52 protein-coding genes and 1 other RNA gene (2 of these 53 running past the window's edge) are annotated in these 56,103 nt (G+C 59.2%); 24 read left to right on the forward strand and 29 right to left on the reverse strand.

All coding sequences use genetic code 11. The features are described 5' to 3' along the window. Positions 1–254, reverse strand: the 5' end (the start) of a protein-coding gene (locus AB5Y99_RS07025; protein ID WP_005337307.1) for an ABC transporter substrate-binding protein. Its footprint begins 520 nt before the window's first position; 254 of the gene's 774 nt are visible here — the first part of the coding sequence; it begins with the start codon at positions 252–254; its stop codon lies beyond the left edge, outside the window. A gap of 49 nt (positions 255–303) precedes the next feature. Next, the gene (locus tag AB5Y99_RS07030; RefSeq protein WP_005337310.1) at positions 304–1,074 is read right to left on the reverse strand and encodes an ABC transporter ATP-binding protein; all 771 of its coding nucleotides are present in this window, start codon (positions 1,072–1,074) and stop codon (positions 304–306) included. A gap of 533 nt (positions 1,075–1,607) precedes the next feature. On the opposite strand from AB5Y99_RS07030, the gene AB5Y99_RS07035 reads away from it, so the two are divergent. Beyond that, positions 1,608–2,510 carry a lysine exporter LysO family protein gene (locus AB5Y99_RS07035; RefSeq protein WP_236319608.1) on the forward strand — a complete coding sequence of 301 codons (903 nt, stop codon included), beginning with the start codon at positions 1,608–1,610 and terminating at the stop codon, positions 2,508–2,510. A gap of 103 nt (positions 2,511–2,613) precedes the next feature. Here AB5Y99_RS07035 and iadA read toward each other — a convergent pair whose 3' ends face one another. Next, entirely contained in the window at positions 2,614–3,744 is a 1,131-nt protein-coding gene (iadA, locus tag AB5Y99_RS07040) for a beta-aspartyl-peptidase (protein WP_368209207.1), read from the reverse strand. A 66-nt stretch (positions 3,745–3,810) separates the two neighbouring features. After that, a complete protein-coding gene (locus AB5Y99_RS07045; protein ID WP_026034932.1) occupies positions 3,811–4,590 on the reverse strand; it encodes an ABC transporter substrate-binding protein in 780 nt (259 codons plus the stop codon). Between the two features lie 389 nt (positions 4,591–4,979). Here AB5Y99_RS07045 and AB5Y99_RS07050 point away from each other — a divergent pair, with 389 nt between their 5' ends. Next, positions 4,980–5,588: an ACP phosphodiesterase gene (locus AB5Y99_RS07050; protein WP_279466745.1), complete on the forward strand. Its 609-nt coding sequence runs from the start codon at positions 4,980–4,982 to the stop codon at positions 5,586–5,588. Between the two features lie 56 nt (positions 5,589–5,644). Here AB5Y99_RS07050 and AB5Y99_RS07055 read toward each other — a convergent pair whose 3' ends face one another. Next, positions 5,645–6,028: a DUF2069 domain-containing protein gene (locus AB5Y99_RS07055; protein ID WP_181222257.1), complete on the reverse strand. Its 384-nt coding sequence runs from the start codon at positions 6,026–6,028 to the stop codon at positions 5,645–5,647. Beyond that, entirely contained in the window at positions 6,025–6,375 is a 351-nt protein-coding gene (arsC, locus tag AB5Y99_RS07060; protein WP_368209210.1) for an arsenate reductase (glutaredoxin), read from the reverse strand. The genes AB5Y99_RS07055 and arsC overlap by 4 nt, the downstream gene beginning before the upstream one ends. 60 nt (positions 6,376–6,435) lie before the next feature. On the opposite strand from arsC, the gene AB5Y99_RS07065 reads away from it, so the two are divergent. Continuing rightward, positions 6,436–6,918, forward strand: coding sequence for a TlpA family protein disulfide reductase (locus tag AB5Y99_RS07065; protein ID WP_368209212.1), 483 nt, complete (start codon positions 6,436–6,438; stop codon positions 6,916–6,918). Between the two features lie 90 nt (positions 6,919–7,008). Here AB5Y99_RS07065 and AB5Y99_RS07070 read toward each other — a convergent pair whose 3' ends face one another. After that, positions 7,009–8,463, reverse strand: coding sequence for a M48 family metalloprotease (locus AB5Y99_RS07070; RefSeq protein WP_005333848.1), 1,455 nt, complete (start codon positions 8,461–8,463; stop codon positions 7,009–7,011). A gap of 121 nt (positions 8,464–8,584) precedes the next feature. Between AB5Y99_RS07070 and AB5Y99_RS07075 the strand changes: the two genes are divergently transcribed. The 3 genes from AB5Y99_RS07075 to AB5Y99_RS07085 are packed head-to-tail and all read left to right on the forward strand — an operon-like array spanning position 8,585 to position 10,756. Then, the gene (locus AB5Y99_RS07075; protein WP_368209213.1) at positions 8,585–8,818 is read left to right on the forward strand and encodes a sulfurtransferase TusA family protein; all 234 of its coding nucleotides are present in this window, start codon (positions 8,585–8,587) and stop codon (positions 8,816–8,818) included. 25 nt (positions 8,819–8,843) lie between these two features. Next, on the forward strand, positions 8,844–9,914 hold the full coding sequence (locus AB5Y99_RS07080; protein ID WP_202005456.1) for an AI-2E family transporter: 1,071 nt from the start codon (positions 8,844–8,846) through the stop codon (positions 9,912–9,914). Between the two features lie 35 nt (positions 9,915–9,949). Further along, positions 9,950–10,756, forward strand: coding sequence for a MipA/OmpV family protein (locus AB5Y99_RS07085; RefSeq protein ID WP_368209215.1), 807 nt, complete (start codon positions 9,950–9,952; stop codon positions 10,754–10,756). Positions 10,757–10,867: 111 nt separating this feature from the next. Here AB5Y99_RS07085 and AB5Y99_RS07090 read toward each other — a convergent pair whose 3' ends face one another. Then, complete coding sequence (locus AB5Y99_RS07090; protein ID WP_368209217.1) at positions 10,868–11,668, reverse strand: alpha/beta fold hydrolase; 801 nt, start codon at positions 11,666–11,668, stop codon at positions 10,868–10,870. A gap of 129 nt (positions 11,669–11,797) precedes the next feature. Here AB5Y99_RS07090 and ppk2 point away from each other — a divergent pair, with 129 nt between their 5' ends. Continuing rightward, positions 11,798–12,613 (forward strand): polyphosphate kinase 2, encoded by an 816-nt coding sequence (gene ppk2, locus AB5Y99_RS07095; protein ID WP_113739275.1) that lies wholly within the window; start codon positions 11,798–11,800, stop codon positions 12,611–12,613. A gap of 112 nt (positions 12,614–12,725) precedes the next feature. Here ppk2 and AB5Y99_RS07100 read toward each other — a convergent pair whose 3' ends face one another. The 5 genes from AB5Y99_RS07100 to yejK form a co-directional block, all read right to left on the reverse strand. After that, complete coding sequence (locus AB5Y99_RS07100) at positions 12,726–13,862, reverse strand: ABC transporter ATP-binding protein (RefSeq protein ID WP_005333867.1); 1,137 nt, start codon at positions 13,860–13,862, stop codon at positions 12,726–12,728. Positions 13,863–13,930: 68 nt separating this feature from the next. After that, entirely contained in the window at positions 13,931–14,821 is an 891-nt protein-coding gene (gene malG / locus AB5Y99_RS07105) for a maltose ABC transporter permease MalG (protein ID WP_005333868.1), read from the reverse strand. Between the two features lie 12 nt (positions 14,822–14,833). After that, positions 14,834–16,486, reverse strand: a complete 1,653-nt coding sequence (gene malF, locus AB5Y99_RS07110; protein ID WP_005333870.1) for a maltose ABC transporter permease MalF — start codon at positions 16,484–16,486, stop codon at positions 14,834–14,836. Between the two features lie 75 nt (positions 16,487–16,561). Beyond that, positions 16,562–17,743, reverse strand: coding sequence for a maltose/maltodextrin ABC transporter substrate-binding protein MalE (gene malE, locus AB5Y99_RS07115; protein ID WP_005333871.1), 1,182 nt, complete (start codon positions 17,741–17,743; stop codon positions 16,562–16,564). A gap of 408 nt (positions 17,744–18,151) precedes the next feature. After that, positions 18,152–19,201: a nucleoid-associated protein YejK gene (gene yejK / locus AB5Y99_RS07120; protein WP_368209220.1), complete on the reverse strand. Its 1,050-nt coding sequence runs from the start codon at positions 19,199–19,201 to the stop codon at positions 18,152–18,154. Between the two features lie 73 nt (positions 19,202–19,274). On the opposite strand from yejK, the gene AB5Y99_RS07125 reads away from it, so the two are divergent. Both AB5Y99_RS07125 and AB5Y99_RS07130 read left to right on the forward strand, forming a co-directional pair. Beyond that, on the forward strand, positions 19,275–19,502 hold the full coding sequence (locus AB5Y99_RS07125; protein WP_005333874.1) for a YejL family protein: 228 nt from the start codon (positions 19,275–19,277) through the stop codon (positions 19,500–19,502). A 47-nt stretch (positions 19,503–19,549) separates the two neighbouring features. Then, a complete protein-coding gene (locus AB5Y99_RS07130) occupies positions 19,550–21,400 on the forward strand; it encodes a DUF3413 domain-containing protein (RefSeq protein ID WP_021229063.1) in 1,851 nt (616 codons plus the stop codon). An 85-nt stretch (positions 21,401–21,485) separates the two neighbouring features. Here the strand turns inward: AB5Y99_RS07130 and AB5Y99_RS07135 are convergent, their stop codons facing one another. Then, positions 21,486–22,271, reverse strand: a complete 786-nt coding sequence (locus tag AB5Y99_RS07135; protein WP_368209247.1) for a MetQ/NlpA family ABC transporter substrate-binding protein — start codon at positions 22,269–22,271, stop codon at positions 21,486–21,488. A gap of 603 nt (positions 22,272–22,874) precedes the next feature. Between AB5Y99_RS07135 and AB5Y99_RS07140 the strand changes: the two genes are divergently transcribed. Further along, complete coding sequence (locus AB5Y99_RS07140) at positions 22,875–24,749, forward strand: S8 family serine peptidase (RefSeq protein ID WP_368209221.1); 1,875 nt, start codon at positions 22,875–22,877, stop codon at positions 24,747–24,749. Between the two features lie 18 nt (positions 24,750–24,767). Beyond that, entirely contained in the window at positions 24,768–25,226 is a 459-nt protein-coding gene (locus AB5Y99_RS07145; RefSeq protein WP_335856648.1) for a hypothetical protein, read from the forward strand. A 67-nt stretch (positions 25,227–25,293) separates the two neighbouring features. Here the strand turns inward: AB5Y99_RS07145 and ppsA are convergent, their stop codons facing one another. Further along, a complete protein-coding gene (gene ppsA / locus AB5Y99_RS07150; protein ID WP_368209223.1) occupies positions 25,294–27,666 on the reverse strand; it encodes a phosphoenolpyruvate synthase in 2,373 nt (790 codons plus the stop codon). Between the two features lie 347 nt (positions 27,667–28,013). On the opposite strand from ppsA, the gene AB5Y99_RS07155 reads away from it, so the two are divergent. Further along, complete coding sequence (locus AB5Y99_RS07155; RefSeq protein ID WP_005344832.1) at positions 28,014–28,826, forward strand: pyruvate, water dikinase regulatory protein; 813 nt, start codon at positions 28,014–28,016, stop codon at positions 28,824–28,826. A 239-nt stretch (positions 28,827–29,065) separates the two neighbouring features. Here the strand turns inward: AB5Y99_RS07155 and AB5Y99_RS07160 are convergent, their stop codons facing one another. Next, on the reverse strand, positions 29,066–29,401 hold the full coding sequence (locus AB5Y99_RS07160) for a hypothetical protein (RefSeq protein WP_127007553.1): 336 nt from the start codon (positions 29,399–29,401) through the stop codon (positions 29,066–29,068). 347 nt (positions 29,402–29,748) lie between these two features. Here AB5Y99_RS07160 and AB5Y99_RS07165 point away from each other — a divergent pair, with 347 nt between their 5' ends. Continuing rightward, positions 29,749–31,131, forward strand: a complete 1,383-nt coding sequence (locus AB5Y99_RS07165; RefSeq protein ID WP_005352966.1) for an amino acid permease — start codon at positions 29,749–29,751, stop codon at positions 31,129–31,131. Positions 31,132–31,219: 88 nt separating this feature from the next. On the opposite strand, the gene AB5Y99_RS07170 is transcribed toward AB5Y99_RS07165, so the two are convergent. Beyond that, entirely contained in the window at positions 31,220–31,546 is a 327-nt protein-coding gene (locus AB5Y99_RS07170; protein WP_058056143.1) for a helix-turn-helix transcriptional regulator, read from the reverse strand. 106 nt (positions 31,547–31,652) lie between these two features. On the opposite strand from AB5Y99_RS07170, the gene AB5Y99_RS07175 reads away from it, so the two are divergent. After that, positions 31,653–32,723, forward strand: coding sequence for a permease (locus tag AB5Y99_RS07175; RefSeq protein ID WP_368209225.1), 1,071 nt, complete (start codon positions 31,653–31,655; stop codon positions 32,721–32,723). A 125-nt stretch (positions 32,724–32,848) separates the two neighbouring features. Here the strand turns inward: AB5Y99_RS07175 and AB5Y99_RS07180 are convergent, their stop codons facing one another. After that, complete coding sequence (locus AB5Y99_RS07180; RefSeq protein WP_139747419.1) at positions 32,849–33,559, reverse strand: HAD family hydrolase; 711 nt, start codon at positions 33,557–33,559, stop codon at positions 32,849–32,851. A gap of 203 nt (positions 33,560–33,762) precedes the next feature. On the opposite strand from AB5Y99_RS07180, the gene AB5Y99_RS07185 reads away from it, so the two are divergent. Further along, positions 33,763–35,316 carry a methyl-accepting chemotaxis protein gene (locus AB5Y99_RS07185; protein ID WP_368209228.1) on the forward strand — a complete coding sequence of 518 codons (1,554 nt, stop codon included), beginning with the start codon at positions 33,763–33,765 and terminating at the stop codon, positions 35,314–35,316. Between the two features lie 91 nt (positions 35,317–35,407). On the opposite strand, the gene gcvP is transcribed toward AB5Y99_RS07185, so the two are convergent. From gcvP to gcvT, 3 genes are all read right to left on the reverse strand, one after another. Beyond that, positions 35,408–38,284 carry an aminomethyl-transferring glycine dehydrogenase gene (gcvP, locus tag AB5Y99_RS07190; protein ID WP_368209230.1) on the reverse strand — a complete coding sequence of 959 codons (2,877 nt, stop codon included), beginning with the start codon at positions 38,282–38,284 and terminating at the stop codon, positions 35,408–35,410. A gap of 298 nt (positions 38,285–38,582) precedes the next feature. Next, a complete protein-coding gene (gcvH, locus tag AB5Y99_RS07195) occupies positions 38,583–38,972 on the reverse strand; it encodes a glycine cleavage system protein GcvH (protein ID WP_005333898.1) in 390 nt (129 codons plus the stop codon). 84 nt (positions 38,973–39,056) lie between these two features. After that, entirely contained in the window at positions 39,057–40,154 is a 1,098-nt protein-coding gene (gene gcvT / locus AB5Y99_RS07200) for a glycine cleavage system aminomethyltransferase GcvT (RefSeq protein WP_058056652.1), read from the reverse strand. On the opposite strand from gcvT, the gene AB5Y99_RS07205 reads away from it, so the two are divergent. Further along, positions 40,131–40,358, forward strand: a complete 228-nt coding sequence (locus tag AB5Y99_RS07205; protein ID WP_041915404.1) for a hypothetical protein — start codon at positions 40,131–40,133, stop codon at positions 40,356–40,358. The genes gcvT and AB5Y99_RS07205 overlap by 24 nt on opposite strands. 212 nt (positions 40,359–40,570) lie before the next feature. Here AB5Y99_RS07205 and AB5Y99_RS07210 read toward each other — a convergent pair whose 3' ends face one another. The 3 genes from AB5Y99_RS07210 to AB5Y99_RS07220 all read right to left on the reverse strand — a co-directional run bounded on the left by AB5Y99_RS07210 (position 40,571) and on the right by AB5Y99_RS07220 (position 43,946). After that, complete coding sequence (locus AB5Y99_RS07210) at positions 40,571–41,839, reverse strand: FAD-dependent 2-octaprenylphenol hydroxylase (RefSeq protein ID WP_368209249.1); 1,269 nt, start codon at positions 41,837–41,839, stop codon at positions 40,571–40,573. 136 nt (positions 41,840–41,975) lie between these two features. Next, the gene (gene ubiH, locus AB5Y99_RS07215) at positions 41,976–43,199 is read right to left on the reverse strand and encodes a 2-octaprenyl-6-methoxyphenyl hydroxylase (protein WP_368209232.1); all 1,224 of its coding nucleotides are present in this window, start codon (positions 43,197–43,199) and stop codon (positions 41,976–41,978) included. Positions 43,200–43,376: 177 nt separating this feature from the next. Further along, positions 43,377–43,946, reverse strand: a complete 570-nt coding sequence (locus AB5Y99_RS07220) for a UPF0149 family protein (RefSeq protein WP_005333908.1) — start codon at positions 43,944–43,946, stop codon at positions 43,377–43,379. 173 nt (positions 43,947–44,119) lie between these two features. Here AB5Y99_RS07220 and zapA point away from each other — a divergent pair, with 173 nt between their 5' ends. Both zapA and ssrS read left to right on the forward strand, forming a co-directional pair. Then, positions 44,120–44,452, forward strand: coding sequence for a cell division protein ZapA (zapA, locus tag AB5Y99_RS07225; RefSeq protein ID WP_005333910.1), 333 nt, complete (start codon positions 44,120–44,122; stop codon positions 44,450–44,452). Between the two features lie 16 nt (positions 44,453–44,468). Next, positions 44,469–44,650: non-coding RNA, 6S RNA (ssrS, locus tag AB5Y99_RS07230), on the forward strand. 164 nt (positions 44,651–44,814) lie between these two features. Here ssrS and AB5Y99_RS07235 read toward each other — a convergent pair. Both AB5Y99_RS07235 and fdhD read right to left on the reverse strand, forming a co-directional pair. Next, positions 44,815–47,106, reverse strand: a complete 2,292-nt coding sequence (locus AB5Y99_RS07235) for an FdhF/YdeP family oxidoreductase (RefSeq protein ID WP_368209234.1) — start codon at positions 47,104–47,106, stop codon at positions 44,815–44,817. After that, positions 47,093–47,899: a formate dehydrogenase accessory sulfurtransferase FdhD gene (fdhD, locus tag AB5Y99_RS07240; protein ID WP_164461710.1), complete on the reverse strand. Its 807-nt coding sequence runs from the start codon at positions 47,897–47,899 to the stop codon at positions 47,093–47,095. The genes AB5Y99_RS07235 and fdhD overlap by 14 nt, the downstream gene beginning before the upstream one ends. 161 nt (positions 47,900–48,060) lie before the next feature. Between fdhD and AB5Y99_RS07245 the strand changes: the two genes are divergently transcribed. Beyond that, entirely contained in the window at positions 48,061–48,969 is a 909-nt protein-coding gene (locus AB5Y99_RS07245; RefSeq protein WP_368209236.1) for a LysR family transcriptional regulator, read from the forward strand. Between the two features lie 84 nt (positions 48,970–49,053). Here AB5Y99_RS07245 and emrD read toward each other — a convergent pair whose 3' ends face one another. The 3 genes from emrD to AB5Y99_RS07260 form a co-directional block, all read right to left on the reverse strand. After that, positions 49,054–50,250 carry a multidrug efflux MFS transporter EmrD gene (gene emrD, locus AB5Y99_RS07250; protein WP_368209237.1) on the reverse strand — a complete coding sequence of 399 codons (1,197 nt, stop codon included), beginning with the start codon at positions 50,248–50,250 and terminating at the stop codon, positions 49,054–49,056. Positions 50,251–50,511: 261 nt separating this feature from the next. Beyond that, on the reverse strand, positions 50,512–51,174 hold the full coding sequence (locus AB5Y99_RS07255) for a glutathione S-transferase family protein (protein WP_005333923.1): 663 nt from the start codon (positions 51,172–51,174) through the stop codon (positions 50,512–50,514). 168 nt (positions 51,175–51,342) lie between these two features. Then, positions 51,343–51,798: a hypothetical protein gene (locus AB5Y99_RS07260; RefSeq protein ID WP_064342011.1), complete on the reverse strand. Its 456-nt coding sequence runs from the start codon at positions 51,796–51,798 to the stop codon at positions 51,343–51,345. Between the two features lie 199 nt (positions 51,799–51,997). On the opposite strand from AB5Y99_RS07260, the gene suhB reads away from it, so the two are divergent. The 5 genes from suhB to AB5Y99_RS07285 all read left to right on the forward strand — a co-directional run. Continuing rightward, entirely contained in the window at positions 51,998–52,801 is an 804-nt protein-coding gene (gene suhB / locus AB5Y99_RS07265) for an inositol-1-monophosphatase (RefSeq protein ID WP_005352992.1), read from the forward strand. A 322-nt stretch (positions 52,802–53,123) separates the two neighbouring features. Continuing rightward, positions 53,124–54,056 carry a ZIP family metal transporter gene (locus AB5Y99_RS07270; RefSeq protein ID WP_047440409.1) on the forward strand — a complete coding sequence of 311 codons (933 nt, stop codon included), beginning with the start codon at positions 53,124–53,126 and terminating at the stop codon, positions 54,054–54,056. Between the two features lie 168 nt (positions 54,057–54,224). Continuing rightward, entirely contained in the window at positions 54,225–54,917 is a 693-nt protein-coding gene (mtnN, locus tag AB5Y99_RS07275; protein WP_040067225.1) for a 5'-methylthioadenosine/S-adenosylhomocysteine nucleosidase, read from the forward strand. After that, positions 54,914–55,876, forward strand: a complete 963-nt coding sequence (locus AB5Y99_RS07280) for a cobalamin biosynthesis protein (RefSeq protein WP_368209238.1) — start codon at positions 54,914–54,916, stop codon at positions 55,874–55,876. Before mtnN ends, AB5Y99_RS07280 begins: the two co-directional genes overlap by 4 nt. After that, positions 55,869–56,103, forward strand: the beginning of a protein-coding gene (locus tag AB5Y99_RS07285) for a cobalamin-binding protein (protein WP_368209240.1). 611 nt of this gene lie beyond the right edge of the window; only the first 235 of its 846 coding nucleotides appear in the window; the start codon lies at positions 55,869–55,871; its stop codon lies off the right edge, out of view. Before AB5Y99_RS07280 ends, AB5Y99_RS07285 begins: the two co-directional genes overlap by 8 nt.

Below are 56,103 nucleotides of genomic sequence, written 5' to 3' on the forward strand. Positions count from 1 at the left end.
AACTTGCGTGACAGCAGCGCCGGAATGATGCCGTCCCAGTCCTGCTTGACCAGGGTGCACTTCACTTTCATCTCTTCGCACAGGGCGTTGGCGATGTCGATATCAAAGCCTTTCACCTCGCCACTGGGCTCGGTCCAGGAGAAGGGGGGATAGGCACCCTCAACACCGATCCGGACCTCTTTCCACTCCTTGGCCATCAGGCTACCGGACGCGAGGGCAGTAACTACGGCTGTCGCCAGCATCAGCTTGTTCATGTATCTCTCCTTGATAAAACAGTTGATTGGGTAACCAGGCATCCCGCCATCAGTAGATGGAGGAGATGAATTGCTTGAACCGCTCGGATTTGGGATGGGCGAAAATCTCCTTGGGGTTGCCCTCCTCTTCCACCCGCCCCTGATGCAGAAACATCACCTTGTTCGATACATCCCGGGCAAACGACATCTCGTGGGTCACCACCAGCATGGTGCGCCCCTCTTCAGCCAGCTCGCGCATCAGGCCGAGCACCTCTCCCACCAGCTCGGGATCCAGCGCCGAGGTGGGTTCATCGAACAGCATCACCTCGGGCTCTACCGCCAGCGCACGGGCAATGGCGGCCCGCTGCTGCTGACCACCGGAGAGGTGGCCGGGATAGTAGTCACGCCGCTCCCAGAGTCCAACCCGGTTGAGCAGTTGCTCCGCCTTGGCCAGTGCTTCGGCGCGAGGCACCTTGAGCACCTGGATCGGCACTTCGATAATGTTCTGCATGATGGTCATGTGTGACCAGAGATTGAAACTTTGAAACACCATGGCCAGCCGGCTGCGGATCCGCTCCACCTGACGCATATCCTCGGGCAACCGCTCGCCGGCGCGGCTGGTTTTCATCCGGATCAGTTCGCCATGGAGCGAGACGGTGCCGGATGAGGGGGTTTCGAGCAGATTGATACAGCGAAGAAAGGTCGACTTCCCCGAGCCGGAGGAGCCGATAAGGGAGATCACATCCCCCTTGTGGGCGGTCATGTCGATGCCCTTGAGCACTTCGTGGGTGCCAAAATATTTGTGCAGATCACGTACTTCCAGTGCGGCAACGTCGCTCATCCATTACAACCTTGTCTGTCCCTAGACGCCGCAGGGGGCGTGACTCAACCATCGTCCATTTAACAAAAAGTTAACCGATGGCAACCTTCAGCGAAAATATCACCCGGATAGTGAAAAAACAATACAGAACGAGGGTCTTCAGGGGATTCGCTCTATTTTTATTCGCTCTTTGCGTATTTTTCAGCACTTTGTTTGCATAAACAGCCGTTTCAATGGCTATTCCGATACCGCCTTTTTATACCCCAATCATATCAGTGGCAAGAGAAAAGCGTGATGTGTGCCAAACCGGCACCAAAATGGCTTTATGCACCCCCTTGCCGAGCGAAATATCGGCTCCCCGATCGGATCAACTTGATTTCATTGGTGCACTCGGGCTCGCACAGAACCTTATCAAACAGAGAGGTTGTGGCAAAAAAGTAACAATCCGCCCCCAAAAGGGCTGTTTTTGGCCATGAAAGCGAGAGATATGTGACACAGAGCCAATAAGTAATGATAAGGTGGTGTTTTTATCAGTTTTTGTGATCGAGGCCTCGATGCTGCTCAATGTGTTGCTGATCCTGTTGCCACTGGCAATCGGCTATCTGGTTCCCCTCTCCTCTGCCCGACTGATCAAGCTGGTCAACCAGAGTCTGGGCAAGATGGTCTACCTCATTCTGTTTCTGATGGGGCTCGGGCTTGCCTATGTGGAGAACCTGGGCAGCAATCTGGCGGTGATCTTCAAGGTCGCCGGGGTGATGCTGACCGCGATCACGGTCTGCAACCTGCTGGCCCTCTGGTGGCTCGACAAACGCACGCCGCCGACCCACGAGGCGAGCGATGCCAAGATGCCTGGCAAGTTACACCTGTTGTGGGAATCCCTGCAGCTCTGCTTTGTGGTGCTCGGCGGTGTGCTGCTGGGCCTACTGGTGGATCTGCGCGCCCTGCCCATCGACAAGTGGAGCGAGTGGGCCCTGATGCTGCTGCTGTTTCTCATCGGGGTGCAGATGCGCAACTCCGGCATGCGGCTGCGCCAGATCCTGCTCAACCCCTGGGGGATGAAGATAGCCGCCACCGTCATCCTCAGCAGCTGGCTGGGCAGCCTGCTGGCGGCCCAGTTGCTGGGTATGCCCTTTACCCATGGTCTGGCGATGAGCTCGAGCTTCGGCTGGTATTCGCTCTCCGGCATTCTGGTGGCCGACAAACTGGGGCCGGTGCTCGGTTCTGCTGCCTTTATCAACGATCTTGGGCGTGAGCTTATCGCCATTCTGATCATCCCGGTCCTGATGCGACGCCACCCCTCGGCGGCCATCGGTTACGGCGGCGCCACGGCGCTGGACTTCACCCTGCCGGTTATCCAGAAGTCAGGGGGCATTCAGGTGGTGCCGGTGGCCATTGTCTCCGGCTTTATCCTGAGCCTGCTCGGCCCCATCCTGATCCTCGGGTTTCTGGCGCTCTAAGCCTGATTCCCACATTGCAGATAAAAAAGCCCGACCTTGTTGTCGGGCTTTTGCTGCTTGGAGCAACCACGCACTCGCACTGGCTGCGATATTGCCCGCAGCCTTATTCGCGCCACTGGCCGCCACTCATCACTCGCTCGATAGCAAACGTCCGGTCGTGCACCAGCAGCAGATCCGCATCCTGCCCGACCCCGATACGCCCCTTGCTGCCAAGCCCCAGCGCCTGCGCCGGATTGCTTGTCACCACGGCCAACGCCCTCTCCAGCGAGACACCGAGACGGATCGCGCGCACGCACTGCAGCCACAGGCTGGCAATCTGACCGCAGCGCATCTCGATTAGCCGCCCTTCGCCATCAAAGCGCGGCAGGCTGGCGTTGGCATCCGAGCTGAAGGTGATGCGCTCGGCTGGCACATTGGCGGCCAGCAGCTCGACGAGTGCATCGGCAGCAAGCCGCTCGCCATCCTCCAGCAGATCGGGAAAGCTCGAGGTGGTGAGATCTACCCAACCTCCCGCCTTGCCCCACTCTATGGCCTCGGCAAAGAGCCAGGGGTTGCGGTTGCAGTGAGTGGGATAGAGCTGGCGCAGCGGAATGTCGGTCTTATCGCGCAGGGCCCGCAGGGGCGCCAATGCCCCCTTGCCATCCCCGACATGGAAGAAGCTGACCCCGCTCTTGCCCGCAAGCAGCCCGGCTACTCGCGCCTCGCTGGCAAGCCTGGCCAGCTCATCGTGGGTCGGCGCACTGGATCTGTGGTCGCTGATGGCCACCTCCCCCCCCCCCAATACCTCGGGGATCAGGATGATGTCCGACTCCACCGTGCCGGTCAGGGTCTTGACCGGCAAATGGTAAGAGCCGGTATACATAAAGGCGCTCACCCCGGCGGCGCGAAACTCGCGCACCTTGCCGAGCACCTGCGCGGGAGTGCGGGTCAGGCTGTCGGTGCCAAGCGCCGCCACCAGGGTAGTGACACCTGCCTTGAGCGCCTCGCCCGCCGCCAGTTCCGGGGTGCGAAAGGCAAAGCCCCCCTCACCGCCGCCGCCGGTGATATGGGCCAGCGGATCCACCAACCCGGGTACCAGATAGCGGCCACGACCATCGACCCGATGCAGCGGCCAGTTTGTGGGCACCGTCAACCCCTTGCCCATCCAGGCGATACGGCCATCAGCCACCAGCAGATCCTGCTGGCCAAGGTGGGTGGGGCTGAAGATCTCGGCTCCCTCGATCAGGGTCAACATGGCGATCCTCCTTGCACGATTGTCGCTTGCCCAATGAAAAGAGAGGGAGCAAGCTCCCTCCCCCCGTCAACCACCATATATATCGTACTTGAAGTACTTCTGGTTGATCTGCTGATAGGTACCATTGGCACGCAAGGCCTTGATCGCCTCGTCCAGCTTGCCCTTGAGCTCCTTATCGCTCTTGCGCACGGCGATCCCCATACCATCACCAAACCACTGGCGATCGGTCAGGGCAGGCCCCACATAGTCGAACTTGTCGCCCCCCTCTTTGCCAAGCAGCCCCTGCTCGATGGCAGAGGCATCGGCCAGCAGGGCCAGCACCCGACCCGCTTTCAGATCGAGATAGGCCTCATCGGCATTGCCGTAGCGGACGATGGTGACATTCGAGCCAAAATTGTCGGTCAGGTACTTGTCGTGGGTGGTGGCCCGCTGCACCCCGATGCGCTTGCCCGCCATGCCTTCCGGGGTCAGCGTCAGCTCGGTCCCCTTGGCCGCCACAAAGCGATTGGGAATATGGGCATATTTCTCGGTGAAATCGACCTTCTGGCGCCGCTCGTCGGTGATCGACATGGCGGCAATGATGGCGTCGTATTTGCGCGACAGCAGGGCCGGGATCATGCCGTCCCAATCCTGCGCCACCAGCTCGCACTTGACCGCCATCTGCTGACACAGGGCGTTGGCGAGATCGATATCAAACCCCTTGATCTCGCCCGACGCATCAGTCCAGGAGAAGGGCGGGTAGGCCCCCTCCACCCCGAAGCGCACGGTTTTCCACTCCTTGGCCATGGCGGGGGTGGCCAGCAGGCTGGCAACAAACAGGGCTGAGAGGGTCAGTCTGATCTTCATCATGAGTACTCCATTACATAAAAAGCGCACAGGCGCGGACAAGGCACCGCAGGCGAATGCATGCGATGACCAAAAGCGGCAAAATCTGGATGAGCGAGATCACGCCCGAGCGGGCGTCAGTGAACTGCTCCAGAGGTTCGATCTATTCGTCGAACCACTCGGAGAGATAGAAAGGCTTGAAGTAGAAGGCCAGAAAAAAGCCTCTGGCTTTGCGCATCATGGTGGTTTGTCGCGTCCTGTGACAAAGATGGCATCACCTTAGCACGCCCGAATTTTGCCCGGCAAGAGGCAGCCGCAGGGCAGTAGCAAAATCCCGATCATGGTCAAGGCGGGCGGGATCCGTTAGGCTCGAAGCACCTTGCCATTCCATAACAGACCCACAGCGACCGATGAATTTTCTGGCCCATCTCCATCTGGCTGCCCACACCCGAAGCTCCCCCACCGGCAATCTGCTCGGCGATTTCGTCAAAGGCACGCTGCCCACGGGGCTTGCCGCCCACTTCGATGAGGGGATCTGGTTGCACCGCAAAATTGATGCCTTCACCGACGGCCACCCCGAGCACAAGGCGGCCGTCGCCTGTTTCGAGGCCCCCTGGCGCCGCTTTGGCGGCATAGTGGTGGATATGATCTACGACCACTGGCTGAGCAAACATTGGGGGCTGTTCAGTACCGAGCCCCTGCCCCGCTTCCTGCAACGCAGTTATGACCAGCTATTGGCGGATCACCCACACCTGCCGGATGGACTTCCGCTTCCGCTCAAACGGATGGCCGAGCAGAACTGGATCGCCTCCTACCGCCACAAGGAGGGGCTGGGGCAAGCGCTGAACGGCATCGGTCGCCGACTGCGCCGCCCGGTACAACTGGGAGAGGCGCTGCTGACCCTCGATGAGTCGCAGTGGCAAACATGCGAGGCGGGATTTCTGCGCTTCTATCCCGCGCTGATGGACTTTAGCCAGCAGCAGCTGGCCCAATATCGGGCAGCCCAAGGGGCACAGTGATCCCTCTGGATAGAGCAGCTTCCCCATAAAAAACACCCCTTGCGGGGCGTTTGTCATCAGTTGGCTTCGTTTTTCTTCTTGCGAATGCTTAAGCCAAGTTCCCGACCACGCAGTCGGGCGTAATAGATGGTGCCGACAAAGGCGAGAGTGGTGAAGACCAGCTCCACCACCGCCAGCCACCGCTCCCCCTCATCCGTGGTGATCAGGGTGAGGGCGTGGAGGAAATAGGGCATCAACACGAAGTTGCCCCAGGCGTGGGTGTAGGGGTTGCCCTGCACTATCCCCTTGAGGGGGAAGAGCAGCGGCACCGTCCAGATCACCGGCAGCAGCCAGGGGTTGAGGTCCGGATGGGGTGATAGCCACAGATGCCAGAGGATGACCCAGCCCAGCAGACCAAAGAAACCGACCAGAGTCAGCAGACGGGCAAAGCGGGTGCTCACTTGATGATCTCCAGCACCTGCTCCGGCGGGCGACCAATGCGGGCCTGACCATTTTTGATGACGATAGGGCGCTCGATCAGCTTGGGATGCTGGTGCATGGCGCGAATAAGGGCATCACCGCTGACATCGGCCAATCCCAGCTCCTTGTAGAGCTCTTCCTTGGTGCGCATCAGCTGGCGGGGACCGTTAAAGCCGAGCAGAGAGAGCAGGTTGCGGATCTCATCTTCGCTCGGGGCCTGCTCCAGATAGAGCACCACATCAGGGGCGATCCCGTGCTGTTCCAGCAGGGCCAGGGTTTCGCGACTCTTGGAGCAGCGCGGATTGTGGTAGATTTGGGTCTTGCTCATGGTAACTCCCTGATTAATCGCAAGATGGGACTAGAAACGGCGCTATTGTAGGGGAAAGTGATGGTCAGGGTAAGCGGCAGTGGAAAGGAATTGAAACGTATTTGTTGGCTGATTGTGGCGAGCCTGCTGGGCGCCTGCACGCCCGCCCCTGAATTTACCGATGCAACAGGGCAGTCGGTCAGCCTGCGCCACTTTGCCGGCAAGCCGCTGCTGGTCAACTACTTCGCCCCCTGGTGCGCCCCCTGCCTGCGGGAGATGCCGCGCCTCAACGGGCTGGCAGCGGAGGGCCAGATCACAGTGGTGACCATCAACTACGACCCGACCACGCCAGCAGAGCTGGACAAGCTGGCTGCGCAGTACCACATCAAGGTGCCGCTCCTTATTGCCAATGAAGATGCCAGGCTCCCCTTCCCTCGCCCAAGCGGCCTGCCCACCAGCTATCTGCTCGATAGCGAGGGCAAGCTCAAGCAGACGCTGGTCGGCGAGCTCGACCAGCAGCAGATCGAGATGCTCAAGGCGACCGCCAGCAGCATGAGTCACTAGCCCATCGCTGCTAACACCGTCCCCCACATCAACGCCACCGCCATAAACAACAAGGGCGCACCATAGTGCGCCCTTGTTTGATAGGTTTCGTTAGCCCTTGAGGCTGTCGAGATCCTTCTTGGCCCGCTCCAGCTCGGTGATGCGCGCCTCCAGACGAGCCAGGGTCATCCGATCGCTGGTGGTACCGCGCGCCACGATCAGCTCGTCGATGGCCGCCTGATAATCCCCGCGCAGTGCGAGCATCTCGGCCCGCGCCATATGCAGCTCGGTCATTCTGCCTGCCTTGCGATAGGCATCGGCCAGCAGGTTCCAGGCCAGATTGTTCTCCTCATGGGCACGGGCATAGGGGTCGAGGATGGCGATGGACTTCTTGTAGTTGCCGCTCTCGAGGTAGGCGTTGCCGAGGTTGACCACCACCACTTCGTTATCCGGCATCCGGCTGCGGAACTTCTCGAGGCGCGCGATGGCCTGGGCGCTGCGCCCCTTGGCCAGATCGATGTCGGTCTGGGCATCGACGATAAAGAGATCTTCCGGATGACGGGCCGCCAGCTCCTGCATCAGGGTATCCGCCTCGTCGGTGCGCTTGAGCTGGATCAGCGCCAGCGCCTTGCCATAGATGGCGGCATCCTTGAGCGGATAATCCCCCTTCTGGATCCGGCTATCGAAGTAGCTCAGCAGCCCCTGCGGGGTATCGGTACCAAAACGCACCTGAATCCGCACCTTGGCCAGCCAGAAGTCGAGACTGGGCGGCAAGTCGCGGCGACCATAGCTGCCCGCCCGAGCGCGGGCCTCGCTGATCCGGGTCTCCGGCAGCGGGTGAGTGAGCAGCATCTCCGGCGGCTTGCTGGCGTAACGGTATTCGGCAGCCAGTTTCTGGAAGAAGTTGGCCATCCCCATGGGGTCGAAACCGGCATCATAAAGCGTCTTCATGCCGATGCGATCCGCTTCATATTCGTTGTCGCGGGTGTAGTTGATGGCCGACTGCATGGAGAGGCCCAGCGTGGTCTGCAACGCCGCAATACCGGCGGTCGGGTTGATCACCGCCAGCGCGATGGAGCCCACCAGACCGGCCAGGGTCACCGCCGAGCTGCTCGCCTGCGCCTCCATATAACGGGCGATGTGGCGCTGGGTCACGTGGGTGATTTCGTGGGCCAGTACCGAGGCCAGCTCGCTCTCGCTGTCGGCGTAGAGGAAGAGGCCTGTGTGTACCTTGACTCGCCCGCCGAGGAAGGCGGCCGCGTTGATGCTGGGATCATTGATGAGGAAGAAGGTAAACGGGAAACGTACCCCATCGGCGTTGGTCAGCAGTCGCTGACCCAGATCGTCAATGTACTGGCTCAGCACCGGATCATCGATGATCGGCAAACCCGCACGGGCAAAGCGCATAAAGGCGTTGCCGTAACGCACTTCCTGCTCGATGGGCAGGGCAGCAACCCCGGCCGTGCCGATGTCGGGAAGCTGATTGTTGGCCTCGGCATGAAACGTGGCGCCCATCAGGGAAGCCAGCAGGGGAAGCGATGCCATCAGGGGGGAAAAACGTGCCACGTTATCTCTATCTCCATCAGAAAGGGCCTCGGCAGAATACCCTTGCCCATCAAGGGCTACAAGCGTTGTTTCATGCTCTTATCACGGCCATAATAGCGGCCACCTGCCTGATGGAGCCCCCATGGAAATTCTCGACCTGACCCCCTGGCGTTGCCCCGAGCCGCTGATCCGGCTCAAGCTCTGGTTAAGGGGGGCCAAAAGCGGTCAAACCGTCACCATACGGCTGGCCGATGTGGGCTCCCGGCAGGATATTCCGGCCTATCTGCACCGTCAGGGCCACCATGTCGAGATTCAGCAACAACCGGACAATACCCTCTCTTTGCAGTTGGTTGTCGGGGCGAAACAACCATCTTGAGCCCCAGTGATGTAAGGATGCCGTCATGTTAGAAGTATTGAAGCACTGGTATCAGACCCGTTTTTCCGATCCCGATGCCGTTACCCTTTTCCTGTTGCTGGTGTTCTGCTTCACCATCATCTGGCTGTTTGGCGATTTGCTGGCCCCCCTGCTGGTGGCACTGGTAATGGCCTATCTGCTGGAGTGGCCGGTCGCCCGGCTGCAAAAAGCGGGGCTGTCGCGCACCCTGGCCACCAGCGTCATTCTGATCCTCTTTATTGCGGTAGCAGTCGCCTCCTTGCTGGGTCTTATCCCGACGCTGGTGAGTCAGGGGATCAATCTGGCCAAAGAGGCGCCGGCCATGCTGACCCACGCTCAGGATTATGTGCGCACCCTGCCGGACAAATACCCCGAGCTCATCGATGTCAGTCTGGTGGAGACCGTCATCGACAATATTCGCCAGCGCATCCTCAGCGGCGGCGAGCATCTGGTAAGCGCCTCCCTCAGTTCGCTGGTCAACGTGGTCGCCATCATGATCTACCTCATTCTGGTGCCGCTGATGGTCTTCTTTATGCTCAAAGACAAGCGGGTACTGATGGGCAGCCTGCGCCGCTTCCTGCCGCGCAACCGCACCCTGGTCAACCGGGTGTGGGTCGAGATGAACAACCAGATCATCAACTACATCCGCGGCAAGGTGATCGAGATCCTTATCGTCGGCATCGCCACCTATGTCCCCTTCGCCCTGATGGGATTGCGCTACTCGGTGCTGCTGGCGGTCGCGGTCGGCTTCTCGGTGCTGATCCCTTATATCGGCGCCGCCGTGGTGACCGTACCGGTCGCCATGGTCGCCCTGTTCCAGTGGGGGCTCACCCCCGAGTTCGCCTGGCTGATGGTGGCCTATCTGGTCATTCAGGCTCTCGATGGCAACCTGCTGGTACCTGTGCTTTTCTCGGAAGCGGTCAACCTCCATCCGGTGGCCATCATCATCGCCGTGCTGGTCTTCGGCGGCTTGTGGGGATTCTGGGGAGTCTTCTTCGCCATTCCCCTCGCCACCCTGGTCAAGGCGGTGATCAATGCCTGGCCAAAACGTGAAGAGATGCCCAGTGCCGCAAAATAACCTGCTTCCCCTGCAATCGTGACAACGGAGTGTCCATGACCTTTTTTCGTCAAATCAGAGCGGCAGGGCTGACGGCCCTGCTCCTCGCTACCGCTATGCCAGCGCGTGCCGATATCGATCTTGGCGCCATGGATCTGCTCACCAGCGACAGCCCTACCAGCCCGGTGCCACAGGGCTTTGTCGCCGGTGCGGCGCTCATCGGGGGACAGGCCCGTTATGAAGCGCAGGACAACGCCCTCTACGCCATCCCCGGCTTTATCTACTTCGGCGACCAATTCATGTTTCTGGGGGATCGGGCCCGCTACTACTTCCACAAGGATGAGAACGTGGCCCTCTACGGCTATGGCCGGGTCCGTTTTGGCAATCTGGATCCCGAGGACTCTCCGGCCTTTACTGGCATGGAGCAGCGAAAATGGCAGCTGGAAGGCGGGATCGGTGGCAACATCATCACCCCCTATGCCCTGCTGACCGTGCGTGCCAACAGCGATGTCACCGGCCGCAGCAAGGGACAGGAGCTGCTGCTGTGGGCCGACTTCCCCATCCTGCGCGACAACCTGCTGATCATGCCGGGGATGGGGCTGATGCTGCGCAGCGACAAGATGGCCAACTACTACTTCGGCGGCATCTCCGAGAGCGAGGCGACTGCCCAGCGGCCCGCTTGGGATACCGGTACCACCCTATCCCCGATGGCGGCCCTCATCACCAGTTACCGCTTCAGCCCCAACTGGATTGGCATGTTTGCCATGAACTACGAATGGTATGATCGGGACATCAAAAACAGCCCCATCGTCCAGCACGATGGCGAGCTCTATGCGGGTTTTGCGCTGGGCTATATCTGGTAACAGTTATGAGTCTTGAACCGTGAGACACGACCAAACAAAAGGGAGCCCTCGGCTCCCTTTTTCACGACCATCAGGCTGGTAGTACAGCCTACTCAGGCGTCCAATTCAGGCTTACAGCGCCGCCAGAAACTCGGTCAGCTGCTGATTGACGAAGGCCGGATTTTCCAGCGACGAGATGTGGCCAGCCATCGGGATCTCCCTGAACGGGCAACCCAGCACCTCGGCCATCAGATAGCCCTCCAGCACCGGACGGGCCTTGTCCTCGCAGCCGGTCATCACCAGCGCGGGAGTGGTGATCTCCTCCAGCCACTCGATACGATCTTCGCGGGTCACAAAGCTGCGGCCCACCGCCACCATGGCGGCAATCTTCTCGTTTGGCCAGGCGGCCAGACGCGCCTTGAAACCACTCATCAGCGCCTCATCAGGCTGGCTGGCAAAGAAGATCGGCGCCACCTGTTCGATGATGGGCGCCGGCACGGTGCCGAGCTGCTCGATCATCGCCAGCATGCCGAGGTAGCGCTCGCAGGTGATCTGCGGTTCCAGGCCGACAAAACTGTCCATCAGCACCAGCCCCTTGAGGCGGTTTGGCACCATGCGCGCCAGCTCAACACCCCACATGCCGCCGATGGAGAGGCCCACCAGTACGAACTCGTCAACCCCGAGGGCATCGAGCAGCGCCAGGTGATCCCGCGCCAGAGTCGCCAAGGTGCAGCCACCTTCTGGGAGCTGGTCGGAATCGCCGTGGCCCCACAGCTCGGGAACGATGCAGCGATAGCTGCCCTTGAGCGCCTCGATTTGCGGCGCCCACATGGCGCTGTCCCACAGATAACTGTGGCCAAACAGCAGTACCGGCCCTTGCCCTTCGTCCAGATAGGCCATCCGACGGCCCGCTATCTCCATAAAATGCTTCATGTTATCTCCTGTTGCCAGCGATGGGGGGCGGCAGTGTATCACGTCCCCCTTGGCAGTGGCGCCTCCCTGGTGCAAGCTGGAAGTGACTCAAAGAAGTCACCCATGAAAGGATGCCAAAAGGAGAAGCCCATGGCGAAGGAGAAGAGCAAGAAGCGGCCGCGTCTGGACAAGAAGTGCTACGAGCACCACCTCGCCCATCTGCAGGAGGAGCTGGTCAAGCTGCAGGAGTGGGTCAAGCAGGAGGGACTGAAGGTGGTGGTGCTGTTCGAGGGACGGGACGCCGCCGGCAAGGGGGGCGTCATCAAGGCGATCACCGAACCGCTCAACCCCCGGGTCTGCCGGGTCACGGCGCTGCCCGCCCCCTCCGATCGGGAGCGATCCCAGTGGTACTTTCAGCGCTATGTGGCCCACCTGCCTGCCGCTGGCGAGATAGTGCTGTTTGACCGCTCCTGGTACAACCGGGCCGGGGTCGAGCGGGTGATGGGATTTTGCAGCGATGCGGAATATCGCGAATTTCTGCGCGCCTGCCCCGAGTTTGAGCGGATGCTGATCCGCTCCGGCATCACCTTGATCAAATACTGGTTCTCGGTCAGTGACGAGGAGCAGGAGAAGCGCTTTAAAGAGCGGATCAACACCCCCATCAAGCGCTGGAAGTTCAGCCCGATGGATTTGCAGTCCCGCTCGCGCTGGGTGGAGTACTCCCGCGCCAAGGATGACATGTTCACCTACACCGACACCGAGGATTGCCCCTGGTTCGTGGTAGAGGCGGACGACAAGCGCCGTGCCCGCCTCAACTGCATTGCACATCTGCTGAGCAAGGTACCCTACGAGGCGATCCACTACGAGCCTATCAAGCTTCCCCCCATCAAGACCGAAGGGTATGAGCGCCCGCCGCTGGCCAGCCAGACCTTTGTGCCCGATATTACCGCCGAACTCGAGGCTTGAACCGGGTTACCTTGCCTATCTGCATGTTCAAATCGCAGGCAATAAAAAGCCGGTCTGACGACCGGCAAAAAGGCATTGATTATTAAGAAAGGAAAACCGGCACAACAAAAAATCAGGTACGGATATATTTGGCGGTACGGGGGAACGCCTGCTCCTTGGCATCGAACAGGTAGCAGGCTTCGGCCGGGATACCCACGCTGTAGGTTTGACCGGTCGCCACATCCACATCCGAGGTGGCCTTGACGGTAAAGTCGTGACCATCCACATCCATATAAACGAAGGACTCGGCGCCCAGGTGTTCGGCCACCTGCACGATCCCGCTCACCTTGCTGTGCGCATGGGGGTGATCCAGCGGCATCAGGTGCTCGGGGCGAATGCCCAGCTCCACCTTGTCACCCACAGCGCCACTGCGGGCATCGACCCGGGCACGCACGGTATCGCCAGAGGTCAACTTGACCAGGCACTCCTGCTCGCCAATCTCCAGCAACTCGCCCGCCAGGAAATTCATCTTGGGAGAGCCGATAAAGCCCGCCACGAACTTGTTGTCCGGGTTGTGGTAGAGATCCAGCGGTGAACCGAACTGTTCCAGGTTGGTGGCAGCTTCGGCCTTGAGCGGGCTCAGCACAACAATCTTGTCGGCCAGGGTCATCGCTTCCACCTGATCGTGGGTCACGTAGATGATGGTGGAGTTAAGCTCTTTGTGCAGCTTGGCGATCTCGATCCGCATCTTGACCCGCAGCGCGGCATCCAGGTTGGAGAGCGGTTCGTCAAACAGGAACACCTGCGGCTGCTGCACGATGGAGCGACCGATGGCGACACGCTGACGCTGACCACCGGAGAGCGCCTTGGGCTTTCTGTCCAGCAGCGGCTCAAGACCCAGGATCTCGGCGGCGCGCATCACCCGCTTGTGGATGTTCTCCTTGTCCATCTTCTTGAGCTTCAGACCAAAGGCCATGTTCTCGTAGATGTTCATGTGCGGATAAAGGGCGTAGGACTGGAACACCATGCCGACGTTGCGCTCTACCGGCGGCACGTCGTTCATGTAGCGACCGCCGATGGTCAGCTCACCGCTGGTGATGTCTTCCAGACCCGCGATCATCCGCAGCAGGGTGGATTTACCGCAGCCGGACGGGCCGACGAAGACGATGAATTCGCCCTCCTTGATGGAGAGGTTGATGTTGCGCAGGGTGTCCTTGTGAACAGCCGGATCGTAATTTTTGCGAACGTTGTTGAGTACTACTTCAGCCATGACGAGCTCCGCTCTTGAATCTTTGCAAATCGTGATAGCGGGGGGAGTCAGCTCCCCCGGCCATAAACTTAACCTTTCACACCACCAGCAGTCAGACCGCCAACCAACCAGCGCTGTGCCAACAGGAACACCACTGTGATGGGGAAACCGGAGAGCACTGCGGCCGCCGCGAAATCACCCCACAGATAGTTCTGCGGATAGAGGTACTGCTGGGCCCCGACCGCCAGGGTCAGATTGTTCACATCCTGCAGCAGGATGGAGGCCATGGGCACCTCGGTAATGGAACCGATAAAGGCCAGAATAAACACTACCGCCAGGATGGGCACCGACAGAGGCAACAGGATCAGACGGAATGCCTGCCACGGGGTCGCCCCGTCGATGGCCGCCGCCTCCTCCAGGGAGGAGTCGATGGTCTCGAAGTAGCCCTTGATGGTCCAGACGTGGAGGGCGATACCCCCCATGTACGCCAGGATCAGGCCACCGTGGGTGTTGAGACCGAGCCAGGGGATGTAGTCACCAATCTTGTTAAAGAGCGCGTAGATGGCTACCAGTGCCAGCACCGCCGGGAACATCTGGAAAATCAGCATGCCCTGCAGGATGGTGGACTTGCCACGAAAACGCAGGCGGGCAAAGGCGTAAGCACAGGTGGTGGAGAGCGTCACGATCATCAGGGCAGTGATGCCGGCGATCTTGATGGAGTTCCACAACCAGGTCAGCACCGGGAACGGCGGCGGCGTGATGCTGCCATCGGCGTTGGTGATGGACATGCCCAGCGCCAGCTTCCAGTGATCCAGCGTCGGATTGGAGGGGATGATCTCCCCTACCGCGAAGTTACCGTTACGGAACGAGATGGCGATAACCATGATCAACGGGAAGATGATCAGCGCCAGGAAGCCCCACATGACCAGGTGGGTTGCCCACACCCGGTATTTGACTGATTTGGGTTGTACGATTGCCATGTTGAAGCCTCCTTACAGCTGCTTGTCGGCTTTGGACAATTTCAGGTTGAGCAGCGCCAGCGCACCCACTATCAGGAAGATAGCTGTGGCGATGGCACTGGCCAGACCGTAGTCCTGACCACCCGATCCCTGGAACGCAATCCGGTAGGTATAACTCACCAGCAAGTCGGTGGTACCGGCCGGAGTGCTGGCGCCGATGATGTCGGGCGCACCGTTGGTCAACAACTGGATAAGCACGAAGTTGTTGAAGTTGAAGGCGAACGAGGCAATCAACAGCGGTGTCAGCGGCTTCATCAGCAGCGGCACGGTGATCTTGAAGAAGTTCTGTACCGGACCGGCACCATCCATGGCGGACGCTTCATAGAGATCTTCCGGAATGGCTTTGAGCAGGCCCATGCAGAGGATCATCATGTAGGGGTAGCCGAGCCAGGTGTTGACAATCAGGATCATCACCTTGGCCAGGAAGGGGTTGGTATACCAGTCCGGCTTGATGCCAAACGCTGCTTCCAGGAACATGTTGATCTCACCGAAGTTCTGGTTGAACAACCCCTTGAACACCAGGATGGAGATAAACGCCGGGATCGCATAGGGCAGGATCAACATGACCCGATAGAAACCGCGCCCCTTGAGTTCTTCCCACTGCACCAGACAGGCCAGCACCATGCCGATAGCCAGGGTGAAAGCGACGGAGCAGGTTGAGAAGATCACGGTCCAGATGAAGATCTGCAGGAAGGGTGACTGGATGCCCGGATCGGTGACGATGCGCGCGAAGTTCTTCCAACCGACGCTCACCACAAAGCCCGGAGCAATACCCTTGCCGACAAACTGACCCTGTTCGTCGATGTACTGATAGAAGCCGGTCTCGCCATTGGGCAGCATCAGCTCGCCATTCTGGGTATCACGCAGCAGGTTGCTGTCTTTGATCACCACGCCGGACTTGAGCACGGCACCATCCATCAGACGGGTGTAGTGCTGCTTCTGGGCGGCAAACTTGCGCAGGCTGCTCAGGGTCAGGTGGGTACCGCCATCCGGCAGCACCAGATCAAGGTCACTCAGGTGAGTACGATGCTCAACAATGGCGCGGATCGGTGCGGCCTTGCTGGCCGCTTCGCCAGTGAAGGGCTGCAGCTCGACCACTTGCTGGGTGTTCTGCACACGGCCCTCGCGGGACGCCAGCTCACGGGCCTTGTTGGTCATCAGGGAAACAGGTTGGCTGATAAAGGATTGATCATCCTGTGTCAGCAGCAGCTGGAACTGGCCGTTGTCGCCACCCAGCAGGGTAAAATCGAATTCACCGCCCGCCACCTTGTAGGTTTTCTTCAGGTGGTAGTCCCGCGCCTGCTCCACGGAGAGCAAGTTGGACCCCGAATAGTTGGTGAAGGCAATGCCAATGGTGTAGGCAAGAGGGAAGATGATAAACACAACCATGCCCGCAACACCCGGAAAGATGTAGCGATGGGCATAGGTCTTCTTGTTCATGAAGACATACAGACCGACGGAAACCACCACCAGATCCAGCAGCGCGAATACCCACTCGCCACTGGCGTACATCATCACGGCTGCGTAGCCGTTGAGGATGGCAACCAGGGCCGCTATGGTCCACTTAAGCCAGGTGTGCTTATCCTTCGGACCGGCATAGGACTCAACAGAAGGTACTACTTCCATGCCAATTAACCTTTATAACGCCAAGAGAGATTTGAGAGAGTGGGAGGCCATGACGGCCTCCCGGGTAGTGCGTGCTTACTGAACGATACGCTTGGCAGCGGTATCCAGCGCTTCGTCAACACCCTGACGACCGGAGGTCACGTTCTTGAGGGCAGTTTCGAAGGAAGACCAGAAACGGCTCATCTCGGGAACGGATGGCATCGGCTCGCCAGCCTGAGCGTTCAGCATGGTGGCCTTGATGTGCGGATCGGATTCCAGGGTCTTCTGGAAGGATTTCAGCGCAACGGCACCCAGCGGCTTGTCGGCGTTAACCGGCGCCAGACCGGCATCGGTCAGCAGGTAGTTTTCAAGGAACTCGATAGCCAGATCCTTGTTCGGGCTGGCGGCGTTGATGGTGGCACCCAGTACGCCAACGAAGGCTTTGGCCGGCTTGCCGTTCAGGGTCGGTAGCGGCGCTACGCCGTACTTGATGCCGCTCTTGTCCAGGTTGCTCCAGGCCCAGGGACCATTGATCATCATGGCCACTTCGCCCTTGTTGAACTTGGCGTCCATCACACCGTAGTCGATGCCTTTTTCCAGGTGACCGGACTTGATCATCTCGGAGATGTAGCCCACGCCCATCTTGGCACCTGCGTTGTTCACGCCGGTATCTTTGACGTCATAACCGGTAGCGGTTTTCTTGAAGGCGTAACCACCGTTGGCAGCCACCAGCGGATAGCTGAAGTACGGGGTGTCATAAGCCCACATGATGGCGCGCTTGCCGTTTTTCTTCAGAGTCTCGTCAATCTTGGCGATCTCTTCGAAGGTTTTCGGCGGCTCGGGCAGCAGGTCCTTGTTATAAATCAGGCTGACCGCTTCCATGGCAACCGGGTAGCCATAGGTTTTGCCATCAACAGTCATGGCATCCCATGCCAGCTGTTCAAATTTGCCTTTGGTGGCAGCGTTCGGCGTTACCGGAACCAGCAAACCGGCTTTGACCCACTCACCGTAACGGTCGTGAGCCCAGAAGAAGATGTCCGGGCCGTTGCCAGTGGCGGCGGCTTGCTGGAATTTCACTTCAACCTGATCCGGGTGAGCCACAGTAACCTTGATGCCGGTTTCTGCTTCAAACTTCTTACCCACTTCAGCCAGACCGTTGTATCCCTTGTCACCGTTGATCCAGATGGTCAGCTGGCCTTCATCGATGGCAGCAGTAGCAGAGCAAGCGACGCCAAGAGTGGCCAGACCGATCAGGGATGACAGCAATTTCTTTTTCATGAGCCTTTCCTTGTATTAGTTCCGCGCTGTAAGAGCATTGTGTGCGAGATGAATATTATCCCAAGCGGCAAACGGCTCACATGACGCAACTCGCATTTTTGAAATGCAATTACGTATTTCCTTCCAGAAAGTTTTGAAAACATTTTCTTATTTCAGGGGATTACGGCCATTTATCGGCTTAATTCCAGACAACCACAGAATAATAATTACCAAAATGAAATAAAATTTCATGAATGAAAGGGTTTTCACCTCAATGAAAACCCTTTCAGGTGGTTTATTTTGTTTGATTTGTTAACAAAGTACCGCGCCAGTTTCGAGGTCTGCCCGGGCGCGATAAAAAAAGAGACCCCGCCGGGGCGGAGTCTCTTTTTGCGAGAAATGACGAGTTGATCACACTCGGGAGCATGACTACGACTGGCGCAGCAGCTGATCCTTAAGATTGGGCGGCACACCCTTGATGGTCAGGGTGTCGGTCTGAGGGTCGTAAAAGATCCGGCTGTTCAACAGCTTCTGCTCAAAGCTCAGAGTCAGACCGCCGCCGGAGCCAACAAACTTGGTCAAACCACGCAGGGTAGAGCGATCCGCCGGGAAACGCTCTTCCAGCTCATACTCCTGACCAATAAAGCTGTAAAAATCGAGGTCACCGTCACCAGGCAATTCTGCAGACAGCTCCTTGATTTCGATCTCTTCACCGGCGCTCGCCTGTTCGGTGCAATATTTGAAGACCTGCTTTTTATAGTCATTGCGCTCGGTCGGTTCGAGCTGACGACTGTCGCAATAATCTTCGACCGCCTGCAGCAAGCCTTTATTTTGTACCTTGGCATCCATGCCCTCGCGGGCACCCAGCAGATCCATAAAGAAGTCGCCCAGTTTGCGACCAATGCGCCCCTTGCTGAAGGTGATATAGCGGCGCGAATCAGGTTGGGTTTTCCATTCGGTCAAATCAATGCGGGCCACCAGATTGAGTTTGCCGATATCCAGATACTGGATATGGCGTAATTCCAGCGCTTCGCTGACGGTGACGCTCTCCTTGCCCTCCAGCAGGGCAATCAGCAGATAATCGACCCCGACATAATTGTATTTGGCAAACAGCAGCACCCCCTGCTCATCGAGGGCGTGCTCCACCAACTGCTTGACCAGCATCTGGGTCACGATGACCGAGAAGGGAACGAATTCGGTCTGCTCGTCGAGCAGCTGTTCGAGGGCGATACGAAACGCGGGTGAAGGCTGCTTGGGAGCATCGATGCCGTCAGCCAGCTCGGCGACGGCGGCCTCGGGGTCAGCAAAGAAGCCAAAGCCCTTGCCGCCCTTGCCGTTGTAGATCCGATGCAGTTCCGCCATCAGTCCCTGTACCGCCTCATCAGGGGGCAGGGTCTGGCTGCGGGTATCAGCGTGGGGTTGACCATCGCCGCCCTGGCGCAAGGAGTGAAGAATGATCTTGTCGATATCGAGACTCATGTCACAAAGCCATAGTGTTAGCCGAAAGGGTGAAGTATTATAAGGCGCTTTGAACCGAGATGAACTGAAGATTATGCCTATCGTATCAAAGTACAATAACGAGCAATTTGACGCCCTGATGAACGACCTGATCACCGCGCTGGAAAAGCATAAAGCGCCGGTGGATCTCAGCCTTATGGTGCTTGGCAATCTGACCACCAATATCATCAACGGTATGGCACCGGCCCAGCGCCAGGCCATCACTGAAAAGTTTGTCCAGGCCCTGACCGCATCGGTCGATAATCGCCACGACGCACACTGAGTCCCCGACTCTGTTGATTTGACGTTTCTCAACGCAGATGGATCACTATGGTCGAAACCGGTAACCCCTATCGTGATAATGTCTCTCGCCTGATCACCTGGGGGCATTGGTTCTCCTTCTTCAACATTATTCTGGCCATGCTCATCGCCACCCGTTATCTGGGTGCCATCAGCTGGCCATCGACGACGCTTGGCGTGATCTATCTCGTTGTAAGCTGGATTGGCCACTTCTCGTTTCTGAGTTTTGTCACCTACCTGTTGACGATCTTCCCGCTCAGCTTCGTGCTGCCCAAGGAGAAGTCGTTGCGGTTCATCTCGGCCATCATCGCTACCCTGGCGCTGGTGCTGCTGCTGATCGACACCCAGGTATTCCGGCTGTTCAAGTTCCACCTCAACAGTCAGGTATGGCAGTTGCTGCTGGATCAGGCGCAGACCGAAGAGGGCTCAATCTGGAGCATCATCTTCGTTGCCGTGCCCACCATCTTCCTGCTGCAACTGCTGCTGTCGGCCTATGTCTGGCGCAAGATCAACAAGCGCAAGCGCCGCCAGTACGGCAATCAGGTGGGGCTGGCCCTGCTGATCTGCTTTATTCTGACCCACGTGGTCAACAGCTGGGCCGATGCGACCCTCTATCAGCCGATCACCATGCAGAGAGCCAACTTCCCCCTCTCCTACCCCATGACGGCCCGCTCCTTCCTGGCCAAACATGGCTGGCTGGATCTGGATCAGTACGAGAAGCAGGCGGCCTCCCAGGGTGATAACAGCGACAGCCGGATGCACTATCCGCTGCGCCCGCTCAACGTCAACGCCCCCCTGACTCACAACAATCTGCTGATTGTGGTGGTCGACTCATTGCGTTTTGACATGCTCAACAACATCAACATGCCCAATCTGCAGCGCTATGCGGACCAGCATCTGACGTTCCGCAATCACCTGAGTGGCGGCAACGACGACCTGATGGGCATGTTCAGCCTCTTCTACGGGTTGCCCGGTCACTACTACAAAGACATCAGCAGCGACAAGCGTCCGCCGGTGCTGTTCGACGAGATGCTGCGCCAGGATTACCAGTTCGGGCTGTTCGGCGCGATGGAAGATGCCCAGAAGTATCGCAAGAGCATCCTCGCCGGTCTGCGCAAACAGGTGTTTGTCTCAGAGCAGAGTGACGATGGCAAGCTGCTGACCGACTGGCAACAGTGGCTGGAGAAGCGCTCTCCCGAGCGTCCCTGGTTCTCGCTGGTCTATCTCTCGAGCCCCGGCGACTACCAGTTGCCCGCAACCATGAAGGGGCCGTTCCAGCCGGAGCTTGCCAACTTCAATCCGGCGACCGCCTATCGGGCGGAGAACCTGCAAAAACTGGAGAACCGCTACAAGAACTCGGTCTTCTATACCGACCAGTTGCTTGAGCAGATGCTGACCAAATTGCAGTCGCAGGGGATGGACAGCAACACCATCGTCGTCATTACCTCCAACCACGGTCAGGAGTTCAACGACACCCGCAGCAACAGCTGGGGCGCAGGCAGCAACTACTCACCCTATCAGGTGCAGGTACCGCTGGTACTGGCCTGGCCGGGGCGCGGCAGTGACGTTCGGGAACAACCAAGCAGCCATTTCGATCTGGCGCCGACCCTGATGCAGGGGATGCTGGGCGTGCGCAATCCGGCGCGCGATTACAGCATTGGCCGCTCGCTGTTTGATACCAGCCCGCGCAACTGGCTGCTGGCCGGGGATCAGAACGACTTCGCCATCTATGAAGGGGACACCATCACCCACTTCAACAAGCAGGGTGACTTCGAACTGCTGGAGCGCAACAGCTATCGCCCGATCAAGCACGGCACCCCGGATATGGGCGCCATGATCCAGGTGATGAACGAGCTGAACCGCTTCTATCGCAACCAGTGAAGCGCCCGTTGATGGCTTGATACCATAAAAAACGCCCCGAATTCGGGGCGTTTTTCGTTGTATAGCCGTGCCACGTTCACGACTGTTAGCCACCCCACCCTTGCGGGTACTTGTAGCCGACGAAACGCTTGGCTGCATAGGCTTTGAAAGCCGCCGAGTTGTAGGCTTCCGCCACATCTTTGGCAAACGGCTGATCCGCATCTGCGCTTTTCACCACCACCCAGTTGATGAAATCGTAGCTGCGCTCCAGAAACAGTCCTTCACTGAACGGGATACCGCTGGAGGCGGCAAAATTACCGTTGATCACCGAGAAGTCCACATCCTCGCGCGAGCGGGGCAGTTGCGCCGCCTCCAGCAACACCAGCTTGAGATTGTGCGGATTGTTCACCACATCAAACTCGCTCGCCTTGAGCGGGTTTATCCCCTCCTTGAGAGTGAGCCAACCAAGATCCTGCAGCATCAACAGCGCCCGCGCCTGATTGGTGGGATCGTTGGGGATGGCCACCGTGCTCCCCTCTTTCACCTTGTCGAGTGCTGCCAACTTGCCGGAATATAGTCCCATCGGACCGGTTGGCACCTGGGTAATGGGCGCAAGCGACAAGCCGCGATCTTTGGCAAAACTCTCCAGATAGGGTTTGTGCTGGAAGCAGTTCACATCCAGTGATCCGTCAGCCAGAGCAATATTGGGGGTCACATAGTCGGTGAACTCCACCAGCTTGACCTTGTACCCCTTGGCCTCCAGCTGCGGCTTGATGGAGTCGGTCACCATGTCGGCAAAATCCCCCACCGTGGTACCAATCACGATCTCCTGTTTGGCCGGCAAGGACGCATCGGCGGCAACCGCGGAAAAAGAGAGGCTCCCGACCGCCATCGCGGCAATAAAGGTGCTGGCGCCAGCAGTGGCGCGCAAGGAAACAGTCAAAGGAGAAGATAAGAAGGAACGAAACGGCATAGGGACTCCCTGTCAGGTACGCATCAAGCTATGGGACTGCGGCGGGGTGACTCTCATAGATTAGGCCCCTCAAACCGCAGCAATCTAGCCATCCAAACGGCTATTTCAATTACCATAACAGAGCCATCCACCGCCGCCAAGCAATAAACCGCTGGTCCCACCTCATCACCCTTGCTGTCACCCCCGAATGCATAGCTGTATCACATTGGCACACACAACAATGCCACTCACGTTCAAGAGCGCACGAGCTCCCCTCGGGATTGCCCCGAATCGAGATGGCTGCGGCGAAGGAGAGTCGCGAGAGGAGTGAGTTACAGATAAAAAGATCAGTAGTGAGCTGTGAGAACCATTCTCAATAGAACACATAACCAGTGTCATTGGAATACCTACCACAAACTGAATCGGATTTCTTTGAACCTCATTACGTTTTTTGAAAATGGCTCTTTTTGAACCCCTGTCACCCGTGTATAGATTTCCGTCGCACTCAGGATGAGTGCGATCCAAGATGGAGTTAAAAAAATAATGAAGCAAACATCGTTAGCACTGGCGATCACAGCACTGCTGTCGACCCTGCCCAGTGCGCTCGTTCAGGCAAATGAAGGTTGTGCGCCGCTCACCGGCAAGGAGAGCGGCATGGATATCGGACGCAGCAGCACCGAGCGCTGCCTGCCAGGTGCCAATCCCCTGCAGGATCAGCAGTGGTATCTGCTCAACAGCGGCCAGGATGGATTCAGCGCCCGTGGCGGCATAGCGGGCAATGATCTCAACCTCTGGTGGGCTCATCGCACCGGCGTGCTGGGCCAGGGAGTCAATGTGGCCGTGGTGGATGATGGTCTGGCCATCGCCCACCCGGATCTGGCGGAGAATGTGCGTCCGGGTTCGAAAAACGTGGTGACCGGCAGCGATGACCCGACACCGACCGATCCGGATACGGCCCACGGCACTTCGGTCTCCGGCATTATTGCGGCGGTAGACAACGTCATCGGTACCAAGGGGATTGCCCCGCGAGCCCAGCTGCAGGGGTTCAACCTGCTGGATGACAACAGCCAGCAGTTGCAGAAGGATTGGCTCTACGCCCTTGGCGACAGCGATGCCAGTCGCGACAACCGGGTGTTCAACCAGAGCTACGGCATGAGTGTGGTGGATCCCCGCTCTGCCAACTCTCTGGATCAATCCCAGCTTGATCGCCTGTTTGAACAACAGACCCTCAAGGCGCAGGGCGCGGCCTATATCAAAGCCGCCGGCAACGGCTTCAACAAGATAGCGGCGGGCGGCTATGTGCTCAACCGCACCGGCAATGGCCCCAAATTACCGTTTGAAAACAGCAACCTCGATCCCTCCAACAGCAACTTCTGGAACCTGGTGGTGAGCGCGCTCAACGCCGATGGCGTCAGGTCTTCCTACTCCAGCGTCGGCAGCAACATCTTCCTGAGCGCGACCGGCGGCGAGTACGGTACCGACTCTCCGGCGATGGTGACCACGGATCTGCCCGGCTGCGACATGGGTTACAACCGCACCGACGATCCCAGCACCAACCGGCTGCACGGCAACCCGCAACTGGATGCCAGCTGTGACTACAACGGTGTGATGAACGGCACCTCCTCCGCCACCCCCAGCACCTCCGGCGCCATGGCGCTGCTGATGTCCGCCTACCCGGATCTGTCGGTACGTGACCTGCGGGATCTGCTGGCGCGCAGCGCAACCCGGGTCGATGCCAAACATCAGCCCGTGATGGTCAGCTACACCAGCAGCACCGGCAAGGTGCGCGATGTAAAAGGGCTGGAAGGGTGGGAGCGCAATGCAGCCGGCATGTGGTTCAGCCCGACTTACGGTTTTGGTCTGATCGACGTCAACAAGGCCCTTGAGCTGGCAGCCAATCACCAGCCCCTCCCCCCGCTGGTGCAACTGCCGTGGCAGAAGATCAATGTCACCGGCAGTGCCGCCGCCATTGCGGATGTGGGCAACAGCCCGACCAGCTCGACAACCCGCATCGCGACACCATTGACGGTGGAAGCGGTTCAGGTGATGGTGAGTCTGGATCATCAGCGCCTGCCCGATCTGTTGATCGAACTGGTCTCCCCCGCCGGCACCCGCAGCATCCTGCTGAGCCCCTTCAACAGCCTGGTCGGCCAATCTCTCGACCAGCAGCAGCTGGGCTTTGTACGAACCAAGGGATTGCGTGACATGCGGATGCTATCCAACAAGTTCTACGGCGAATCGGCGCAAGGCACATGGCGACTGGAAGTGACCGACGTTGCCAACGGTACCCGTCAGGTCTCTCTGCTCAATCGCGAGACCCGTGAGCGTACCACCCTGACCGAGCGCAACAATCGCCAACCGGGCAAGCTGATCTCATGGTCCCTGCGGGTCCTGGGTCACGATGCCAACCGCAGCTAACACGCTAGGAGTATTACCATGAACAAACCTGTTACCTTGCTTCTGGCAACCCTGCTGGCCCCCCTCTCGGGACAGCTCTGCGCCCAGGAGTCCGTCACCATGGATGGCAAGCAGTACAGCACCATAGAGGTGAACGGCCAGACTTACCTCATTCCCGACAACGGCAGCAAGAAGCGGGTCGCCCGCAGCCTTGACAGCAAGGTCCCGCAACAGACCCTGCGCCGCGGTGACGTGTTGATGCAAGGGGCCGCCAGCCCCGAGCTGACTGTAAGCGGCACCCTGCTGGTGGAAGCTGACGATACCAGCGCCAAGGCGCTGGCGACTCGCCACGGCCTGAACTTCAAGCAGAGCAGTGGTGGTATCGCCCTGCTGGAGGCCAAACCGGGCACCGATCTCAATGCCATCGCCACCAAGCTCAAGAGCGAAGGGGTGAATGTGCAGATCGAGCTGTCGGGGGCCGAACAGCAGCCGAAATAGGTCGCGACACACAGATAACAAAGGGGGCCATCATGGCCCCCTTTCTGCTGCTCATTTTGACAGTGACTTACTTGGCGCCATGCTGCTCCGCCAGATAGAGCCAGGTATCGACCACGGTATCGGGGTTGAGCGACACCGAGTCGATCCCCTGCTCCACCAGCCAGGCGGCGAAGTCCGGGTGATCGGATGGGCCCTGACCGCAGATCCCCACGTACTTGCCCGCCTTGCGCGCTGCCAGGATCGCCATCGCCAGCAGCGCCTTGACCGCCTCGTTGCGCTCGTCGAACAGGTGGGCAATGAGCCCGGAATCCCGATCCAGCCCAAGGGTGAGCTGGGTCATGTCGTTGGAGCCGATGGAGAAGCCGTCAACGTGCTCGAGGAACTTGTCTGCCAACAGGGCGTTGCTCGGGATCTCGCACATCATAATCACCTTGAGCCCCCGCTCGCCGCGGCGCAGACCGTTCTCGGCCAGGATGTCGATCACCTGCTCCGCCTCGCCCACGGTGCGCACGAAGGGGATCATCACCTCGACGTTGGTCAGCCCCATCACATCGCGCACCCGCTTGATCGCCTCGCACTCAAGGGCAAAGCAGGGGCGGAAGCTGTCGGCGATGTAGCGGGATGCGCCACGAAAACCGATCATCGGGTTCTCCTCGTGGGGCTCGTAGCCACGACCGCCCACCAGATTGGCGTACTCGTTGGACTTGAAGTCCGACATCCGCACGATCACCCGCTCCGGCCAGAAGGCGGCCCCCAGAGTGGCGATCCCCTCGGTCAGCTTGGCCACATAGAACTCCCGCGGGCTGTCGTAGCCGGCGATCATCTTGGCGATGGTGGCCTTGAGCTCTGGCGTTTGCTGGTCAAACTCCAGCAAGGCCTTGGGGTGCACGCCGATCATCCGGTTGATGATGAACTCAAGGCGCGCCAGCCCTACGCCTGCATTAGGCAACTGGGCAAAGTCGAAAGCGCGGTCCGGGTTGCCGACGTTCATCATGATCTTGATGGGCAGGCGCGGCATATTGCCCACCTCGGTCACCGCCACGTCGAAGTCCAGCTCGCCGTCATAGATAAAACCGGTATCCCCTTCCGCGCAGGAGACGGTGATCCGCTGGCCCGGCTGAATATGATCGGTAGCGTTGCCACAGCCCACCACTGCCGGAATGCCCAGCTCACGGGCGATAATGGCGGCGTGACAGGTGCGGCCACCCCGGTTGGTGACGATGGCGGAGGCCCGCTTCATGATGGGCTCCCAGTCCGGGTCGGTCATGTCTGTCACCAGCACATCGCCGGGCTGCACTTCGTCCATCTGGCTGATGGAAGAGATGACCCGCGCCGGACCCGCGCCAATCTTGTGACCGATGGCACGCCCCTCGATCAGCACCTTGCCCGCTTGCTTGAGGGCAAAACGCTCGAGGGTGTTGGCCTCCTGACGGCTGCGCACGGTTTCCGGGCGGGCCTGCACGATGTAGAGTTGGCCATCCTGACCATCCTTGGCCCACTCGATGTCCATCGGGCGGCCATAGTGCTGCTCGATGATGAGGGCCTGTTTCGCCAGCGCCATCACCTCCTCATCTGTGATGCAGAAGCGGCTGCGCTCGGCCTCATTGGTGTCGACAATCTTCACCTGACGGCCGTGACCGGCATCGTCCGAGTAGGTCATCTTGATAAGCTTGGAGCCGAGGGTCTTTCGTACCACCGCCGGGCGGCCCCCCTTGAGGGTCGGCTTGTGCACATAGAACTCGTCGGGGTTGACCGCCCCCTGCACCACCATCTCACCCAGACCATGGGCGCCGGTGATAAAGACCACGTCGTTGAAACCGGACTCGGTATCCAGGGTAAACATGACGCCGGAGGCGGCGAGATCCGAGCGCACCATCCGCTGCACCCCGGCCGAGAGGGCAACACCCTTGTGGTCATAGCCCTGATGCACCCGATAGGAGATGGCGCGATCGTTGAACAGGGAAGCAAACACATGCTTGACCGCCGTCATGACGGCATCGATGCCACGTACGTTGAGGAAGGTCTCCTGCTGACCGGCAAAGGAGGCGTCCGGCATATCCTCGGCGGTGGCGGAGGAGCGCACCGCAAACGAGGCCTCGACACCGGCACTCAACTTTTCATAGGCAACCCGGATCGCCTGCTCCAGCTCGGGCTGGAACGGGGCGTCGATCACCCAGTCGCGGATCTGCTGACCGGCCCGGTTGAGAGCGGCGATATCGTCCACGTCCAGATTGTCGAGCAGATGGTGGATCTTGCCGTTGAGGCCGCTTGACTCCAGAAACTCGTTAAACGCAAAGGCGGTGGTAGCAAAGCCCCCCGGCACGGATACGCCGGCGCCAGAGAGGTTGCTGATCATCTCGCCAAGGGATGCGTTCTTGCCGCCAACTCGTTCTACGTCCTGCATTCCGAGTTGTTCGTACCAGAGCACGTACTGTTGCACTTGGATGTCTCCAGGTTGGTGGGCACCGATGCCATAGCACCTCGTGCGCCCGATTTAATCGATGAGGTTATGGGTAAGTCAGGTGCGTTATTGTCTATTTCTTCTGTTGCCAACGACCATGAAAACGTTTTCTATTGGTTTTCAAAAAAATCCCCGAGCAAGCGTTGGGGATGGTCGAATGACCGGAACATTCTACAATGGCGACACAAAAAGATAACGATTCAGGTTTGCAAGCCACTTCACAACTTGGGCACAGCAGACCGGTTGACAAAACTGGTATGGTTTCGGGAGATACTTCTCACCCCTTACCCCATGCGACCCCACCCGCGGTATCACAGGAGCCCTACGTGCACACCGTATTTTATGTTTCAGACGGCACCGCCATCACCGCCGAAGTGTTCGGCCACGCAGTACTGAGCCAGTTTCCGCTGGCCTTCGAGCAGATCACTATCCCCTTTGTGGAGACACTGGAGAAAGCCCGTCAGGTACGGATGCGGATCGACGAGCAGTTTCGCCAGACCGGGGTGCGCCCCATCCTGTTTCACACCATCGTCGACCCGCTGGTACGGGAAGAGGTACTGAAATCGGAGGCGTGCGGCCACGACTTTCTCAATACCTTCGTCAGCCCGCTGGAGCAGGAGCTGGGGGTAAAAGCCGAGCCCCGTCTCCACCGCACCCACGGCATGGAGAACCGCAAGCTCTATGACGATCGCATCGAGGCGGTTAACTTTGCGCTGGCCAACGACGATGGCATCACCACCAAAGAGTACGATGAGGCGGACATCATCCTGATCGGGGTCTCCCGCTGCGGCAAGACCCCCACCAGCCTCTATCTGGCGCTGCAGTTCGGCATTCGCGCCGCCAACTACCCCTTTATCGAGCAGGACATGGGGATGCTGGAGCTACCCGCCCCCCTCAAGGCCAACCGTCACAAGCTGTTTGGCCTCACCATAGCGCCGCAGCGGCTGCACGAGATCCGCAACCAGCGCCGTGCCAACAGCCGCTACTCCTCCATCGAACAGTGCGAGCAGGAGCTGGCCTGCGTGGAGAGGCTGTTTCGCCAGGAGGCGATCCGCTTCCTCGATACCAGCTCCCACTCGGTGGAGGAGATCAGCGCCAAGGTCCTCGAGGCAACCGGTCTGCGCCGCCAGCTCTGTTAAGCTAGCTTGACAGCTATCGACATCAACAAAAGATAAAAATTACAGTGTCTCGGCGAAAGTCAGCTGTTGTTAACTGCAATTCACATAGATGACAGTGAAAAGCATGGATAAAAAAGGGATAAACACCACAAATGCTTATCCCTCTTCTTGTCGACCTTGGCGTTGTGCCCTTGTCACCTGCTGCCAGTTAGCCGCTATTCGATTCCGTTCTGCTGCGCTCGGCAAACAGCCAGCGTTAACTAACGATTGAGCTCAGGGTTGTTCATCAACCGGGCATAAAAGGCCAGCAAACCGTGGCGCAGGCGAACCCGCTCCGCCAGCCAGCCGCCAACGAGCGCCCCTGTTACCCCACCAACCAGCAACAGCGACTGCCAGTAGTGCAGCAACTCCTGGTCACCGAGTAACAGCCAACCCAGCAACATAATCGCGGCCACCAGCAACAACAGCGGACTGGCAGCAATCCCTAACCAGAGCGCCACCAGCACACCCCGGGCAACCCCTTGTTGCAGCACGCTTTCGCGCTCTCTGTACTCCAACTCCCTGCACTCTTCCCTGTACTCTTGCTTGTTTGGCATCATTTGCATCCATTTGTGGCTTGGCACCACAAAAGCACACCAACAAGACAAAATGTCAACAAAACAGAATTCGATTGCACAAACATCAACCAAAAACTACCAATAAGCCTCTTCAAATCATGAAAAAGCTGCCTTTGGTACAAAATACGGCCATTAGAGATGGAAAATAGGTGCATTCATGGCGGATTATCACTATTCTGCTTCAGTTGCCAGCCAACACTAAAAATTGAAAACGGCATGGTGTAACGAAATAAATACAGATTTCGTCAGGTTTTGGCTACGCACTGCGGCCTGCTCAGGATGAGCCCAACACCGACCAGAGACAACAGAGACGTAAGGACAGACCCATGGATTTGAAACAAGACGGTGAGGAGCTGAAGCGCGGCCTTAAAAACCGCCACATTCAGTTGATTGCTTTGGGCGGCGCCATCGGCACCGGCCTCTTTCTGGGCATTGCCCAAACCATCAAGATGGCAGGCCCCTCAGTCCTTCTGGGTTATGCCATCGGCGGCTTTATCGCCTTCCTGATCATGCGCCAGCTCGGTGAAATGGTGGTGGAAGAGCCGGTAGCCGGCTCCTTCAGCCACTTTGCCTACAAATACTGGGGTGAGTTTGCCGGTTTTGCGTCCGGCTGGAACTACTGGGTGCTCTACGTGCTGGTGAGCATGGCCGAGCTGACCGCGGTGGGCATCTATGTCCAGTACTGGTGGCCCGAGATCCCGACCTGGATGTCGGCAGCCTTCTTCTTCGTGCTGATCAACGCCATCAACCTCTCCAACGTCAAAGCGTTTGGCGAAATGGAGTTCTGGTTTGCCATCATCAAGGTGGTTGCCATCATCGGCATGATTGGCTTTGGCGGCTATCTGCTCCTCTCCGGTGCCGGCGGCCCCGAGGCAAGCGTCACCAACCTGTGGGCCCAAGGCGGCTTCTTCCCCAACGGCATCAGCGGTCTGGTGATGGCGATGGCGGTGATCATGTTCTCCTTCGGCGGTCTCGAGTTGGTGGGCATTACCGCCGCGGAAGCGGACAACCCCGAGAAGAGCATTCCCAAGGCAACCAATCAGGTGATCTACCGCATCCTCATCTTCTACATCGGCGCTCTGGCTATCCTGATGTCCCTCTACCCCTGGGGTAAAGTGGTGGAAGGCGGCAGCCCGTTCGTGATGATTTTCCACGCACTGGACAGCAATCTGGTCGCCACCGTACTCAACATCGTGGTGCTGACGGCGGCACTGTCGGTCTACAACAGCTGCGTCTACTGCAACAGCCGGATGCTGTTCGGTCTGGCCAAACAGGGCAACGGCCCGAAAGCCCTGCTCAAGACCAACAAGAGCGGCGTGCCGCTGGTTGCCCTCTCAGTCTCGGCCATCGCCACCCTGCTCTGCGTGCTGATCAACTACCTGATGCCGGGCAAAGCCTTCGGTCTACTGATGGCGCTGGTGGTCTCCGCACTGGTGATCAACTGGGCGATGATCAGCCTCGCGCACCTCAAGTTCCGCAAGGCCAAGGTCGCAGAGGGCGTCCAGCCCAAGTTCAAGGCGTTCTGGTATCCCTTCGGCAACTATCTCTGCCTCGCGTTCATGGCCGGTATTCTGGTGATCATGTATATGACCCCCGATTTCCGCATCTCGGTCGAACTGATCCCCGCCTGGCTGGTGGTACTGGGCATTGGCTTTGTCATCAAGCGCAAAGGACAGGCCCAAAGCAAGGTTGCAGCCAATCTGGGTTAATACCCGCAGCTGAGAAAAACAATGCAAAACGCCGATCGGATGATCGGCGTTTTTTTATTGCGAGCAGCACGACTAGCAGCCGTAGCCCTCAGGAAGGCAGCCCTTGCCTTTGATCTTGCCGATGCTCCGGGCTGTTGACGCAACACTCATCGCGGAAAAAGGCGATGATCTCCTCCAACACCGCGTATTGAGAGACGCAAAGCAGGGTGCGACTCTCCCGGTTTTGCTTCACCAGCCCCACCGAGACCAGCGCCGCGATATGGTGGCTAAGGGTGGAAGCGGGGATCGCCAGCTGCTTTTGCAGCTCACCCACCGGCAGCCCCTGCTCTCCCGCCTTGACCAGATGCTTGAAGATAAACAGCCGGGTCGGATGACCCAGCTCTTTCAATGCCTTGGCGACCTCTTCCAGTTGCATCTTTGCGCTCTCCACAAATGTGATATTTCGATAATACCAGAAATATCTTGACCGGCCATTCATTTCGATTATTTTGGAAATATAGAAACCAAGTGAGGATACGACAATGAATGAGTGGTTAACCATGCTGACCGATGCAGCCCAGATGTTCCTGTTTCTGGTTGTCGAGCTGTCGGTTCTGTTTCTGGTCATTAGCGCCGGGGTCAGCCTGATCCGTCAGAAGATCCCCGACGAGAAGATCCAGCGGATGCTGGGGGCGAGACATGGCAAGGGCTATCTGCTCTCGGCCCTGCTCGGTGCCGTCACCCCCTTTTGCAGTTGTTCCACCATCCCCATGCTGAGAGGGCTGCTCTCGGCCAAGGCTGGCTTTGGCCCCACCCTCACCTTCCTGTTTATCTCGCCACTGCTGAACCCCATCATCGTCGGCTTGATGTGGGCCACCTTTGGCTGGAAAGTGACCCTGCTCTACGCCGTGATCGCTGCCAGCGTCTCCATCATGGCGAGCATGCTGCTCGACAGGCTCGGGTTCGAGCGCCATGTCATCGACCCCAAAGAGGCCACCCCCTCTTGCGGTAGCGACTGTAGCCCGGCGACCCGCGCCACAACTCAAACAAATTGCAGTGACAACCAACGCAGTGCCATTCGCGCAATCAAACCCCTCAACGGGCCAGCGTGCTGCCCGGCTCCGCAACCAGAGATGGCAGAACAGGCTACCCTCCCCTGCTGCGGCGATGGCACGGCTGCCCTGACCAGAGCGCCACTGCTCCCCACCGCCTGGGTCCAGGCTCGCATCGATGCCTGGCAGCAGTTCAAAACGGTATTGCCCTTCCTGCTGCTGGGGGTGCTCATCGGCTCGTTTATTTACGGTTTTATTCCGGCCGAGTGGATCGCCGCCCATGCTGGTACCGACAACCCGCTGGCCATTCCATTCAGCGCCATCGTCGGGATCCCGCTCTACATCCGTGCCGAGGCCGTGATCCCGCTGGCGTCGGTACTACTGGGCAAAGGGATGGGAATGGGCGCCGTCATGGCGCTGATCATCGGCAGTGCCGGCGCCAGCCTGACCGAGGTGATCCTGCTCAAATCCATGTTCAGAACCCCGATGATTGCGGCCTTCCTTACCGTGATCCTCGGCATGGCGATACTGATGGGCTACCTGATACAACTGCTGTTTTAAGTCGCCCATCATTAAACAGACAGGGTGTTAAGCCAGCAGAGTGTGAAACCATCAGGCTTCCCATAGACAAACGCCGATCAACTGATCGGCGTTTGTCTATTCCGTACGGCAATCTGCAACCGGCGTTACAGATATTGCCCGACGATGGGGAGCAGATCCTCGACGTCACGGGCGATATGGTCGGGTTGGTGTTCCCAGCGCTCCGGGGTCGCGCGGCTATAGGCGACAGCCACCGATATCACACGGCTCTGCTCGCCAAGCGCCGCTTGCAAATGACGGGCAAACTGCACATCCGCTTCATGGTCACCGATATAGATCAGCGACTGGCACCTGGCTGGGCCGAAGATAGACTCCAGACATTTGAGGCCACCGTAAGGATGGGGTTTTTGCTGCTGTCCGGGCACGTCATCATAGCCGACCACAGCCTTGAACAGGCTGTTCACGCCATGCTGCTCCAGAACCCGGCGAATATTCTTTTGGGAGTTCTGCGAACAAATTCCGTGGGGAATGGCAGAGAAATGGTCAATCACCGCCTCCAGCCCCGCAAAAAACCGCACCTCGGTCCGGTTCATCTCCTGATGCTTGGCCCACAGACTGCCAGCCAGCACCATCTCGTCCCGCGACAAACCGTAGTAATCCATATAGAGCGCCTGCCAGTTCTTGGCGGCGTGATTGGCATGGTGATATTCCGCTTCGCTGCGCAGATAGCGCGGCAGATGTTCTCCGGTCAGATGGGGGGCGACCTCAGCCAGGATCTGCTTGGTGATATCGATATTCTTCGGCACCGAATTGACCAGAGTACCGTCATAATCCCATAAAATCGCATCCAACTTCATTGCGTTACCTGTCTCGCTTCACAGCCATAAGTCACGCCATGTTACTTGGCTTGCCTCCCCTCGCCAAACCGCGCTGTAAAAATGTGAGACCCATCCCGTCCCCACGCAGTAGCACAAGAGTTAATGTGCAACAACACAATAAATGAACATCCTCTGCCATACTCAGACGAAGTATTCCGTTACGCCGAAACCGGAGTCTGATCATGGTAACCAGCTCGCTTCACACCACAGATACCGAGGTTGAATTTGCCGACGATATCCAGTTGGTATCGACGACCGATCTCAAAGGGGACATCACCTACGCCAATCCGGCGTTTTGTCAGGTGGCAGGCTATCGCCTGGAAGAGATGTTGGGGCAGCATCACAATCTGGTGCGCCACCCCGACATGCCCAAGGCAGCGTTTGCCGATCTCTGGGCCCACCTGCAGGCGGGTAAACCATGGCGAGGGATGGTAAAAAACCGCTGCAAAGATGGTCGCTATTATTGGGTTGATGCCTATGTCACCCCGATTTATGAAGATGGCAAGATGGTGGGTTACCAATCCGTCCGCTGCCGCCCCGCCGCAGAGCACAAAGCGCGTGCCAGCCAGATGTACAAAACCCTTAAAGCCCGTGAAACCGGCTCTGCCATTCACATGGGCCTGCGTCAACTCACGCCGGCCATGATGACCATCCCCCTGCTGCTCGTCAGCGTGATCAGCGCGCTCTGGCTGATCTCACCGCTGCAGGCGCTCTGGGTAATCATACCCCTCTTCGCAACAATCTGGTTCAATCGCCACCCTCTCTTCCTAACGCCGCGATTCTTGCAGCAGCTCGAGCAGGATTACGACAGCATCAGCCGCCTTATCTTCTCGGGGGATGCCCCCCACAGCATCGCCGATTTCCATATCAAACTCGGGCAAGCGAAGATCCGTACCGTACTCGGCCGGGTGGATGACACCACGGCTTCGCTCAATGCCATGGCCAATGACCTGCGCGGCTCCGCCTCGCTGGCCAGCCAGGATATCTCTTCGCAAGACACGCAGATCCAGCAGATTGCCACCGCCGTCACCCAGATGGCTTCGGCCGCCGAGGAGATCAACCGCAATATTCAAGACAGCAACAGCCAGATTGAAGAGGCCCGTAGCCACTGCATCACCACCAGCACCCAGCTTTCGGAAGCAGGAGCAGAGATGTCGGCGCTTGCTACTCAAGCGGAGCAAGCCTTTCAGTCAGCCGTCGAACTGGCGAGCGAATCCGAGCGGATCGGCACCATCATGAGCGAAATTCGCGGCATTGCAGATCAAACCAACCTGCTGGCGCTCAATGCCTCCATCGAAGCCGCACGGGCAGGCGATCAGGGGCGCGGCTTTGCAGTGGTGGCGGACGAGGTTCGCAGCCTGTCGACCAGAACCCATAAGGCGACAGAGCAGATCCAGAACAGCATTGGCCATATCCAGCAAACCCTGGGGGGATGGAAAGAGATGATGCATCTCAATGTGACCAGAACCAACGCCTGCCTCGCCACCACCCGGGCAAGCACCGGCAACCTGAATCAGGTTGTGGTCGAGATAGACAAGGTCTCTGATTTTTCCAACCAGATCACCGCCGCGGCCACCGAGCAACAAGCGGTCATCGAGGAGATCAGTCGCAATATCAACCAGATATCCTCGCTCTCTCACGATAACAGTCTCAAAATCGATCAGGTGAGTGAAACCAGTGCCAACTTGCAGAGCAAAGCGAGCCAGCTCAAGGACTTAAGCCGGACATTCGGATAGCAGCATGCAGATAAAGTCCATGTAAACGAAGGGCCACCCGTCTGGGTGGCCCTGTTGTTTATAAGGCTTAACTGTAGCTCCTAAACGCCACTTACTTGGCGTAATCCTCGGTCGGGATACAGGCACAGAACAGGTTGCGATCGCCGTAGACGTCGTCGATACGGTTCACTGACGGCCACAACTTGGCGGCGCGCACGGCGTCGGACGGGAAGACAGCCTCGGCGCGGCTGTAGCCACGGGACCACTCTGCATCCATCACGTCATCCTGCGTGTGCGGCGCATGGACCAGCGGGTTGTCGGCGAGGCTCCACTGCCCCTCCTGCACCTTGGCAATCTCGGCGCGGATAGAAGTCATCGCCTCGACGAAGCGATCCAGTTCGCGCTTGGATTCCGACTCGGTCGGCTCGACCATCAGGGTGCCCGCTACCGGGAAGCTCATGGTCGGCGCGTGGAAGCCGTAGTCCATCAGCCGCTTGGCCACGTCCATCTCGCTGATGCCGGAAGCCTCCTTGAGCGGACGGATATCCAGAATGCACTCGTGAGCGACCCGACCGTTGCGCCCGGAATAGAGCACCGGGAAGGATTCACCCAGTTTCTTGGCCAGATAGTTGGCATTGAGGATGGCCACCTGAGTGGATCTCTTCAGTCCTTCGTCACCCAGCATGGCGATGTACATCCAGCTGATGGGCAGGATGCTGGCCGAACCGAACGGTGCAGCCGACACGGCGCCGTTGTTGCGGCTCTCCTTGTCGGTCTTGACTACGGCGTGACCGGCCACGAACGGTGCCAGATGTTTCTTCACGCCGATGGGGCCCATGCCCGGGCCGCCACCGCCATGAGGAATGGCGAAGGTCTTGTGCAGGTTGAGGTGAGAGACGTCCGCCCCGATAAAGCCCGGCGCCGTCAACCCGACTTGCGCGTTCATGTTGGCGCCGTCGAGGTAGACCTGACCACCGTGCTGGTGAACGATGTCGCACACCTCCTTGATGGTCTCCTCATACACCCCGTGGGTGGAGGGGTAGGTCACCATCAGGCAGGAGAGTTGCTCCCCCGCCTCGGCCGCCTTGGCGCGCAGATCGTCCAGATCCACGTTGCCCGACTTGTCACAGGCGGTGACGATCACCTTGAGCCCCGCCATCTGGGCAGAGGCCGGGTTGGTGCCGTGGGCAGAGGCCGGAATGAGGCAGATGTCGCGATGCCCCTCACCGCGGGACTCATGGTACTTCTTGATGGCCAAGAGACCAGCGTACTCGCCCTGAGCACCGGAGTTGGGCTGCATGCAAACCGCATCGTAACCGGTCACTTTCACCAGCCAGTTTTCGAGGTCGGCCAGCAGCAGCTGATAGCCCTTGGCCTGCGCCAGCGGAGCAAACGGGTGCAACTTGCCGAACTCGGGCCAGGTCACCGGGATCATCTCGGCGGTGGCGTTGAGCTTCATGGTGCAGGAGCCGAGCGAAATCATGGCGTAGTTGAGCGCCAGATCTTTCGCTTCGAGGCGATGGATATAACGCAGCATCTCGGTTTCGGAGTGGTACTTGTTGAACACCTCGTGGGTCAGCACGGCATCGGTGCGCAGCAGATCCTGCGGGATGGCATGATGAGCCTGAGCCGCCTTGTCGAGGGCCTCGATATCGAGCCCGTGACCTTGACCGAGGAAGACTTCGAACAGCTCGGCCACATCAGCGCGGGTGGTGGTTTCAGAGAGGGACACCCCTACCGAGCCATCCAGATCGGCGCGCAGGTTGATGCCCAGCCCCTCGGCTTTGGCAATCAGCGCCGCCTTGTCAGCAGTTTGCACGGTCAGGGTATCGAACCAGCTGGCATGCTTGAGGGCCACCCCCTTGGCCTTGAGGCCAAGCGCCAGAATGGTAGTGAGACGGTGCACGCGGGAGGCGATGGTTTTCAGTCCCACCGGGCCGTGATAGACGGCGTAGAAGCTTGCCATGTTGGCCAGCAGCACCTGAGCGGTACAGATGTTGGAGTTGGCCTTCTCGCGGCGGATATGCTGCTCGCGGGTCTGCATCGCCATACGCAGCGCGGCCTTGCCGCGGGCATCCTTGGAGACACCAATGATACGGCCCGGCATGGAGCGCTTGTAGGCATCGCGGGTGGCGAAGAAGGCGGCGTGGGGGCCACCGTAACCCATGGGCACACCAAAGCGCTGGGCGGAGCCCAACACCACATCGGCGCCCAGCTCGCCCGGGGATTTGAGCAGCAGCAGGGAGAGCAGGTCGGCGCTGACGCAGGCCAGCCCTTTCTGGGCCTGTACCGCGGCAATCAGGGCGCGCAGATCTTTCACCTCACCTGTGGTGGTGGGGTACTGGAACAGGGCACCGAACACCTCTTCGCTCACCGCGTCGCTCGCGGCGCCAACCGCCACGTCGAAACCAAAGTGAACCGCGCGCTCCTTAACCACGTCGATCACCTGCGGGTGCACGTCATCGGCCACGAAGAAGAGGTTGGATTTGGACTTGGCCATCCGCTTGGCCAGCGCCATCGCCTCGGCGGCGGCGGTCGCTTCATCCAGCAGGGAGGCACTCGCCAGATCCATGCCGGTCAGATCCAGCGTCAGCTGCTGGAAGTTGAGCAGGGCTTCGAGACGGCCCTGTGCCAGCTCGGGCTGGTAGGGGGTGTAGGCGGTATACCAACCCGGATTTTCCAGCACGTTACGCAAAATGACGTGGGGCACATGGGTATCGTGATAACCCATGCCGATATAGCTCTTGGCAATCTTGTTCTGAGCGGCATAGCCCTTGAGCTTTGCCAGCGCCTCCACTTCGGTCATGCCGGCACCGATCCCCAGCGGACCCGGCAGGCGAATGGCGGCGGGCACGGTCTGTTCAATCAAATCGTCCAGGCTTTCGGCCCCAACGGTCGCCAGCAGCTGGCGCAGCTCTTCCTCGCCCGGGCCGATATGGCGGCGGACAAAATCGGTTTTTTGCTCGAGTTCAAACAGTGACTGGGTCATTTCCCTATTTCCTGATAAATAAGTCCTGGCATGACATCCTGATAACCAAGACCTGATGTTCCTGATCGTCGGCTGATACCGACTCCACTCATGTTCTGGGTCCCGCAGACAGGGCGCGGCACCGGATGCTGCGGCAGCATCGAGAGGGGATCGCCTTGTTGCGAACCGGCCTGTTTGCCCCTAGGCTCCCAGGCTGGCAAACGGCAGGCGCGGACGACTTCACCCTTCCACCGGCCGGTGCTTGCCCGGCTGGCTGTCATACAAAGGGGCCCTGCTGTGTTGGCAGGGCCCGGGGGCATTACTCTTCGTCCACCACGTTCTGGTAGCCTTCGGCATCCAGCAGGTTGGCCAGCTCGCTCTCGTCATCGAGCTTGATGCGGAACAGCCAGCCAGCGCTGTAGGGGTCGGAGTTGACCAGCTCGGGGCTCCCTTCCAGCTCTTCGTTAACGGCAATGATCTCGCCGCTCACCGGGCTGTAGATGTCGGAGGCCGCCTTGACCGACTCGGCCACGGCGCAGTCGTCACCGGCACTGACCTGCTTGCCCACTTCCGGCAGCTCGACAAACACCATGTCACCCAGCAGCTCCTGGGCGTGCTCGGTGATACCGACCACGGCCTCGCCGTTGGCTTCAACACGGATCCACTCGTGGGAAGTGGCATATTTCAGTTCGCTCGGGATATGGCTCATTTGTGCTTCCTTTGATCTTTGAGTCGCGTTTAAAAACGAATATGAAAAGGGATGGGGGAGGCACTGCCCTCCCCCAAGACGGTATTAAACCAGCTTCTGGCCGTTACGGACGAAAGCGGGCTTGGTGACCTTCACGGTGACCAGCTTCTTGCGGATCTCCACCTCGGCCAGCTCACCGATATCGCGGGGCACCCGCGCCAGGGCAATACTGTAGCCCAGGGTGGGGGAGAAAGAGCCGGAGGTGATCACACCTTCCCGCTTCTCACCGTTTGCCGCGGTGAAGGTAACGGGCATACCGGCACGCAGCACCCCTTTCTCTTCCATCACCAGACCCACCAGCTTGGGCTGGTTGCCCGCCGCTTTCTGCGCTTCCAGCACGTCACGGCCGATGAAATTGCGATCGCTCGGCTCCCAGGCGATGGTCCAGGCCATGTTGGCGGCGAGTGGAGAGATTGACTCGTCCATATCCTGACCGTAGAGGTTCATCCCCGCCTCGAGGCGCAGGGTATCGCGAGCACCGAGACCACACGGGGCCACGCCGTTATCCAGCAGCGCTTGCCACAGCTCGCAGGCTTTCTCTTGCGGCACTACGATTTCATAACCATCTTCGCCGGTGTAGCCGGTAGTGGCGATAAAGAGATCGCCAGCCTGCACGCCGAAGAAGGGTTTCATCCCCACCACGGCGGTACGCTGGGCGGCGCTCAGCACGGCCGCAGCCTTGACCTTGGCGTTGGGGCCCTGCACCGCAATCATCGCAAGCTCCGGACGCTCGGTCACTGTGATGTCGAAATCGATGGCGTGATGGCGGATCCATGCCAGATCCTTCTCGCGGGTAGCGGAGTTGACCACCAGCCGGTAGAAGGTATCGGTGAGGTAATAGGTGATGAGGTCATCGATCACGCCGCCTTCCGGATTGAGCATGCCACTGTAGAGGGCCTTGCCGGGGGCAGTGAGTTTGGCCACGTCGTTGGCCAGCAGGTGTTGCAGAAAGGCTTTAACCCGTTCGCCGGTCAAATCGACGATGGTCATGTGGGAGACATCGAACATACCGGCATCGCTGCGCACCGCGTGGTGCTCTTCCAGCTGGGAGCCGTAGTTGATGGGCATTTCCCAACCGTGGAAGTCCACCATCTTGGCGCCGGCTTCCAGGTGTTTGGGATGCAGTACAGTAGTCTGGATCATCGCATTCTTTCCTTAGCAAAAAGCCTTTTCGCTTTGGCGACCACCCTTGCGACCCGCGCCACCGCTCTGACTGCACTGCGTGCAACAAAAAGCGACCGGATCCAAAAGTGTGTGCTCGCTCCTGCCCTTGCCAGGCAAGAGGGATTCCTTGAACGGAGCGGATTATATGACAAGCAGGCGAGCGTGCCGCTCAAAAAAAACTAATCCCCTCCCGTAAAACTGACTCCAGACACTAAGATAAATGCAGTGATAAAAACAGCCATAAGCCGACTCAGGCGAGATTAAATTTTGATTTTTACCGTTTCGTCACAATTTGCAGAAAAACGTTTCGCTCCAGAGCAAAATTAAAGGCTGACACCCAAAACGGGTCATCAGCCTTGTCGGATTACTTTTGCTGTCAAAAATGGCAAGTAATATTAGTTTTTTTCACCCTTGGCCTGCATGGCACTGCCCTTGGTCGCCGCAACGACCCAGTCAGGACGGGCCAATGCGGGCAACTCGCCCTCCAGCCCCATGGCGGCGCGGATCACCCCCTCCTTGAAGGGCGTCAGCAGATTGGCTGCCCGCAATCCCACGCCCCGCACCAGCTTCTTGAGCGGGTTGGCCCCGCTGAACAGCCGCTTGAGCCCTTCCATCGCAGCGAGCATGCGAGCCGCTTCGCTCTTGCGCCAGCGCTCGTAGCTGCGCAGGTTGGCGAGCAGGCCGATATCCTCGCCCGCGGCATGATTTTGCAAGATCTGCTCCGCCAGCGCGGCAGCATCCAGCAGGCCAAGGTTGACCCCCTGCCCCGCCAGCGGATGGATGGTATGGGCGGCATCTCCCACCAGCACCAGCCGCTCGCGGGCAAAGTCGCGAGCATAGCGGGCGGTAAGAGGAATCGCGCTGCGCGGCCCCTCCACCTTGCACAGACCGAGCCGTGCATCGAAGGCGGCGGTAAGCTGGCGATTGAACTGCTCGTCATCGCAGGCGCAGAGCGCCTCGGCGCGGGCCGCAGGCAGCGACCAGACGGTGGAGCAGAGGTTCTCTTGCCACAGCGGCAAAAAGGCGAGCGGGCCATCCGGGGTGAAGATCTGGCGAGCAACCGCTTCATGGGGTTCGGCGCAGCGCACCGTCGCCACCAGGGCGTGGTGGCCATAATCCCAGCTGGTGAGCGGGATATCGGCCTGACGGCGCACCCAGGAGTGGGCGCCATCGGCAGCCACCACCAGTTTGGCAGAGATGGCCTGACCATCTTCAAGGAGCAACAAGGCGCCCGCCGGGCCGCTCTGCAGGCTCTTGGCTCTGGCGGGGGTCAGCAGCTGGATATTGCTGGCACCTTCAATCGCCTCAAGCAGCGTCAGCTGGATCACCCGATTCTCGACGATGTGGCCGAGGTTGGCCTGACGCAGGCTGGCGGCATCGAAGTCGATATGGCCGAAACTGTCCTGCTCCCACACCGCCATCTTGTCATAGGCCTGCAGGCGGCGCGCTTTAATGCCGTCCCAGGCGCCGACATGGCGCAGGATCTGCTGGCTGGCCAGACTCAGGGCGCTGACCCGATTATCGGCCACCTCCCCCAGCTGCGGGTCGGGCAGTTGCCCCTCCACCACCAGTACCTTGAGGGCGCTATGTTTCAAGGCCGCAGCGAGCCCAAGCCCCACCATGCCGCCACCGACAATCACCACATCCACATTTTGCATCTGCATCATCTCATCCTTTCAGGGCTGACCGGCTGGCCAGCGAGGGGACACCCGCAGGCATCACCTCTTTATTCAATAGGTTTTGATCAACGAATGGCGGTCACCATCTTCCGGTCAACAGGTTCCACTCAACAAGTGCGGGCTAGTTGCCGCACACATCAGCGACAAAGCCCAGGGTGCGCGAGGCAAGCGGCGCCTTGAGGCACGGGAATCGCCCCATAAGGGTGAGCGCCAGATTGCGCCCCGCCACCAGCGGATCGTGGCTGTTGGAGAAGAGCTGGGCCAGCGAAGAGGTGAGCCAGACGGTCTGCTCCTGATCGCGCTGACGCTGCTGCCAGTAGCCACTCAGTACCTTGAAGCTGCCGATATCCTCCCCCTCTGCCAACGCGTTGGCTACGGCACCGGTAAGCAGGTCCAGATCCCGCATCCCGAGGTTGAAGCCCTGCCCGGCGATAGGGTGCAGGGCATGAGCAGCATTACCGACCAGCACGGTACGCTGGGCCAGCGGGTAGTCGCAGGCTGTCAGAATGAGCGGATAGACGTGACGCACACCACATCGCTCGAAGCGGCCGAGCCGCCAGCCAAAGGCCTGCTGCAGACGAGCAAGAAACGCCACCTCATCGAGGGCCATCAGCTCATCCACCTCATGCTGCCCGACGCTCCATACCAGCGAGGAGAGCCCATCCTGCATCGGCAGCAGGGCCAGCGGCCCCCCTTCGGTAAAACGCTCGAAGGCGCATCCCTCTGGGTCTTGCGCCGTTTTGACCGTGGCGATGATGGCGTGCTGCTCAAAGTCGTGGCGGGTCACCGGCAACTTGAAGTGCTGACGCACAAAGGAGTTGCCGCCGTCTGCCGCCACCAGCAGGCGGGTCTCAATCTGTTCACCGTCCTCAAGGGTGAGGGTCACCTTCTCCTCATCGGGCACAATCTCGCTCACCCGTGCCGGACAACAGACCCGGATATTGGGAGAGACCGCCATCGCCCGTTGCAGCTCATGACCGGCAGCTGCAAGCTCGATCACCTGGCCCAGCGCGGGCAGACCGTATTCAGCGGCCGACAGGCGAGCCTGACCGAAGTGGCCCCGATCCGAGACATGAATCTGGGTAATGGGAGCGCAATGGGGGACAAACAGCGGCCAGAGTCCGCGTCGCAACAGCGCATCACAGGTACCGGCCGAGAGCGCAATGGCGCGGGCGTCGAACCCTGAATGGGTGTGCTGTTCGGGGACGCTTGCCTCCAGCAGCAGGATCTCGAGGGGGGAGCCATCGGATCGGAGCAGGGCCGCCAGCGAGAGGGCCAGCACGGCACCGCTCATTCCACCGCCGACCAGGGTGACATCGACCTGTCGCACATCAGATTGAGACATAAGCAGAGAGGAAGAAGTGAAAAAGGTGGCCTCATGCTATCACAAAGCCGCTGGCCGAATGCGAGGTCACCGGCAAAAAACCGGTTGCGCCTCACAGGGTTAGCCACCACAAGGAAATAAAAAAGAGCGCCATCAGGCGCTCTTGCAGATTCAGTAAGGGTCGCGTTGACCCGCACCTCAATGCAGGGTCGGCGGCGCGCTCGGGGTATCGGGGCGCTTGCCAAACTCTTCGAATGCCATCATGACACCCAGTTTGACGTGTTCGTAGAGCACCAGGAAGGAAGCTTCGTTCTCGTCATCTTCCTGATCGAACTCGGCAGAGACCTGAGTGATGCTGGCGATATCCTGGATCATCTCCTGCAGCTCTTCCGACGCGCGGGAGAGCTCCTGCTGCACCACGCCAAAACCGGCCAGAAATGCCTGTGACCAGTCCACCAGCGAATCGATGCGCTCATCGAGGGGAGCATCATCGCTTGGCAGCAGCAGCTCGACGCCCTTCTGGGCCATCAGGCTCTCGACCACATTGTGATAAAGATCGGTCATCACCTGGCGCACCGGGGCCGGCAGGCCGAAACCGTCGTTCACCAGATCGTTGAAATGGGGCAGCCAACTCTTGTCGTCCAGTGCCACACCGCCGCACACCAGACCGCAGATCACACCATGGGCCTCTACTGCGCTGGCCATCAGCTCATGTTGTTCCATGATGTCGGCCACTGCCGCATATTTAAGGGGGTTCGTTTTGCTCATCGAGGATCCGCTCAAAGTTCAGTCAAATTTGCAGAATTAATGGTCAGGATCCTAGCATTCTCCCTCTTCCAGAGCCAGCAAGGCCTTGAAACTTATGCATCTGCGCTATATAGTCCCGCCCAGTTGTCCACGTGGATAAAGGCGGAAATCAGCTCCGCCGTATTGAGGAAGGCATGAGCACAGAGGCCGTAGAAATCGTCATTTTGGGACGTCCCTACAAGGTATCCTGTCCCTTGGGACAGCAGGATGCCCTGCGCCAGGCCGCCGAGCAGCTGACCGACAAGTTGATCGACCTGCGTCAACGCTCCAAAGTCTCCAGCAACGAGCAATTGGCTATCATGGCGGCGCTTAATTTCTGTCATGAGCTCTGCCTTGAAAAAGAGAAGAACCACCAATACTCTGAGACCATGGACAAGCGGATCAAGATGCTGCAGCGCACCATCGAAGCGGCCCTGATCGAGCACGGACAATATGGTGATTCCAGCGAAGAGGGGCAACAGCCCTAATCGCAAACCGTTTTAAAATTCCCTGGGATGTTTGTCAGCCGGTTCAAGTCCCCGAGCCGATATTCATACCAAACAGGGGATCTGCCTTCTGGCTATTGCGCATGCTCGGCACGACCGAGAAGCCTGCGGTCAGATCCGATCCCCGCCTTGAACCGACGGTTCAAGGGCCCAAACCGGCAACGGCATCTCGGGGTACCAACAGCAAAAGCCCGTCACTCATGTGACGGGCTTTTTCTTTGCCTGATGATCAACGAACCCTACCCCTTTCAGAGCTGAAAAATGCCTCGGATGAAAAGCTCACCCGGGGCATCACCGCATTCACTGTGCAGGCTGTGTTAGCGCAGCCAGTCGCGTTAGCACTTTTATTTGACCAGCAACAGGTTCTCCGGCTGGCGGGAGGCTGTCACCAGCACCGGAATGGACTTGGAGGTGGGGGTAAACGAACCGGCGCCGATACTGTCGATAGGCACTAGCGGATTGGTTTCCGGATAGTAGGCCGCGATGTTGCCACGCGGGATCTCGTAGATCACCACCACAAAATCCGTCACGCTGCGCTCACGCCCATCGTTGCAGATGGCCGCCATATCGACCTTGTCCCCTTCGGCAAAACCGAGGCGACGGGCATCCCCTTCGTTCATGAACACCACGTTGCGCTGGCCCTTGATGCCGCGATAACGGTCATCCATGCCATAGATGGTGGTGTTGTACTGATCGTGAGAGCGCAGGCTCTGCAACAGCAGGACTGGCTGATCGCGCATCTGTTCGGCATGGCGGGTACACTCCGGCAGCACTGATTGCGGCAGGGTGCTGGCACGAAACTCGGCGCTGCCACTGGGGGTATTCCACGTCAGTTGCGCGGCTGAGTTATCGAGATGAAAACCGCACGGCTGCTGGATGCGGGCATTGAAATCGGCAAAGCCGACGATGGTCTGTTCGATAAGATCGCGGATGCGGCCATAATCATCGCGCAGAGACAGCCAGTCGACCCGCTCGCTGCCCACGGTGGCATGAGCCATCCGCGCGACTATGTCGGTTTCGGAGAGGCAGAGCTGCGATACCGGCTCGGCTGCGCCGGTCGAGGCGTGCACCATGCTGAAGGTGTCCTCCACCGTGATCTTCTGGTTGCCGCTGCGCTGGATATCGAGCTCGGTACGGCCAAGGCAAGGCAGGATCAGTGCCGCCTTGCTCACCTGCAGATGGCTGCGGTTGAGCTTGGTGCTGATCTGCACGTTGAGCTCGGCCTTTTTCATCGCCCCATAGGTGAAGTCGGTATCGGGCGCCGCTGCCGCCAAGTTGCCACCCAGGCAAATAAGCACCTTGCTCTTGCCCTCGTGCAGCGCCTTGAGCGCCTCATAGACATTGTGACCACGAGCCCGTGGCAGGCTCACCTGCAGGTGATGCTCGAGCCGGTCGATAAAGGCGGCAGTGGGTTTTTCGTTGATCCCCATAGTGCGATTGCCCTGCACATTGCTGTGGCCCCGCACCGGGCAGAGCCCCGCTCCCGGCTTGCCAATCTGGCCGCGCATCAGGTGCAGGTTGACGATTTCACGGATGGTATCGACCGAGTGCAGATGCTGGGTCACCCCCATGGCCCAGCAACTGATGATGCGCTGGCTTGCTGCAAATACCCGGGCCGCCTGCACGATCTCGGCGCGAGTCAGGCCGGATTGTTGCTCGATCGCCGCCCAGTCGGTGGCTCGCACCTGCGCCTCATACTCGTCAAAGTGGCGGGTGTGGCGGGCGATAAAGTCGCGATCCACCGCCTCTGGCGCCTCTTCCAGGATGTACTTGGCCATGCCGCGGATGGCGGCCATGTCACCACCCAGTTTCGGCGTCAGGTATTGGTGGCTGATGGTAGTGGCCGCCGGGGTCAGCAGTTCAAGCGGGCTCTGCGGGCTGGCGAAGCGCTCCAGCGCCACCTCTTTCAAGTTGTTGAAGCTGACGATCTTGCAGCCGCCGCGCGCTGCCTGGCGCAGGGCATTCATCATGCGCGGGTGGTTGGTACCCGGATTCTGGCCATAGACGAACACCGCATCGGCCTGGTCGAAGTCATCCAGCACCACAGTGCCCTTGCCGATGCCGACCGACTGGATCAGCGCCACCCCGCTCGCCTCGTGGCACATGTTGGAGCAGTCGGGGAAGTTGTTGGTGCCAAACAGGCGACCAAACAGCTGATAGAGGTAGGAAGCTTCGTTGCTGGCACGCCCCGAGGTGTAAAACTCCACCTCGTCCGGGCTATTTAGCCCCTTGAGAGTGTCGGCAATCAGGGTGAAGGCGTCGTCCCAGCTTACCGGCTCGTAGTGATCGGTCGCCGGGTTGTAGCGCATCGGCTCGGTCAGCCGCCCCTGATACTCGAGCCAGTAGTCACTCTGGCTGGCCAGCTGGCGCACCGAGTGGGCGGCGAAAAACTCGGCCCCCACCGTCTTGCCGGTAGACTCCCATGCCACCGCCTTGGCGCCGTTCTCACAGAACTGGAAGGTGCCGTGGTCGTTGTCACCCCAGGCACAGCCCGGGCAATCGAAGCCGTCGGTCTGGTTGACCCGCAGCAGGTTCTTGATGTTCTGACGGGTCTTCTGGCTGCGCAGCACCTGTTTCATGGTGGATTGCAGGGACGAAAAACCGCCGGCTTTGGCGGGCTTTTCAATATGACTCATGGCACTCTCCGATGGGATCCGCCGGGCGATAGCTGGAATAGCTCACCGGGGCATCAAACTTGGGAATATGAACGACGTTGAGGTTGTATTTGAGGGCCAGCCTGATTGCCAACTGGCTGGGCGATGCCAGACAGATGAGATGACGGGCACCGAAGCGGGCGGCTTTTTGCACCAGCTCGCTGCCGCAGCGGCTGGTCACCACCAGGGTGTCGCACGCACTTTGCTGACGTAGCAGCAGGCCGATCAGCTTGTCGAGGGCATTGTGGCGCCCGATATCTTCCCGGCAGTGGAGGATCCGGCCCTCGGCATCCAGCGCCAGCGCCGCATGCAGGGCACCGTGTTGCTGTCCCTTGAGCTGCCACTGGGCGATCTGAGCACGCAGCCCCGCCAGCAAGGCCCCATTCAGCGGCGGTGTCAGCGGCAACACCGGCAATGCGGGCAGCGCCTGCTCCACCGCCGCTACGCCGCAGATGCCGCAGCCAGTTGCCCCGGTCAGCCGACGCTTGTTCTCAGCCAAAGCAGCCAGGGAGCGGTTGGCAATGGTCACATCCAGCACAATACCCTGTTCGGCTGGCGCGACCTGGATGTCGTGGACTTCGTGGTTATGCCGGATGATCCCCTCACCAAACAGAAAGCCGACCGCAAAGTCGTCGAGATCGTCCGGGGTCGCCATCATCACCGCGTGGTTGATGCCATTGATGTTGATGGCGACGGCTACCTCCTCCACCAGATGATCCAGTGAAGGCGAGGCAGGCAAATTGACGGGGATGTCGACAGGCGTGTAGGCAGGCATGCAGGTTGGCCTAAAAATGCAAACTGCATTCAAGTTTAGAGAGGCGACTGACGCAAAACCAATGAAATAAATCTATATCCTGATAGAGTTGTTCTATCGAAGATGTTTTTTCAATTGATTAATTCTTCAATAGCCGGTTCCACTGCCTCCACTACAACCAGATGAACATCAAGCAACTTCACTACTTTCACGAGCTGGCCAAACACCAGCATTTTGCCAAAGCGGCCAAAGCCTGCCACATCACCCAACCAACCCTCTCGGCCAGCATTACTGCCCTGGAAAAGAGTGTCGGCACCGATCTGGTGGTACGCACCAGCCAGTTTGTCGCCCTGACCGAGGCCGGCGAGCTGGTGCGCCAGTATGCCGAGCGGATGTTGCTGGAGCAGGAGGCACTCAAACAGGAGCTGGCGCTGTTTCATGGCGAACTCTCCGGCACCCTGCGCATCGGCATCGTGCCGCAGTCCAATCTCGACATCATGCCGTTTATCGCACGCTGCAAGCAGCGCTATCCCGATATCGTCATTCGCCTGTCGGTGCTCAGCAACGAAGCGCTGCTGTCACAGCTGGAGTTGCATCAGTGCGATATCGGACTGGGATTTGATGAACCGGTTGGCGGAGCTGGCCGGCGCGCCTTTCATGTCTACCCGCAAGGCGCCAACCAGATGGCGGTGCTGATGAACCGTAACGAAGCGGATCTGTACCCGCACAGCGGTGACATTGCGCTTGCTGAACTGCAGCAACAGCCGTTGGTGCTGCCCAGCCGTACCATGCAATTTCGTCAGTATCTGGATCGCGCCGCCGAGCAGGGAGGAACCTCGCTCAACGTGGTACTGGAGACCGACTCGCTGTTCCATCTGGTCAGCGCCGTACGCCACCGGCTGGGCTGGGCCATCGTCAGCGCAGGCCTTGCCCGCTCTGCCAGCAAGCTCTCGGATCTCGTTTGCCTGCCACTCGCTCCACTGGAGAATATCGGCCATACCGCCTTTCTGACCCGCCAGCAGAGCATCACCCCCGCCATGCGCGCCTTTCTGGAACTGGTGGCAGAAGGTGAACCGGCAAACGCACCTTGACGCAGGCCGAGCAGTAGACCGCATTAGGTTCTGGCAAAGAAAAAGCCCGCCAGAAGGCGGGCATTCAGAGTGCAAGCGCGGGCATCAAATCGCCATCTGCTCGTGCGGCGAGCCGTGGTGGCGCAGCCAGACAAAACTCAGCGCCACGATCAGCACCATCAGGGTCATGATGGCCCCCAGGGTCACCTGTCCAGTCATCGGGAAACCGGCGGCCAGCAGGGTCAACACGCCCGCCCCCAGATTCTGCATCCCGCCGAGAATGGCCCCCGCGGTGCCGGCCTGACCTGGGAAGGGCTCGATGGCACAGGAGGTGGCGGTCGGGTAGAGAATACCGCTACCGATGAAGTAGACAGCCGCACCACCAACCAGCGAGGCGGCACTCACCACTCCGAATAGCCCCGGCACCAGAATGATGAGGGAGCCGAGCGCCAGAAAGGCGATCCCCAGACGCATCAGCTTGCCCTGAGTCAAACGGAAGCTCAGCTTGGCAGAGAGCCAGGCCCCGAACAGATAGCCGGGCAGCGGCAGCACGAACAGCACGCTCACGGTGCGGGCGCTCAGTTTCAGCACATCGCCGAGCAGCACACCGGCCGCCGCTTCAAATACCGCGAGTCCCGCAAAGGTCGCCATCAGGCAGAGCAGGTTGCCCTGAAACTTGGGGTTGCCCAGCACATGGCGATAGGCAGCACCGACGCGCAGTGGCTGACGGGCAGCAGCAGGCAGCGTCTCACCAAACCAGGCCATGATCGCCAGAGTGGCTACGGCACCAAAACCGAACAGGAACCAGTAACCGGCGCGCCAGTTGAACAGCTCGGTCAGCCAGCCACCCAGCACCGGGGCCAGCAGCGGGGAGAAGATCACCCCCATGCTCACCAGACTGTTGGCGCGGTTGAGCTCGGCACCATTGTAGCGATCGCGCATCACGGTACGGCTCATGGCGCCACCGGCACCGGTACCCAGCCCCTGAATAAAGCTGCCCACCAGCAGGGCGGCAAAATGGGGGATGACCTGAATGATCAGGGTGCCCACCAGAAACACCATCATGCCGACGATCAGCACCGGACGACGACCGATGCGATCCGACAGCGGCCCGTAGACAAACTGGGAGAGGCCATAGGGGATCAGGTAACAGGCCATCACCGCCTGCAACTGGCCCGAGGCCACATTGAAGTCCCCCGCCATCATGGGAATGGAGGGGACATAGAGGGTCTGGGTCATCTGGCCCACAGCGACCATCAGAATGGTCAGTAAAAACAACGGATAAAAACTGTGCCGATCCATATCAGTCCCAAAAAATCGAAAAAATGCTGCCGCCCTCTGGCACAAAATGGCCCAGAGGAATCTGATCACAGAGGCTGTGATGCAATCAAAAACAGTGTTGGAAACAGTAGGCGGGGAGCCCGCCAGACCACCGCACAGGACGCTTGGTGGTATGGGGGCATCATAGTGATTCAGCTCACAGAAAACGAACGAATCTTTATAATCGGCTTGCCTTAGTTTTTCTAATATTACGGGGCTTTACGCCCCGTCTGCAGTTCAAAATCAACGTGTTACCATCTGTTGTGCCTGCTTGATCAGCTCATCCGGCTGCTCTTTGCGCGGTGGTATGGTGATCCCCTTCTGGCAGGCAGGCTTCTCGGCCATCCGATCCATCCAGGCTTGCAGATGGGGCAATCCCTCGATGGAGATGCCGCTCCAGTCATAAATCCGCACCCAGGGCCAGGTGGCGATATCGGCGATGCTGTACTCGTCCGCCAGATATTCGTGATGGGCCAGATGGCTATCGAGCACCTCGAACAGGCGGCGCCCCTCCTTCTGGTAGCGTTCGATGGCGGCGGGGATCTTCTCGGGGAAGTAGCGGTAGAAGACATTGGCCTGCCCCATCATGGGTCCTACCCCGCCCATCTGGAACATCAACCACTGGATGGCCTGAGAGCGGCGCTTGGGATCAGCGGGCAGCAACTTGCCGGCTTTCTCCGCCAGATAGATGAGGATGGCGCCCGATTCAAATACGGCGAAATCGTCGTTATCCCGATCGACGATGGCCGGAATGCGGCCATTGGGATTGATGGCAAGAAACTCGGGCTTCTTCTGATCCAGTGCCGACAAATCGAGGGGAATGACCCGATAGGGCAAACCCAGCTCTTCGAGAGCGATCGCCACTTTGAAACCATTGGGGGTCGCGGCGGTGTAAAAATCGATCATGATTCACTCCTTGTTGGTCATAGCCAGATTGCACAGTTTTAACAGGGTGCAACACCATAGCCGCCTCATCTTGCAACAAGTGACCGGCTCCAGACCATTAAAAAGCGGCGCACCGTAGGCCAAACAAGGCCACGGTGCGCCGCTGGTGCGCTCTGGCGATGGTAGATATTAGTTGATCATGGCAACCGGCTTGCGCTGGCGCAGCATGATCAGGCGGGAAAGCAGCGGGAAGTAGGACTCCAGCTTGCGCAACAGCACCCGGCTGCAGGCAGGCTCGGCCAGCTCCGACTCATCCAGCACGATGCCGTTTGAGACAAAATAGAAACGGGGGTCACGCACATCCGGCCCGCAGACCGTCAGCTCCTTGTCTCCCTTGCGGATCAACAGCGGCAAGACCGGCAAACCGATCGTCTCATCCTCTCCTCGGGCAAATCCGGCATCCTGCCAGGGCGCATCGCCGTCGATCAGCAGGATCGCCGCCTCCGTCTTGGCCGGTTGCCACTGGGCCAGGGGGGTCACGGTGATGTGGGCAAAGTGATCACCATACTCGGGTGATGACCGCAAGATGGCCAACAGTCCCTCGCTGGCCGCTGACACGTTCTGACTCACTAATGACAAATTCATGGTTCACATCCCTATGCTCATGACAGCCTGTATCCGGCTGCTGGGATAAGACTAGCGCAGATCTGGTCTATATTGGAGCCGTCAAATCTGGCAGTGGTAATCAATTGGTCGTAGGGGGATAACAGTTGCCATCGCACAAAATACTGGTATCATACCGCGTCCTTTTATCCCCCGTTCTTTAACATCCAGTGGTGAACCTATGCATCCGATGCTGAATATCGCCGTGCGCGCTGCGCGCAACGCCGGTCAAGTTGTAGTAAAAGCCTTCTCCCAGCCCGAGAACATTGAGGCTATCCAAAAAGGCAGCAATGACTTCGTGACCAACGTTGACCGTGAAGCCGAAGCGGCCATCATTCACACCATCAAAAAATCTTACCCGGAGCACAGCATTGTTGCTGAAGAGTCTGGTGAGATTGCCGGTACCAATCCGGACTACCAATGGATCATTGACCCACTGGATGGCACGACCAACCTGGTCAAAGGCATTCCGCACTTTGCCGTCTCCATCGCCCTGCGCGTGAAAGGCAAAACCGAACAAGCCGTTGTTTACGATCCCATCCGTGACGAACTGTTTACTGCTACTCGTGGTAGCGGCGCCCAGCTGAACGGCTACCGTATCCGTGTCGGCAAAGCCAAAGAGCTGGCTGGCACCGTACTGGCCACAGGTTTCCCCTACAAGCAAAAGCACCACATCGAGTCCTACCTGAAGATGTTCCAGAGCATGTTCATCGAATGTGCCGACATCCGTCGCTCCGGCTCTGCCGCACTGGATCTGGCCTACGTGGCTGCCGGTCGTGTCGACGGTTTCTGGGAAATCGGCCTGAAACCCTGGGACACCGCTGCCGGTGAACTGCTGGCAAAAGAAGCCGGTGCCATCGTCACCGACTTCGTAGGTGGTCACAACTACGAAAACTCCGGCAACATCGTGGTTGCTAACCCGCGCGTCCTGAAAGAGATGCTGGGCAAGATCCGCGAAGAGCTGCCGGAATCCCTGGCGAAATAAGCCAGCCTTCGAGCAGACAGATAACAAAACCGGCGCAAGCCGGTTTTCTTGTATCTGTTATCCGAACACCAAGGCAGACATCTACAGCTGATTTAAAAGAGTTCGCGATGCATCCCCACTTGCCACTCAACATCCACTTCAGCCATTTGCAGACAACCCCTCTTACCCCCCGCCTTTGGCTACCGATAAGAGTTCCCATGTGTTTGCCTGGATAAACTCTTTCCAGATTTTCAGATAGCGGCAATCGCCTTGCAGGCATGGACAAGGGACGGCCAAGTGGATGTAATGCCATTATCCGCTTTGCTCACCTTGAGGCCATGCCATGGACCATCTCTCTGCTCTTCCTCCGTTATCCTGGTCACAGCAACTGCGTAGCCAGATGCAAAGCCGCCCACTCACTGCCCTCGGTCTCTTTATCGCGCTGGCTGCCGTCTTGTTACTGCTGTTGCAGAGTCTCATCATGCTCGCTACCGGAGAGGTGACCAGCGGCGTGCGCTACGGCCTTGTCGGTGGTGCTGCCGGGTTTGCCGCCACCGCCATCGGCGCCCTGCCCGCTCTGTTTCTGCGCTCGGTACCGCAAAAGGTAGAGGACACCATGCTGGGCTTTGCCGCCGGCATGATGCTGGCGGCCAGCGCCTTCTCCCTGCTGCTGCCGGGGCTGGAGGCCGCCGAGGGGATTACCGGCAACGGCTTTAGCGCCGCCGCAGTGGTGGTAGTTGGCATGACCCTCGGGGTGCTGTTAATGCTGGGACTGGATCAGTTCACACCCCACGAGCACGACAAAACCGGCCCCTGCGGCCCCGGCCATGAGAGCTGCTCCCGGGTCTGGCTGTTCGTCTTTGCCATCGCCCTGCACAACCTGCCGGAGGGGATGGCAATCGGGGTCAGCTTCTCGCAGGGGGATATGTCGGTGGGGCTGCCGCTCACCACCGCCATCGCACTGCAGGATATTCCCGAAGGACTGGCGGTAGCGCTGGCCATGTGCGCCGCCGGTTTTCGCCCCTCGGTGGCGGTGCTGGTTGCCATCGCCAGCGGCCTGCTCGAACCGGTTGGCGCCCTGCTCGGAGTGGGGCTCTCCAGCGGCCTTGCCATCGCCTACCCCATCGGACTTGGGCTCGCCGCCGGCGCCATGTTGTTTGTGGTCTCGCACGAGGTGATCCCGGAGACTCACCGCAACGGTCACCAGACCTATGCCACCCTCGGCCTGATGGCAGGCTTTGCCCTGATGATGACCCTCGATACCGCGCTCGGCTAAAGGCCCTCGCCCCGCCTCATCAATGCTTTTTGTCACCTGCGGCGCTCACATATGGAGCGCCGCACTTCATCTCTCCTTTCGCTTGTGCCTCTCGGCGCCGACGCCATCTTTTGTTATGATCTACAGCAACTTAAATTCAGCCACACGGCTATCAAGACGAGGTCAGCAATGAAAGTAGGTATTATCGGCGCCATGGAGCAAGAAGTGGCCCTGCTGCGCAGCCAGATGAGCAACCCCACCACCCTGCAACTGGGCGGCTGCGAGTTCTATCAAGGGATGCTGGCAGGCAAAGAGGTGATCCTGACCCGCTCCGGCATCGGTAAGGTCGCCGCCAGCGTGGCCACCAGCCTGCTGCTGGAAAAATTCGCCCCTGACTGTGTCATCAATACCGGCTCTGCGGGCGGCTTTGCCCAGGACCTGCATATCGGTGATGTGGTGATCGCCAGCGAGATGCGTTTCCACGATGTCGACGTGACCGCCTTTGGTTACGAGATGGGCCAGATGGCACAGCAACCCGCCGCCTTCCCCTGCGACGAGAAACTCATCGCAGTCGCTCAGGATTGCATCGCCGAACAAGGCAAACACCAGACCAAGGTCGGCCTTATCTGCACCGGCGATCAGTTCATGTGCAAACCGGACGCCATCGCCAAGGCTCGCGCTGACTTCCCGCAGATGCTGGCGGTCGAGATGGAAGGTGCCGCCATCGGTCAGGTGTGCCACATGTTCAAAGTGCCCTATCTGGTGGTGCGCGCCATGTCCGATATCGCTGGCAAGGAACAGGTTGAATCCTTCGACGCCTTCATCGAAGTGGCCGGCAAGCACTCCGCCGAAGTGATTATCAAGATGCTCGGCAAGCTGTGAGCGAGACCGGCTCGCTTGATTTGATGGCCGACGCCCTCCTCTCGACGACGGCGGCCATTCTGGTGGGGGCAGCCCTGCTGGAGGCGGTGATCCCGTGGCCATCCCATCTGCGTCTTTCGGCCGTCACGCCACTGCTGACCCGGCTGGGGCACAAGGTACACAGACCCGATGGTTCACCCGGCCAGCAAATGCAGGCCGGCCTGCTGGCGATGCTGGTAGTCTGGCTCCCCTGCGCCGCCGGGCTCTGGTCGCTGCGCAATCTGGCCCTGAGCGAGCCGATCTTCGACCTGCTGTTCCTGCTGCTGATGCTCGAATCCCGTCCACTGCGCGAACTCGCCCATACCACCCGCTCGCTCGCCACCCAGGAGACGCTGCCGCTGGCGAGATTGCAGTCCGCCCCCTGGCTCAAACGGGAAACCGGCAAACTCTCGGCCATGGGGCTCGCCAAAGCGGTGACGGAGAGCTGCGCCCTGCGTCTGGTCGGCCAATGGGCTGGCCCGCTGCTGGGATTTGCCCTGGCTGGCGTACAGGGCGCCCTGCTCTGGCGGCTGGTACAGCTGATGAACCAGAGCTGGAGTCGCAAAGCTCCCGCCTTCGACCACTTTGGTCGCGCCGCCAGCGCCCTCTATCAGGGGCTCAATGCCTCCGTCATTTTGCTGCTGGGGCTGCCACTGCTGGCAAGCCGTCTCAAACAGGCCGCACAGCTGCTGCGCAGTGGCGCGCTCTGGCCCTATCCCGCCATGGGGATGCTGCTCACTCTGCTGGTAGACAAGTGCCGGATCCGTCTTGGCGGCCCCCGCTACTATCAGGGTACCTTGCAACGCTGGTCGATACTTGGCAGCGGTGATGACCCCGACGGTGAGTCACCGCGCAAGGTGCTCAATATTCTACAAGGAATTGGCTGGGGCTGGTTGATGCTGGCGCTGCTTGTCACTGTGGCGGGGTTATTTCATGGTTAGATGGTTGCGATTGCCTATCTGGCTGCCCTGCGTGTTGCTTGCCTGGTTGCCCGCTGCCCTGCAGGCCGCGACCCCAAGCCGGGTGGTAAGTGTGGTGCCCCATCTTACCGAGCTGCTTTATGACATCGGTGCCGGTGACAAGCTGGTCGCCATCGACGATGCCTCCGATTATCCGGCCGTGGTGAAAAACAAGCCCAAGGTGGCCAATTATCGCAGCATCAATGTCG

The sequence above is a fragment of the Aeromonas sp. R4-2 genome (assembly GCF_040908295.1).
GTDB lineage: Bacteria > Pseudomonadota > Gammaproteobacteria > Enterobacterales > Aeromonadaceae > Aeromonas > Aeromonas veronii.

Excerpts from the sequence above, each read along its gene's own strand:
- AB5Y99_RS07030 (WP_005337310.1), bottom strand. The coding sequence starts at position 1,074 with ATGAGCGACGTTGCCGCACTGGAAGTACGTGATCTGCACAAATATTTT.
- AB5Y99_RS07035 (WP_236319608.1), top strand. The coding sequence starts at position 1,608 with ATGCTGCTCAATGTGTTGCTGATCCTGTTGCCACTGGCAATCGGCTAT.
- iadA (WP_368209207.1), bottom strand. The coding sequence starts at position 3,744 with ATGTTGACCCTGATCGAGGGAGCCGAGATCTTCAGCCCCACCCACCTT.
- AB5Y99_RS07045 (WP_026034932.1), bottom strand. The coding sequence starts at position 4,590 with ATGAAGATCAGACTGACCCTCTCAGCCCTGTTTGTTGCCAGCCTGCTG.
- AB5Y99_RS07050 (WP_279466745.1), top strand. The coding sequence starts at position 4,980 with ATGAATTTTCTGGCCCATCTCCATCTGGCTGCCCACACCCGAAGCTCC.
- arsC (WP_368209210.1), bottom strand. The coding sequence starts at position 6,375 with ATGAGCAAGACCCAAATCTACCACAATCCGCGCTGCTCCAAGAGTCGC.
- AB5Y99_RS07065 (WP_368209212.1), top strand. The coding sequence starts at position 6,436 with ATGGTCAGGGTAAGCGGCAGTGGAAAGGAATTGAAACGTATTTGTTGG.
- AB5Y99_RS07075 (WP_368209213.1), top strand. The coding sequence starts at position 8,585 with ATGGAAATTCTCGACCTGACCCCCTGGCGTTGCCCCGAGCCGCTGATC.
- AB5Y99_RS07080 (WP_202005456.1), top strand. The coding sequence starts at position 8,844 with ATGTTAGAAGTATTGAAGCACTGGTATCAGACCCGTTTTTCCGATCCC.
- AB5Y99_RS07085 (WP_368209215.1), top strand. The coding sequence starts at position 9,950 with ATGACCTTTTTTCGTCAAATCAGAGCGGCAGGGCTGACGGCCCTGCTC.
- AB5Y99_RS07090 (WP_368209217.1), bottom strand. The coding sequence starts at position 11,668 with ATGAAGCATTTTATGGAGATAGCGGGCCGTCGGATGGCCTATCTGGAC.
- ppk2 (WP_113739275.1), top strand. The coding sequence starts at position 11,798 with ATGGCGAAGGAGAAGAGCAAGAAGCGGCCGCGTCTGGACAAGAAGTGC.
- AB5Y99_RS07100 (WP_005333867.1), bottom strand. The coding sequence starts at position 13,862 with ATGGCTGAAGTAGTACTCAACAACGTTCGCAAAAATTACGATCCGGCT.
- malG (WP_005333868.1), bottom strand. The coding sequence starts at position 14,821 with ATGGCAATCGTACAACCCAAATCAGTCAAATACCGGGTGTGGGCAACC.
- malF (WP_005333870.1), bottom strand. The coding sequence starts at position 16,486 with ATGGAAGTAGTACCTTCTGTTGAGTCCTATGCCGGTCCGAAGGATAAG.
- malE (WP_005333871.1), bottom strand. The coding sequence starts at position 17,743 with ATGAAAAAGAAATTGCTGTCATCCCTGATCGGTCTGGCCACTCTTGGC.
- yejK (WP_368209220.1), bottom strand. The coding sequence starts at position 19,201 with ATGAGTCTCGATATCGACAAGATCATTCTTCACTCCTTGCGCCAGGGC.
- AB5Y99_RS07125 (WP_005333874.1), top strand. The coding sequence starts at position 19,275 with ATGCCTATCGTATCAAAGTACAATAACGAGCAATTTGACGCCCTGATG.
- AB5Y99_RS07130 (WP_021229063.1), top strand. The coding sequence starts at position 19,550 with ATGGTCGAAACCGGTAACCCCTATCGTGATAATGTCTCTCGCCTGATC.
- AB5Y99_RS07135 (WP_368209247.1), bottom strand. The coding sequence starts at position 22,271 with ATGGCGGTCGGGAGCCTCTCTTTTTCCGCGGTTGCCGCCGATGCGTCC.
- AB5Y99_RS07140 (WP_368209221.1), top strand. The coding sequence starts at position 22,875 with ATGAAGCAAACATCGTTAGCACTGGCGATCACAGCACTGCTGTCGACC.
- AB5Y99_RS07145 (WP_335856648.1), top strand. The coding sequence starts at position 24,768 with ATGAACAAACCTGTTACCTTGCTTCTGGCAACCCTGCTGGCCCCCCTC.
- AB5Y99_RS07160 (WP_127007553.1), bottom strand. The coding sequence starts at position 29,401 with ATGCCAAACAAGCAAGAGTACAGGGAAGAGTGCAGGGAGTTGGAGTAC.
- AB5Y99_RS07165 (WP_005352966.1), top strand. The coding sequence starts at position 29,749 with ATGGATTTGAAACAAGACGGTGAGGAGCTGAAGCGCGGCCTTAAAAAC.
- AB5Y99_RS07170 (WP_058056143.1), bottom strand. The coding sequence starts at position 31,546 with ATGCAACTGGAAGAGGTCGCCAAGGCATTGAAAGAGCTGGGTCATCCG.
- AB5Y99_RS07175 (WP_368209225.1), top strand. The coding sequence starts at position 31,653 with ATGAATGAGTGGTTAACCATGCTGACCGATGCAGCCCAGATGTTCCTG.
- AB5Y99_RS07180 (WP_139747419.1), bottom strand. The coding sequence starts at position 33,559 with ATGAAGTTGGATGCGATTTTATGGGATTATGACGGTACTCTGGTCAAT.
- AB5Y99_RS07185 (WP_368209228.1), top strand. The coding sequence starts at position 33,763 with ATGGTAACCAGCTCGCTTCACACCACAGATACCGAGGTTGAATTTGCC.
- gcvP (WP_368209230.1), bottom strand. The coding sequence starts at position 38,284 with ATGACCCAGTCACTGTTTGAACTCGAGCAAAAAACCGATTTTGTCCGC.
- gcvH (WP_005333898.1), bottom strand. The coding sequence starts at position 38,972 with ATGAGCCATATCCCGAGCGAACTGAAATATGCCACTTCCCACGAGTGG.
- AB5Y99_RS07205 (WP_041915404.1), top strand. The coding sequence starts at position 40,131 with ATGCAGTACAGTAGTCTGGATCATCGCATTCTTTCCTTAGCAAAAAGC.
- gcvT (WP_058056652.1), bottom strand. The coding sequence starts at position 40,154 with ATGATCCAGACTACTGTACTGCATCCCAAACACCTGGAAGCCGGCGCC.
- AB5Y99_RS07210 (WP_368209249.1), bottom strand. The coding sequence starts at position 41,839 with ATGCAGATGCAAAATGTGGATGTGGTGATTGTCGGTGGCGGCATGGTG.
- ubiH (WP_368209232.1), bottom strand. The coding sequence starts at position 43,199 with ATGTCTCAATCTGATGTGCGACAGGTCGATGTCACCCTGGTCGGCGGT.
- AB5Y99_RS07220 (WP_005333908.1), bottom strand. The coding sequence starts at position 43,946 with ATGAGCAAAACGAACCCCCTTAAATATGCGGCAGTGGCCGACATCATG.
- zapA (WP_005333910.1), top strand. The coding sequence starts at position 44,120 with ATGAGCACAGAGGCCGTAGAAATCGTCATTTTGGGACGTCCCTACAAG.
- AB5Y99_RS07235 (WP_368209234.1), bottom strand. The coding sequence starts at position 47,106 with ATGAGTCATATTGAAAAGCCCGCCAAAGCCGGCGGTTTTTCGTCCCTG.
- fdhD (WP_164461710.1), bottom strand. The coding sequence starts at position 47,899 with ATGCCTGCCTACACGCCTGTCGACATCCCCGTCAATTTGCCTGCCTCG.
- AB5Y99_RS07245 (WP_368209236.1), top strand. The coding sequence starts at position 48,061 with ATGAACATCAAGCAACTTCACTACTTTCACGAGCTGGCCAAACACCAG.
- emrD (WP_368209237.1), bottom strand. The coding sequence starts at position 50,250 with ATGGATCGGCACAGTTTTTATCCGTTGTTTTTACTGACCATTCTGATG.
- AB5Y99_RS07255 (WP_005333923.1), bottom strand. The coding sequence starts at position 51,174 with ATGATCGATTTTTACACCGCCGCGACCCCCAATGGTTTCAAAGTGGCG.
- AB5Y99_RS07260 (WP_064342011.1), bottom strand. The coding sequence starts at position 51,798 with ATGAATTTGTCATTAGTGAGTCAGAACGTGTCAGCGGCCAGCGAGGGA.
- suhB (WP_005352992.1), top strand. The coding sequence starts at position 51,998 with ATGCATCCGATGCTGAATATCGCCGTGCGCGCTGCGCGCAACGCCGGT.
- AB5Y99_RS07270 (WP_047440409.1), top strand. The coding sequence starts at position 53,124 with ATGGACCATCTCTCTGCTCTTCCTCCGTTATCCTGGTCACAGCAACTG.
- mtnN (WP_040067225.1), top strand. The coding sequence starts at position 54,225 with ATGAAAGTAGGTATTATCGGCGCCATGGAGCAAGAAGTGGCCCTGCTG.